Origin of the sequence: Erwinia sp. PPS120 (assembly GCF_047918655.1) — a bacterium.
Taxonomy (GTDB): Bacteria; Pseudomonadota; Gammaproteobacteria; order Enterobacterales; family Enterobacteriaceae; genus Erwinia; species Erwinia tasmaniensis_A.
Genome location: NZ_JBLREF010000009.1, coordinates 57214 through 114383, shown reverse-complemented (window position 1 = coordinate 114383; position 57170 = coordinate 57214). Strand labels below are relative to the sequence as shown.

Sequence of the window (57170 nt, the reverse complement as noted above, 5' to 3'; positions counted from 1 at the left end):
AACCACCCGCTGCAATCGGATCCGCACATTTCAGAACACACAGTGTACACTATCCCGCTGATAATTTCATCCGGATGAATTCATGCCCGTTGTTCAGGTCGCGCTTCCCGTTCCCCTTGCCCGCAACTTTGATTATCTGTTGCCTTCACACCTGCCTGCGGCGGTGGTTGGCGGTCGCGTCAGCGTCCCCTTCGGCAAGCGAAAAGCCGTGGGCGTGGTGGTGGGGCTGAGCGAAACCAGCGATTTTCCTCTGGACCAGCTCAAAGCGGTCAATGAGGTGCTGGACGATGTTTCACTTTACCCGCCTTCTCTGTGGCATATCCTCCTGTGGGCGGCGGATTACTATCATTATCCGCTCGGTGAGGTGCTGTTTCATGCCATGCCCGTTTTGCTCCGCCAGGGGAAAATAGCCGCCGAGGCCCCGCTTTTCCAGTGGGTCATTAGCGAAACCGGTCGCGCAACGCCGCCGGAAGCATTGAAACGCGCACCGAAGCAGCAGCAGGCCCTATCCGCCCTGCGACAGCGCAGCCTTTACCGCCATGAAATCAGTCAGCATGACATTACCGATGCCACGCTACAGGCGCTGCGGGCAAAAGGCCTCTGCGATTTGCAATCGCTAGCCCGCCAGCGGGAAGACTGGCGCAGCAGTTACGCGGTAATAGGTGAGCGATTACGCCTTAATACCGAACAGGCTACGGCGGTGGGCGCTATTCGTGGTGAGGATGACCATTTTGTGGCCTGGCTGCTGGCCGGGATAACCGGCTCGGGCAAAACTGAAGTCTACCTGAGCGTACTGGAAAACATCCTGGCAAAGGGTGCCCAGGCGCTGGTGCTGGTACCCGAAATTGGCCTGACGCCGCAAACCATCGCCCGCTTCCGCGAGCGCTTTAACGCGCCGGTGGACGTTCTCCACTCCGGCCTGAATGACAGCGAGCGGCTGGCGGTATGGCTGCGCGCCCGCAGCGGCGAGACGTCCATCGTGATCGGCACCCGATCTGCCCTGTTCACCCCTTTTGCCCGCCTCGGCGTTATCATCATTGATGAAGAGCACGACAGCTCCTACAAGCAGCAGGAAGGCTGGCGCTACCAGGCGCGCGATATGGCCGTCTTTCGCGCCAGGCAGGAAAATATTCCCGTAGTAATGGGGTCCGCCACGCCGGCACTGGAAACCCTGCATAATGTGCAAATGGGCAAATATCGCCAGCTCAGTCTCAGCAAACGCGCGGGAAATGCCAGACAGGCCACGCAGCAGCTGCTCGACCTGAAAGGGGTCAGACTGGAGGGTGGCCTGTCCCCGATGCTGATTAAGAGAATAGGTCAGCATCTCAGTGCCGATAACCAGGTGCTGCTGTTTCTCAACCGCAGGGGATTTTCACCTGCCATGCTCTGCCATGAATGCGGCTGGATTGCTGAATGTCAGCGCTGCGACCGCTATTACACGCTACATCAGCATCATCACCAGCTCCGCTGCCACCACTGTGACAGTCAGCGCCCCGTGCCTCATCAGTGTCCACAATGCGGTTCAACACAGTTAGTTCCCGTAGGGCTGGGTACAGAGCAGCTTGAGCATAACCTCACCGCGCTTTTCCCCAGCGTGCCGTTGTCCCGTATCGATCGCGATACCACCAGCCGAAAAGGCGCGCTGGAACAACACCTCGCCGATGTTCATCGCGGCGGTGCCCGTATTCTGGTCGGTACACAGATGCTGGCGAAAGGCCACCACTTCCCCGACGTCACGCTGGTTTCGCTGCTGGACGTGGATGGCGCGCTGTTTTCAGCAGATTTTCGCTCTGCGGAGCGTTTCGCGCAGCTTTACACCCAGGTTGCCGGGCGCGCCGGACGCGCGGGCAAGCAGGGAGAGGTCGTTCTGCAAACCCATCATCCCGAGCATCCTTTACTGCAAACGCTGATGCATGAGGGCTACGATGCTTTTGCACTTCGTGCCTTGAATGAGCGCAAAACCGTCTTTCTGCCCCCCTTTACCAGCCATGCGCTTTTTCGGTCAGACGATCATGATAACCAGCAGTCCGCGCTATTTTTACAGCAGTTACGTAATCTTCTGGAAGCCAGTCCGTTAAAGGATGAAGCGTTCTGGGTGATGGGGCCCGTGCCCGCACTACAGCCTAAACGGGGTGGGCGCTATCGCTGGCAGCTTTTGCTGCAACACCCTTCCCGCGTGCTCCTGCAGCGGTTGCTAAAGAGCACGCTCCCCCTGATCGGCACCCTCCCCCAGGCGCGTAAAGTCAAATGGACGCTGGATGTTGATCCAACGGAAGGCTGAAAGAGATGCTGCTTTGCGAGCTGACGCGAAAAAAGCCGTACAAGTCACATTTTTTATGCAAATTAAGTAACGACGTCCGCTAACATCTGTTAAAAATGTGGCGGGAGTCAAAGGGACTCATTAATTTACCTTACAGGTCGGTGCGACCCGCGACAGGCCGGCTCGGGCAAGGAGAATAGCGTTGGAACAGACGAAAGAGGCAGCGGGGGCGACGATGAAGGATGTCGCAGAAAAAGCGGGCGTATCGACGGCGACGGTTTCGCGCGCCCTGATGAATCCTGAAAAAGTCTCTGCCGCAACGCGCCTGAAGGTTGAAGAGGCGGTGGTCGCGACGGGCTACTCCCCTCATGCTATGGCCCGCAGCAGTAAGCGCAGTGAATCCCACACCATTCTGGTTATCGTGCCGGATATCTGTGACCCCTTTTTCAGCGAAATCATTCGCGGCGTGGAAGAGGTGGCCGCTGCCCAGGGCTACCTGGTGCTGATCGGCGACTGCGCGCACCAGCGTCCACAAGAGAAATCCTTTCTCAACCTGATGCTAACCCGTCAAATTGATGGGATGGTGCTGCTGGGTTCTCAGCTTCCCTTTGATACCAGCGTTGAGGAACAGCGTAATCTGCCGCCGATGGTGATGGCCAACGAATTTGCGCCAGCACGCGAACTCCCTACCGTGCACATTGATAATCTGACAGCCGCCTTTGAAGCGGTCAGCCATCTGCTGAAGCTGGGGCACAGCCGCATTGCCTGTATTACCGGGCCTCAGGATATGCCGCTGTGCCAGTATCGGCTGCAGGGCTATATCCAGGCGCTGAAGCGTAACGACATTGCTGTCGATCCCCACTATATTGTTCCAGGTGATTTCACCTTCGATGCAGGCAGCCGGGCAATGAAATATTTGATGGCACTGCCCAGACGCCCTGACGCGATATTTTGCCACAGCGATATTATGGCGCTGGGCGCCATGTCCGAGGCAAAAATCATGGGTCTGCGCGTACCGCAGGATATCTCGCTGATTGGTTTTGATGATATCGAACTGTCCCGCTACAGCGATCCACAGCTTACGACGGTCGCGCAGCCGCGCTTTAACATTGGCCGTGAAGCTATGAATCTGCTTCTTGCCCAGCTAAAGGGTAAGCCCGTTAACAGCGGCTCCAGGCTGCTAGATTTTGAGGTGAAAATACGGGGTAGTACCGCTCCCTCGTTGAGGGATAAAGAATAATCTGGAAAAAGCACATTATTCGTCTTTAATCAGCGATCGGCTGGCTCAAAACAGTATCGACGCTGGTCAAACTTGCGGCCCTTAAGTAACATGACGGGCTGATAGCCGGGCGCACCTGCAACTGCAACGACTTCGCCCGACCACACCTTTTATTGAAAATTAGTGGAACGATAGTGGCACAAAAAGATTATGTAGGCCGCGGGCGTTCGACAGGGACGCGTCGTAAGAAGACCAACAGCCGTAACAGCCGTAGTAGCAAAAAGCGTAGTGGTGGTTCAGGCGTATCAAAGATAATGGTTGGACTTGCCGTCGCGGTACTGGTGACTTTTGCTGGCGGGCTCTGGTTTATCGCCCATCATAAAAAAGATGATACGCCCATTATTCCCGACCATAAAGCCGTGGGTAATGGCCTGCCGCCCAAGCCCGAAGAGCGCTGGCGCTATATCAAGGAGCTTGAAAACCGCCAGATGAGCGTTCCCACGCCTACCGAGCCTACCGCAGGAGGCGAAGTCCACTCTCAGACTCAGCTAACCGATGAGCAGCGTCAGCTACTGGAGCAGATGCAGGCCGATATGCGCCAGCAGCCCACGCAGCTTAACGAAGTGCCCTGGAATGAACAGACGTCTGCACAGCGCCAGCAAACGCTACAGCGACAACAAACGCAGTTGCAGCAGCAGTCGCGAATGCAGCAGGAGCAGCAAATTCAGCAGCAGCAGGCTCGCGCCCAGCAGCAGATAAGAACGCAGCAGTCGCAGATCCAACAGCAGCAATCGATCCGCGCCCAGCAACAGCAAAATCAGCAGCAGCCCCATGCTCAGCAGCAGGTTCAACAGCAGCAGACGCATATGCTGCCGCAGTCTGCCCCACATCATTCCCAGCCCGCCGCGCCAGTAAGCCACGAGCCGACCCACCAGGCCCCGGTTCAGACGGCGCAGCAGCCAAAAGCGGAGGCTAAGCCGAAAGAGGTTGAGAAAGCGAAAACTCAACGCTGGATGGTACAGTGCGGATCGTTTAAAGGCAGCGATCAGGCCGAGTCTATCCGCGCGCAGCTGGCTTTTGAAGGTTTCGAGAGCCGTATTACCACCGGCGGCGGCTGGAATCGCGTAGTTATTGGCCCTTATAACAGTCGTTCAGGCGCTGACACTACGCTAAAAAGCCTGCGCAGTTCAGGCCATACAAATTGTATCCCTCTCGCTTTGGGGGGTTGAAAGCGCTTAAAGCTACCCCATATCTGATTGCATCAATGCCCCGCAGTTGAGCTGCGGGGTTATCTTTTACTGCAACAAGGGGTCTGCCCGTGACAACAATTGTAAGTGTACGACGCAACGGCCAGGTAGTGATTGGCGGTGATGGCCAGGCTACTCTCGGCAACACCGTGATGAAAGGCAACGTCAAAAAAGTGCGCCGTCTTTATAATGACAAAGTCATTGCCGGTTTTGCTGGCGGCACCGCAGACGCCTTTACCCTGTTTGAACTCTTTGAACGCAAACTTGAACTGCATCAGGGTCATCTGGTGAAAGCGGCGGTGGAACTGGCCAAAGACTGGCGTACCGACAGAATGCTGCGCAAGCTGGAAGCGCTTCTGGCCGTGGCTGACGAGAATGCCTCGCTGATTATTACGGGTAATGGCGACGTCATTCAGCCCGAAAACGATTTGATTGCGATTGGTTCCGGCGGTCCTTATGCGCAGGCGGCGGCGCGTGCCCTGCTGGAAAACACCGACATCGGCGCGCGCGATATCGTGGAAAAAGCGCTGGGTATTGCAGGGGATATCTGCATCTATACCAACCACAATCACACCATCGAAGAATTAGCGTCTAAAGCGTAAGGACCCCCAACTATGTCTGAAATGACCCCACGCGAAATCGTCAGCGAACTGAACAGATTTATCATTGGCCAGGACGACGCTAAACGCGCTGTCGCCATCGCCCTGCGTAATCGCTGGCGCCGTATGCAGCTTAATGAAGAGCTGCGTCATGAAGTCACGCCCAAAAATATTCTGATGATTGGCCCGACTGGCGTAGGGAAAACAGAAATTGCCCGTCGTCTTGCCAAGCTGGCTAATGCGCCGTTCATCAAGGTTGAAGCAACCAAATTCACCGAAGTCGGTTATGTAGGTAAAGAGGTTGACTCGATTATCCGCGATCTTACCGATTCAGCGATCAAGATGGTGCGATCTCAGTCGATTGAGAAAAACCGCTATCGCGCGGAAGAGATGGCGGAAGAGCGCATCCTCGACGTGCTAATCCCCCCGGCGAAGAACAACTGGGGTCAATCCGAGTCGGCCGCGGAACCTTCTGCCGCACGTCAGTCTTTCCGTAAGAAACTGCGTGAAGGCGAACTTGACGACAAAGAAATCGAAATCGATCTGGCGGCCTCTTCCGCCGGCGTGGAAATTATGGCCCCTCCGGGAATGGAGGAGATGACCAGCCAGCTACAGTCGATGTTCCAGAATATCGGCGGTCAGAAACAGAAACCGCGTAAGCTGAAAATCAAAGACGCTATGAAGCTGCTGGTGGAAGAAGAAGCCGCCAAACTGGTTAACCCGGAAGAGCTGAAGCAGGAAGCCATTGATGCCGTTGAGCAGCATGGCATCGTGTTTATTGATGAGATCGACAAGGTTTGTAAACGCGGAGAAAGCGCCGGCCCGGATGTCTCACGCGAAGGCGTTCAGCGCGACTTGCTGCCGCTGGTCGAAGGCTGTACCGTCTCGACGAAGCACGGCATGGTGAAAACCGACCATATCCTCTTTATCGCGTCAGGGGCTTTCCAGGTGGCCAGCCCGTCGGATCTGATCCCTGAACTACAGGGTCGCCTGCCCATTCGCGTTGAGCTACAGGCGCTGACCACCCACGATTTTGAGCGGATCCTCACCGAGCCGAGCGCCTCCGTGACGGTGCAGTATAAGGCACTGATGAATACCGAAGGTGTGGATATTCACTTCACCGATGACGGGATCAGCCGCATCGCTGCTGCTGCCTGGCAGGTTAACGAAACGGCCGAGAACATCGGCGCGCGCCGTCTGCATACCGTGCTCGAACGTCTGATGGAGGATATCTCCTTTGAGGCAAGCGACCTGAACGGACAATCCTTTACCATTGATGCCGACTACGTTGGCAAGCACCTGGATGAGCTGGTGGCCGATGAAGATCTCAGCCGCTTTATTCTCTGATAAGGGTAGATAGCAAAACAAAGGAGGCTCCGGCCTCCTTTTTTATGGCTGGTACGGGCTGACAGACCTGGGGAAGCGCAGAAAAAGGGGGAAAGACTGGCGATATCCTTGATAAGGATTAAGTCCCGCGCGACGGGCTGACGGTAAACTGACCACACTCATGACTCGTACCGTTCTGCCCAGCAGAGGTTTCCTTCTATGACGGAAAATATTCATCCGGCTCCAGGCTACAAGCACGCGCATGCATGGCTGGAGAGCCTGCGTTTACGGACGTTACCGCTGGCATGCGCCTCGATCATCACCGGTTCAGCCCTGGCCTGGTGGCAGGGAGAGTTTAATCCATTGATTGCCTGCCTCGCCCTCCTCACCACCGCGCTGCTCCAGATACTCTCTAATCTGGCGAATGACTATGGTGATGCCCTGAAGGGCAGCGACACGCCAGAGCGCATTGGGCCGCTGCGGGGCATGCAAAAAGGTGTAATAACCCCACGGCAGATGCGCAGTGCGCTGGTAATAACGGTGGGTATGACCGTTATTGCAGGAGTCGCGCTGGTCGTGACATCCTGCCAGTCGGTGAGCGATATGCTGGGGTTTATCGCGCTGGGTGCGCTCGCCATCGTTGCGGCTATTGCCTATACGGTGGGTAAAAAACCTTACGGCTATCTGGGGCTTGGCGATGCCTCCGTGCTGATTTTCTTCGGCTGGCTGGGCGTTATCGGCAGCTATTACCTTCAGGCACACAGCTTTCACAGCGTACTGTTTCTGCCCGCGACGGCCTGTGGCCTGCTGGCGGTAGCGGTGCTTAACGTCAATAATATGCGCGATATCGACACCGACCGTCAGCAGGGCAAATTTACCCTTGCGGTGCGGCTGGGTGCCATTAATGCTCGCCGCTACCATGCCGTTCTGCTGGCTGGTGCCCTGCTGTGCTTCGCGCTGTTCAATATTATTACCGTGCCCGGTGCAGCCGGATGGATCTTCCTGCTTGCCGCACCGTTGCTGTTCCGCCAGGCGCGCGCAATTATGACCCAGACGTCAGCCCTCGCCATGAGGCCTCAGCTGGTCAGAACGGTGAAAATGGCCTTACTGATCAACGTGCTTTTCTCGCTGGGCCTGGCCCTGAATTAATTGCGATGTGCCTGACCTGGCGCAATTTTTGTCCACTGATGATTTTGCCAATGGCCCTGAGAAAGCGATATACTTACGCTCCCTGTGGCAAACAGACGAAACCCTTATGAAATATGATACTTCTGAACTCTGCGACATCTATCATGAAGATGTGAACGTCGTTGAACCGCTCTTCTCCAACTTCGGGGGTCGCTCCTCGTTTGGCGGGCAAATCATCACGGTAAAATGTTTCGAAGACAACGGGCTACTCTATGATTTGCTCGAGGAAAATGGCCGGGGTCGCGTACTGCTGGTAGACGGTGGCGGCTCGGTGCGCCGTGCCCTGGTGGACGCCGCGCTGGCGCGCCTGGCCCTACAGAATGAATGGGAAGGGATCGTGGTCTACGGTTCGGTTCGTCAGGTAGATGACCTTGAAGAGCTGGATATCGGCATTCAGGCTATTGCCGCCATCCCGGTGGGCGCAGCCGGCGAAGGCATTGGTGAAAGCGACATTCGGGTTAATTTCGGCGGTGTGACCTTCTTCTCGGGCGATCATCTTTATGCCGACAACACCGGTATTATCCTCTCCGAAGACCCGCTCGATATCGAGTAACCCGTCCGGCGGCTGTCATACTCCGGACAGCAAAAAGGGTGCCTGTGGCACCCTTCTCTTTTTCAGGCCGTAACCTCAGACTTCTTCCATTTTCCCAAGCAGGGCGCGCAGACGCTCCTGCCAGACCAGCTGCTCTTCCTTAAGGTGCTGATTCTCCCGTACCAGCGAGTCGCTGTTGCCAGCTGCCTGCTGAACCTGCTGATTCAGGTTGTTATTCTGATCTTTTAACTCTTCAATTTCCATTTGCAGCAGGGTGATGGTATCAATCGCCTGCTGTACTTTCGCTTCCAGTTTCTCGAACACTTCAAATGACATTGTAAATGACCTCTCCTAATCGCAGGGCGTTGAAGTTGCCAGCCGCAGCTCATATGGTTAAGCCAGAATTCCCGCGGATAACAACGTTGTTCTGATTGTAAGTAGACAGGTCCGTCAAGTCCAGCAGCGAACCCGCGCAGGGCGAAGTATGTAACAATTTTCAGTCTATACCTGGCGTTAACAACATAAGCGACGTTTAAAGTAAGACGCTCGTTAACAAATTGCGAAAAAAAAACAGAATATCGCTATTGCATTAGCGCACCGGGAAAGCAAAAACACGCGAAAACGCTCATTTTTTTGACCTGGAGCACAACTTTTGATTTCGCTATTTCTCGTTTATGCTCGTTAACGATAAATTTACATCAGCCCTACATTAGATTTGGGTGCCTCATGGAATGAGAAAAATAGAGCTGTAGAACATTTAACCTCGCCTTCAGGAAATACCATTATGAGTCATTCAACAAGCACGCTCAAAGGACAGTGCATCGCAGAATTTCTTGGTGTGGCCACCATTATTTTCTTTGGTGCAGGCTGTGTCGCCGCCATGAAGCTTGCCGGTGCCAGTTTCGGTCAGTGGGAAATCAGTATTATCTGGGGTATCGCCGTTGCCATGGCGGTCTACCTGAGCGCCGCGATCTCCGGTGCGCACCTTAATCCGGCGGTCACGATCGCCCTCTGTCTGTTTGCCAACTTTGACCGCCGTAAGGTTGCGCCCTACATTCTGGCACAAATCGCTGGCGCCTTTTGCTCTGCGGCGCTGGTCTATGGCCTTTATTACAACCTGTTCCTGGACTTTGAGCATACGCACCATATGGTACGCGGCACGGTTGCCAGTCTCGACCTCGCCGGTATCTTTTCCACTTATCCAAACCCCCATATCAGCGTGGGCCAGGCCTTCCTTGTTGAAGCGGTGATTACCGCCGTGATGATGGCGCTGATCATGGCGCTGACTGACGATGGCAACGGCCTGCCTCGCGGCCCGATGGCGCCTTTACTGATTGGTCTGCTGATTGCGGTGATTGGCGGTGCGATGGGCCCACTAACCGGTTTCGCCCTGAACCCGGCTCGTGATTTTGGACCTAAGCTCTTTGCCTGGCTGGCCGGCTGGGGTAACGTTGCCTTTACCGGCGGCCGCGATATTCCCTATTTCCTTGTGCCTATTTTCGGCCCGATTGTGGGTGCCATTATCGGGGCATTTGGCTATCGCTCGTTGATCGCCTGTAACCTGCCAGGTAAGACGCTGGAAAAAAAACAAGAGAAGCCGATAGCGCGTGCTGAGCAGCGTAAAGCGTAAGTTGTTAACCCTTTACACATCAGGAATGAATTATGACCACTGATAAAAAATATATTGTCGCCCTCGACCAGGGGACCACCAGCTCCCGCGCCGTTATTCTCGATCACGATGCCAATATTGTGGCGGTATCCCAGCGCGAGTTTCAGCAGATATACCCTAAGCCGGGCTGGGTTGAACACGACCCGATGGATATCTGGGCGTCACAAAGCTCAACGCTGGTCGAAGTGCTGGCCCATGCCGATATTCGCTCCGACGAAATAGCCGCTATCGGCATCACTAACCAGCGTGAAACGGCTATTGTCTGGGATAAAGAGACCGGGAAGCCGATTTACAATGCCATTGTCTGGCAGGATCCCCGTACCGCGGACTATTGTGCGAAGCTGAAAAGAGAGGGACTGGAAGAGTACATCCAGCACACCACCGGACTGGTGATTAACCCCTACTTCTCGGGCACCAAGGTTAAGTGGATCCTCGACAACGTTGAGGGTTCCCGCGAGCGCGCGAAACGCGGCGAGCTGCTGTTTGGTAACGTCGATGCCTGGCTGGTGTGGAAAATGACGCAGGGACGGGTGCATATCACCGACTACACCAATGCTTCACGTACCATGATGTTCGATATTCACAAGCTGGAATGGGACCAGCGCATGCTGGACATCCTGGATATCCCCCGTGAAATGCTGCCTGAGGTAAAATCATCCTCGGAGGTGTACGGCCAGACCAATATCGGTGGTAAAGGTGGGACGCGTATTCCCATCGCCGGCATCGCTGGTGATCAGCAGGCCGCGCTCTACGGTCAGCTTTGCGTACAGCCGGGAATGGCTAAAAACACCTATGGCACCGGCTGCTTTATGCTGATGAATACCGGTACCGAAGCGGTTACCTCCACCCATGGCCTGCTGACGACCATCGCCTGCGGTCCGCGTGGCGAGGTAAACTACGCGCTTGAAGGGGCGGTGTTTATCGGCGGCGCCTCCATTCAGTGGCTGCGCGATGAAATGAAGCTCATTGGCGACGCGACCGACTCGGAATACTTTGCCACCAAGGTAAAAGACAGCAACGGTGTCTATATGGTGCCGGCCTTTACCGGTTTAGGCGCGCCCTACTGGGACCCCTATGCCCGCGGCGCGATTTTCGGCCTGACCCGTGGTGCAAATGCCAACCACATTATTCGCGCCACGCTGGAGTCTATTGCTTACCAGACGCGTGACGTACTGGAAGCGATGCAGCAGGATGCCAACACGCGTCTGCAGTCTCTGCGGGTGGACGGCGGTGCCGTGGCAAACAACTTTCTGATGCAGTTCCAGTCCGATATTCTTGGCGCACGCGTTGAGCGACCTGAAGTACGGGAAGTCACCGCACTGGGATCCGCCTACCTGGCTGGTCTGGCGGTGGGCTTCTGGAAGGATCTGGACGAGGTTCGCGCCAAGTCCGTGATTGAGCGCGAGTTCCGTCCCGGCATCGAAACCTCCGAGCGTAACTATCGCTACGCAGGCTGGAAAAAAGCCGTTGCCCGCGCCCAGACGTGGGAAGACCAGGACGACTCATAATCTCTGCCCTGCCCGCCCGCGATGGCCACAATCGCGGGCATTTTCCGCCTCTCCCCCTGCCTGTGATAAACTTTTCGCCTCTTTTTCTTCCCGGGGCAAATCATGAAACGAGAACTCGCCATAGAATTTTCACGCGTAACCGAAGCAGCGGCGCTGGCAGGCTATAAATGGCTGGGACGCGGCGATAAAAATGCGGCCGATGGTGCAGCAGTTCATGCGATGCGCATCATGCTCAATAAGGTGAATATTGAGGGTGAAATTGTCATTGGAGAAGGGGAGATTGATGAAGCCCCGATGCTTTATATCGGCGAGAAGGTGGGCACCGGTCACGGCGATGCCGTCGATATCGCCGTCGATCCTATCGAAGGCACCCGCATGACGGCAATGGGCCAGGCCAATGCGCTGGCAGTGCTGGCCGTCGGGGATAAAGGCACCTTCCTTAACGCGCCCGATATGTATATGGAAAAGCTGATCGTCGGGCCGGGCGCAAAAGGCGTGATAGACCTCAACGCCCCGCTGGCAGAGAACCTTCATCGTGTGGCGCAGGCGCTGAGTAAACCGCTGAGCGCGCTGACCGTAACAATTCTGGCTAAGCCACGCCACGATGCGGTAATTGCGTCTCTGCAACAGCTTGGCGTTCGCGTTTTCTCCATTCCCGACGGTGACGTTGCTGCCTCCATTCTTACCTGCCTGCCCGACAGCGAAGTCGACGTACTGTACGGCATTGGCGGCGCGCCGGAAGGCGTGGTTTCTGCGGCGGTGATCCGCGCACTGGACGGCGACATGCAGGCGCGGCTGCTGGCCCGCCACACCGTCAAGGGCGACACGCCGGAAAATCGTCGAATAGGTGAGCAGGAACTGGCGCGCTGTCGCGATATGGGCATTGAGGCTGGCAGGGTGCTACAGCTGGCCGATATGGCGCGCAATGATAACGTCATCTTCTCCGCAACCGGTATCACCAGCGGCGACCTGCTGAAAGGCATTACCCGTCAGGGGAATATGGCAACCAGCGAAACGCTGCTGGTGCGCGGCAAGTCCCGCACCATCCGGCGCATCCAGTCGATTCACTATCTGGATCGAAAAGATGAGAGCCTGCATCCGTACATCCTTTAGTCCCGTCGCAGCTTGCCAGGCGCGGGCATCAGCCCGTCCCTGAGACCATCATTGCGTTACGGCCTGGCCTTCTGGTCGCCTGGAGAGCGGAAGCCAGCAAAGCAGGATCAACAGCGCCATGGCGAACATCAGCATCCCCAGGCTGAACTGGCCGTTCTGCGGCAGCAGGGCTGACAGCCAAGCGGTCAGTCCCGATCCCAGATTCTGTAACCCTCCCAGCAGGGCGCCTGCCGTCCCGGCCATATAGGGCCAGGGCTCCATGGCTCCGGTTGTCGCCAGCGGGAAGAGCATACCCGCGCCAAAGAAAAACAGGGCAGCAGGTGCCACCAGCGTCCAGATCGTCATGATGCCGAACCAGGCAGGGATCCACATTATCGCACCGGCAAGCAGACAGCTGTTCACCGCCCACCACATCAGCTGGGTAAAAGGGCGGTTGTCACGGCCTGCAAACCATGCGCCAAAAAATGCCGCAGGCAAAGGCACAATAAACAGCAGGCTGACCATCAGCGTATTCAGCCCCAGCACCCCGCCCATCAATACGCCACAGCTGGCCTCAAACACGGCTATCCCACCCAGCGCGCCCATCAGCATAATCAGATAGCGGAAAAAGGCGCCATCAGCCAGCAAGGGACGATAGCGTGAAAAGAGCCTGCGCGTTTCGACCGGCAGCGGCCGCGTTTCCGGTAGCCAGCGCAGCATAGCGAACCCCACCCCGATACAGAGCAGCAGCAGAAACGCAAAACAGGCATGCCAGCCCAGCCAGTGAGTCAGTACCGCGCCAATAACGGGCGCGACCAGCGGGCTGACCAGAATGCCCATATTGAGCAGGCTGTTAGCATGACGCAGCGCGCTGCCGGCATAGAGATCGCGCGGCATTGTTCTGGCCATCACGCCCGCCACGCCGGTACCCATACCCTGAATGGCGCTGCCAGCTATCAGCATCGACAGGTTTGGCGCCGTTAGCGCCACCAGCGTACCCAGAATAAAGATGCACAGGCCTGCCAGAATCACCGGACGGCGGCCTATTTTGTCAGACAGCGGCCCGTACAGCAGCTGCGATCCGCCGTAAGTCATCAGGTAGCCCGCCATAACGCGCTGCACCGCGCCATCATGCACGTTAAAAGCCTCAGCAATGTTAACCATTGCAGGGACATAAATTGTCTGTGCCATCTGGCCGACGGCGACGAGCGCAATCAGCATCAGCAGCAGCTGTCTGTGTTCAATTTTTTTCATTTTAGTCAGTATGATTATCGGCATAACCCAGTTTCAGAAGGGTGATCGCCAGAATTATTGCGGTGTTGGCGTGGAAAATATCAGGATTTTATAATAAAGCGAGGGGAGTGGCGCAAATGGCTGGGCGCAGGCTGTCAGTGAAAGCGCGCACAAGTGTAAAATAAACTGTACGTTATTGCCCTTTGCGCCGCCTCCCAGTTTGTCGATATGAGCTTTGCCAGCCGTTGCCACTGGAAAAATGGCCGCTCAGTAGCGAAGATATTGGCTAAAGGGCTAATGTGCCCCACACCGACTAAGGAGCTGTTTTATGGCCGAATGGGTAAACGCCAGTATCGAAAAGGTGACTGACTGGACCGATAGCTTATTCAGTATCACCGTGACCGCCCCCATCGACCCCTTTATTGCCGGTCAGTTTGCCAAACTGGCGCTGGAAATTGACGGCGAACGCGTTCAGCGCGCCTATTCTTTTGTAAATGCACCCCGCGATAAAAACCTGGAGTTTTATCTGGTGACGGTGCCAGAGGGCAAACTCAGTCCTCGTCTGCACGCGCTGGAGCCGGGTCAGGAGGTGATGATCACCAAAGAGTCAGCGGGTTTCTTTGTGGTGGATGAGATCCCGCCCTGCGAGACGCTGTGGATGCTGGCGACGGGCACCGCCCTCGGCCCCTACCTTTCAATATTGCAGGAAGGCCAGGGCCTGGAACGATTTAAAAATATCGTCCTGGTCCATGCCGTGCGCTATGCGCAGGACCTGAGCTATCTCCCGCTCATGCAGCAGCTCCAGCAACGCTACAGCGGCCAGCTACAGATACAGACCGTGGTCAGCCGCGAAGCGGTAGCGGGTTCGCTTACTGGCCGCGTACCGGCGCTGATTCATAACGGCGAGCTCGAGGCCGCCGTCGGCATTCAGATGAATGCTGAAAGCAGTCATATTATGCTATGCGGTAACCCGCAAATGGTACGGGACACTCAGCAGCTGCTAAAAGATAGCCGGGATATGCGCAAGCATCTTAAGCGCAAGCCAGGCCATATTACCAGCGAACACTACTGGTAATTCGCCGCACGGCGTCCCCTGTAGTTGACCGGCAGCGCCGCTTTTCCGAAGCGGTTTTCGCCCAGGCTACCGCGAAAGCCCCCCAGTTCCAGCGTCATGGTCACCAGGATTAACGTCGGAATAAACCGGCTCAGCACCCACTGCCCGCTGGCGGGCAGTGATTCCCAGTTTCCGGCCAGCAGCATCCAGGCCACAATCAGCAATAGCCCCCAGTATCCCGGCTTGTTGCGGTCATGCAGACGCTTAACCACCACCGCGCTGGTCGGCCAAAGCAGGCATACCAGGCAAAAAGCGGCGGTTTGCGTACTTAACCAGTTCCGGGCCGACAGGGTAAACAGGAGCACCATCATCGCCAGCCAGAGCGTCAGCCAGACCCAGAAATCCCGCCGTCCCAACCTTCCCCGCCAGGAGAAACACCACGCTTGTAAGGTCATTTTTAATCCCCTTGAACAGCGTCAGGCTTTGACTTTGCCGACCATTGTCCGTTCTAATCTTGTCTGAATGAAAGGGTCAGGATGGACAACATGAATAAAGCGCTCATCACGAGCATTACACTTCTCGTTATGCTGGCGACGCCTCCGCTTTGGGCTGACCCTGCACCGCAGGATCGTACCGGGCATATGCCGACTGCACCCTATCTTATGGCGGGGGCGCCGACATTTGATTTTACTATCGGCCAGTTTCGGGAAAAGTATAATGCGATTAATCCAGCATTAACCATACCGGAGTACCGGGCAATCGACAGTCGCGGGGACAAAAGTAATTTGACCCGTGCCGCCAGCAAGATCAACGAAAATCTCTATAGCTCAACCGCCATAGAACAGGGCACGGGTAAGGTCAAAACCCTGCAAATTACCTGGCTACCGGTGCCAGGCCCTGATGAGAAGGCGGCACGTGATAAAGCCCGCGCCTATATGGCCGCCCTGGCGCGCTTTTTTGAGCCCACGCTGACCGAAGCGCTAAGCCTGAAACGTCTGGATGACCTGCTTAACAGGGGTAAAGGATCGCGCTATTTTGAACAGAGCGAGGGGGCTTTACGCTACGTCATTGCGGATAACGGTGATAAGGGGCTGACCTTTGCTATCGAGCCCATAAAACTGGCTATGACCCCCAACTGACGCGGGCAAAGATGACGAAAAGCAAAGCCTTTCATAGTTTTCATCTCTATACTGTCTGGCAGACAACGCTGCTCCGGCAGGGTAATTTAACGTATTTCGCGACGTGGAGGATATGATGCGACATCCATTAGTTATGGGTAACTGGAAACTGAACGGCAGCAAAACAGTGGTTAAAGAGCTGATTGCAGGCCTGCGAAACGAGCTGAGCAGCGTTGACGGTTGCGGTGTCGCTATCGCCCCGCCGGTAATGTATCTGGATCAGGCAAAACATGCGCTTTCTGGCAGCCAGATCGTGCTCGGCGCGCAGAACGTAGACGTTAACCTTTCCGGTGCTTTCACGGGCGAAGTGTCCGCTGATATGCTGAAAGACGTGGGCGCGCAGTACATCATCATCGGTCACTCCGAACGTCGTACCTACCATAAAGAGAGCGATGAGCTTATCGCGAAGAAGTTTGCCTTACTGAAAGCGGCAGGTCTGATCCCGGTACTGTGCATCGGCGAAACCGAAGCTGAAAATGAAGCAGGCAAAACCGAAGAAGTGTGTGCACGTCAGATTGACGCGGTATTAAAAACCCAGGGCGCGGAAGCGTTCAACGGCGTGGTCATTGCCTACGAACCAGTCTGGGCCATCGGTACGGGCAAATCTGCTACGCCTGCCCAGGCTCAGGCGGTACACAAATTTATCCGCGACCATATCGCAAAAGAAAACCATGCTGTAGCGGCCCAGGTCATCCTCCAGTACGGCGGCTCCGTGAACGATAAAAATGCCGCCGAGCTGTTTGCTCAGCCGGATATTGACGGCGCGCTGGTTGGCGGCGCATCGCTCAAAGCAGATGCCTTTGCAGCCATTGTGAAAGCAGCGGCAGTGGCGAAAAACGCCTGATAGCCGTCCCCTGCTCCGGCTAAGGAGCAGGGTGCTTGATTTTCTGCTCCCCGGTTTTGTCTCCCTGTTCAGGCTTGTTGCATGCGTTAGCCACACATCCCTCTTCTGCTCCCCAGGGTTACCCTGATTTCCCGCTGCGTTATCCCCACGCCCCGGGCTAACCCGCTGCCCTGCGCTATGCATCACGCAGACCTGCCGTAACCCCCTTCCTGGACGCCTGGCGGCGATCTGCACACCCCACGCTCTCAACGCCCATAAATGTTGCTAATTTTGTTTGAATTTTCATTATCACTTTTAATCTTTAAACAATTTTTTAATTCCCTCGTAACAATGGTATATTTCCAGAGCACTAACTGCTTGTTAAATAATCCATTTTATTCATGTGGGTTTTATGAGACGTCCCCCGGATCCCGCGTACTGACCCGTCGGGCAGGGGACAGCTCGATATCACCTGCATAACATGTTGAAAATTCAACATATGGAGATGTCGCATCATGCGGAAATCAGCACAACGCCAGCCCGTTTGTCACGCCGCCTCAGGTAAGTCAAATGCGGCCTCTGATGGGAAAAATAAGGGCGACGTCGATGTATTAATGATCGGCGGCGGCATTATGAGCGCGACGCTGGGCACCTACCTCCAGCAGCTTGAGCCAGACTGGCGCATCGGCATGGTCGAGCGCCTGGATGACGTCGCGGAAGAGAGTTCAAATGGCTGGAATAATGCGGGCACGGGACATGCTGCGCTGGCTGAGATGAACTACACCCCGATGAACAGCGACGGTACGGTGGCTATCGGGAAAGCGGTTGAGATCAATGAGGCATTTCAGATCTCCCGACAGTTCTGGGCTTATCAGGTTCAACAGGGTGTGCTGAGTCATCCCCGTAGCTTTATCACCAGCGTACCTCATATGAGCTTCGTTTGGGGGGAGGAACACGTTAACTTTCTGAAAAAACGCTATGCCGCGCTGCAGAAAAATACGCTGTTTCGCGATATGGAATACTCGGAAAACCCTGAGCAGATCAAGAGATGGATCCCGCTGATTATGGAAGGGCGTGATGCGCATCAGCGCGTTGCCGCGACCCGCAGCGAGATGGGGACCGACGTTAACTTCGGTGAAATCACGCGCCAGCTGATTGCCTCGCTAAAGAAAAGCGCCGGATTCAGCCTGCAAAATCATCATGAGGTGCGTGATATCAAGCGCGACCGGGATGGAATGTGGCGCGTTACCCTGTCCGATCTGAAAAACAGCGGGCGTAAACAAACCCTTCGCGCCAGGTATATCTTTATCGGCGCGGGCGGGGCGGCGCTGACGCTGCTACAGGCCTCCGGCATCCCGGAAGCGAAAGATTATGCGGGCTTTCCGGTGGGCGGTGAATTCCTCGTCACTGACAATCCGGAGGTGGTAAACCGCCACCTGGCTAAAGTCTATGGCAAAGCAGAGGTGGGCGCGCCGCCGATGTCCGTACCGCATCTGGACACCCGGACGCTGGACGGTAAGCAGGTTCTGCTATTTGGCCCCTTCGCCTCATTTTCTACGCGGTATCTGAAGCAGGGTTCGCTGTGGGATATGTTTGGTTCAATGACCCCATCGAACGTTTTACCGATGGCGCAGGTTGGGCTGAATAACTTCAACCTGGTGAAATACCTGGTAGGCCAGGTGATGCTGACCGATGACGATCGCCATCGGGCGCTGCAGGCCTATTTACCGCAGGCGAACAAAGAGGACTGGCGTCGCGTAAAAGCGGGGCAGCGCGTACAAATCATCAAAAAAGAGGCGGGTAAAGGCGGCGTACTCAAACTGGGTACCGAAGTGGTGACCTCGCAGGATGGCACGATTTCTGCCCTGCTGGGTGCATCGCCGGGCGCTTCAACGGCGGCGCATATTATGCTGGAGCTGATGAAAAAGGTCTTCGCAGAAAAGATGGCTACCCCGGCATGGCAGTCGACGCTGAAAACGATGATCCCGTCCCTCGGGCAGAGCCTGAACGGTAACGTCGCTGCAACGGAGAAGGTGCTGGCAGAAACCAGCCGGCTTCTTCAGCTGGCCTATACGCCACCCGTGGCGGCCAACGATGAAGCGCAGCAGGCCGGCTCGACGGCAATGGGTAAGTAATTCCCCGAAACGCCCGGTGGCAACATGTGCCCGCCGGGCAGCATAATCCCCCTCTTATCTGCCACACCCGACCTGTTTATGTCGTTACGCTCCCGTCCCCGCGCCCTTTCTCTGCATGCCCGACTCAGGCGTCTATGCTTTGATCTGATGCGCTAATGAGGAGGACATTAATGGATACGCCTTTACACCCGCCAGTCTCAGACCCTGATTTAAGGCTTTTGGATCGCTACTGGCGCGCCGCTAACTACCTGTCGGTCGGGCAGATCTATCTGCTGGACAACCCGCTGTTGCGGCAGCCCCTGGAGGCAGGTCATATTAAGTCCCGCCTGCTGGGCCACTGGGGAACCACCCCCGGCCTGAATTTCATTTACGCTCACCTGAACCGAATTATTCGCCAGCGGGATACCAACCTGCTCTACATCTGCGGCCCGGGACACGGTGGCCCCGGCATGGTAGCGAACACCTGGCTGGAGGGGAGCTACAGCGAAATTTACCCCGATATCAGCCAGGATGCTGAAGGGATGCGTAAGCTATTCCGGCAGTTTTCGTTCCCCGGCGGCATTCCCAGCCATGCTGCGCCTGAAACGCCGGGATCGATTCATGAAGGGGGCGAACTGGGTTATTCACTGGTTCATGCTTTTGGTGCTGCCTTTGACAATCCCAATCTGATTGTCCCCTGCGTTATCGGCGACGGCGAGGCGGAAACCGGGCCGCTGGCCGCCAGCTGGCACGGCACGAAATTTCTTAATCCCGTACGTGACGGGGCCGTATTACCCATTCTGCATCTCAACGGGTATAAAATCGCCAACCCCACAATTCTGGGCCGCACCGACGACGGCGATTTGGAACAGCTTTTCAACGGTTACGGCTATGAACCTCTGTTCGTGGTCGGCGATGATCCCCAGCTGATGCATCGTCAGATGGCCGACGTGTTGGATAAAGCCTTCGACCGCATTCAGCAGATTCAGCAGGCGGCACGCCGCGGTGAAGCACAGAAGCGCGTCCCCCGCTGGCCGATGATTATTTTGCGCAGCCCAAAAGGCTGGACCGGGCCAAAAACCGTGGACGGCAAAAAAGTAGAGGGGTTCTGGCGTGCGCACCAGGTGCCGGTGGCAGAATGTCGGGAAAATGAGGCGCACCGGGAGATCCTCCAGCAGTGGATGGCAGGCTATCATCCTGATGAGCTGTTCGACGACGCGGGCCGGTTGATGCCGGAGTTGCAGGCGCTGGCACCAACCGGGGATAAACGTATGGGTTCCACCCCTTATGCCAACGGTGGACGACTGCGCAACCTGTTGGAGGTGCCTGATATCCGTCAGTATGCGGTGGAGGTTAACAGGCCGGGCGAGACGCTGGCGCAGTCAACGGCGGTGCTGGCCAGCTACCTGAGCGAGATTTTTACCCGCAACCCGGAAAATTTCCGCCTGTTTGGCCCGGATGAAACGGCCTCTAACCGGCTGGGTAAGGTGTTTGACGTGACGAATCGCAGCTGGATGGAGGCGATCCTCCCCTGGGACGAACAGCTGGCGCAGGATGGACGGGTCATGGAAATCCTCAGTGAACACCAGTGTCAGGGCTGGCTTGAAGGCTATTTGCTGACGGGCAGGCACGGCCTGTTTAACTGCTACGAAGCCTTTATTCACATTATCGACTCAATGTTTAACCAGCATGCGAAATGGCTAAAAGTTTCCCGTAAGCTGCCCTGGCGCAAACCGATCTCCTCGCTCAACTATCTGCTCTCATCCCACGTCTGGCGTCAGGACCACAATGGCTACAGCCATCAGGATCCGGGCTTTATGGACCATGTTGCCAATAAGAAGGCCGATATCGCCCGCATCTATCTGCCGCCGGATGCCAATACGCTGCTGTGGGTGGGGGATCACTGTCTGCGCACCTGGGACAGGATCAATGTGATCGTTGCCGGAAAGCAGCCTGAGCCTCAGTGGCTGACCATGGATGAGGCCATCAGACACTGTGAAAAAGGCATGGGTATCTGGCACTGGGCCGGTAATGAAACGGCGGAGGATCCTTCCGACGTCGTGATGGCCTGCGCAGGTGACGTTCCAACCCTCGAAACGCTTGCCGCCGTAGATTTGCTGCGCCAGTACCTTCCCGACCTGCGCGTCAGAGTGGTGAATGTCGTGGATCTGCTGGCGATGCAGACGAAAGAGCAGCATCCGCACGGGCTGGATGAGCAGGAGTGGGAGACTATCTTCACCGCAGATAAGCCGGTGATTTTCGCCTTCCACGGTTATCCGGCGCTGATCCACCGCCTGACCTGGCAAAGAAATAATCATCGTAATATTCATGTTCACGGCTTTAACGAGGAAGGCACCACCACCACGCCTTTCGATATGACGGTGTTAAACGAGCTGGATCGCTATCATCTGGCGCAAAACGCCATCCTGTGCGTGCCAGGATTGCAGGAAGAAGCGGGGGGCGTACTGGATGCGCTACAGGAAAAACTCGCGGCACACCATGCCTGGGTAAGGGAGTATGGCGAGGATATCCCGGAGGTGCACAACTGGAAGTGGCCTTCGCACGAAGATAAGGGCGGCGCGCCCGATTAATAACAGGGGCGGCGAATGTGCCGCCCCTGCTGATGCTCAGGGATGAATGACTTCGGTCAGCATCCACAGCGTGGTGATCACCAGCGACAGCCCCATAATGGTATTGAATAACCGCAGCTTCCACGCCACCTGTAAGTGTTTCCCCAGACTGTCGCCCAGCGCGGCCCACACCAGAATACAGGGCAGATTCAGCGCCATAAACCCAATCATCACCGCCAGTATGCCGCTGCTGGCGGTATACATCAGGGCGACGTTCGTCGCCATCAGCCAGGCTTTGGGGTTGACCGCCTGAAAAAGCGCGCCGCCCAGTAGCGTCATCGGACGGGCCTTTTCGTGTAGTTCAGGAACACCTGCGCGAAATATCTTCCATGACAGCCAGAACAGGTAGGCACACCCCATCAGCGTCAGTGGCATTCTGACAGTTCCCATCCACTGAAGGAGTCCCTCCAGCAGCAGCCCGGCGATCACCGTCTGGATTGCGCATCCGATCACAATGCCCAGCATCATCGGCAGGGTACGTCGTATGCCAAAATTGACGCCGGAGGTGGCGAGCAGAAGGTTATTAGGGCCTGGGGTAATCGACATCACGGTAACATAGCTGAAAAAGGAGGGATCGAGCATAGTGGCTATCCGACAGATGAATGAGATGACCATAGTAAAAGCGGCACGCTAATGGTAACAGACTCACAATTACACTATTGTAATGAGTACAATCTGCAAATTATCCTATCTGTACCCCTTTAAGGGAGCGTTAACTGTGTCCATTATTGATATGCAGGAAAGTACGCTTTATCAGCAGCTGGCGCAGACGCTGGCGGAAGCGATCCACGTTGGCACCTATCCCCCTGGCAGCCGTCTGCCCGCTATTCGCCGCTGTGCCAGCAATCACCAGCTCAGCGTGAATACCGTATTGGCTGCCTACCGGATTCTGGAGGATCGCGGACTTATCGAAGCGCGTCCTCAGTCAGGCTATTACGTCCGTAGCGTACTACCGTCGGTAAAATCCTCGGGTGACCGCCAGGCACAGGTGCGCTCTCCCAGCAGTGAGAAACTGGATCTGATTGATGCCGTTTTTGCCGCGCAGAACCACCCGGACTACACCAACATCTCGCTCGCCTGCCCGCAAAACAGCGATTTTTTTCCTACGGCAAAAATCAGCCGCATCATGGCCTCGCTGCTACGTCGCGAACCGTCGCTGATTGGGCGCTACGCGCTGCCGCCCGGAAGCGAGCGCCTGAGGCGCGAAGTGGCACGCCGATCGATGGATCTGGGTATCCGCCTTACCCTGGAAGATATCACGCTGACGCATGGCTGCATGGAAGCCCTCCAGCTGGCATTACGAACGGTCACTCAGCCCGGCGACTGCGTGGGCATTGAAACCCCCACCTATTTTTATCTCTTTCCCCTGCTGGCCAGCCTGGGTCTGAGGGTCATCGAGATCCCCACTGACCCCCAGTTCGGCCTGTCGCTGGATGCACTGGAGCTGCTACTCCAGGAGCGGCGCATTCAGGCTATCGTCGCCATGCCGACCGTGCAAAACCCGCTGGGATGCAGCATGAAACTGGAGGAGAAAAGGCGTCTGGCGGAGATGGTCAACCGCTATCAGGTGCCGCTGATTGAGGACGGCCTTTACGGCGAACTGCAATTCTGCTGGCCGCTATCACCCGCGGTAAAAGCCTTCGATCGGGAGGGGTGGGTTCTCTACTGCACCAGCTTCACTAAAACGGTTGCACCCGATTTCCACGTTGGATGGATTGCCGCAGGACGCTTTACTGGAAAGCTGGCCCGGCTGAAATCGGTCTCTTCCCTGACGGAATCGCGCCTGCTTTCAGAAACGCTGGGCCATTTTCTGGAATCAGGTGGCTACGACCACCATCTGCGCACGCTGCGCCGCCGCTATGCCGCACAGCTTGATGAGGCTCGGAGCATCATCGCCCGGCACTTTCCCCAGGGAACGCGGGCAACGCTGCCCAGCGGCGGCTTTGTCTTCTGGGTTGAGCTGCCGGATAACGTCGATAGCGTGCAGCTGTTTCACCGGCTTCTACAGGAGAAAATATGCCTGACCCCCGGCGCGCTCTATACCCTTAGCGATCGCTGCAACAGTGCGCTGCGTCTCTCCTGCTGTTACCCATTTGATGAGCGCTACACCTATGCACTGAAGCGGACCGGCGCGCTGGCCTGTGAAATGAGCGGCATTGCCCCACCGTAGCCGGCCTCACGCTAAGGCGTGCCGTTACGTCCCCATTTGGCATAGCCTTTTCGCTGAGTCAGCTGCTCATAATCCCCCTCCTGAATCGGAGGGATCGGACCACCTCTTTAATCTGTCAGCCCCGTGACAGGTAAAATCTTTTTCTCTTGATTGAAAAATCTGGCTCAGTGACGCTGATTATCGGCATTGCTGAGCACACACCACTTACCTGTCCAACCTGTGGTAACCCTGCCAAAACCGCCCCGGACGCCGGGCTGAGAGGTTAACGTTGCCCGCCTGGTGGCAAAGCGTCTTTACGTCATCCTGAATGCAATGAAAACCGGATATCGAATGGTAATGCGGAGTTCCTGAACAGTAAAATAGGGCTGCTCAGGATAAAGGCGCGCGGATATCGAAACAGAGAACGCTTCGAGGTGGCTGAAATGTTTCATTACGGCAGGCTAAATATGGAATTATGATATATGGATATTTTACTACATTACTGGGAAATAAGGCATGCCACAATTATTTGATTTCACAGTGGGATCTTGATAAGGATTTTTTGTTATACCCAGCTCTCTTAAAAGAGAACGCGCAAATACTAACTCTTTTGCTGATATTCTGGTATTTGCCTTGCTTCTGTTAGCAGGACGGATATCTTTCTGGCTGGAATGAGAAACATCATAATCGCCGATCCTTTGCTGCTTAACGCTAGTATATGTGTCTTTACATTCTCTCGGGTATTGGGGGCTGGAAAGACAAGAAGAAAGTCCAGAACATGCTGGCATAATATTTTACCTTTTCAATCAAATCAGGTTGAGGTTGGGAGTATTGTTTTAAATCAAAATTCGGCTATCAAGGCAACAACTTATAGCATCCTGGCATATTAAGAACTATAAAAAAACGCTTTATCCTAAGCCACCATGATCGAGGAAGACCCTTTTATATTCAGTATAAATCAAAGGAACTATCTGGTCAGTACACCTGATGCCCTGAGTGTAGGCCACCGGATACCACAAAAAGGATGAAAAATGTCAATAATTCCTGCCTATTACAAAGATGGTGTACCTTACGATGCCTCTGGAAAAGTCATCACCACGGGTCCCGAAAATCACCCTGCTGAACCCCTCGTCACCGACCTCGGCGACGGCAAGTTCCAGTTCAAATCACAAACAAAAGCCTGCTATCTGAAGAACCTTAACGCATTCGGTTGGACATGGGTGATGGACAGGGGCGACGAGTATGGCGTGGCAATATGTTTTTGCACAAAGGCCGAGCAGAAAGTGGCCGTGACTTTGCTGACGGGGCAGCTTCCGGCGCCTGCCTACACGCAGGAGCAGGCTGATACCGCTGCGCTGATGCTGAGTGCTCCGGGGGCGATGCTGCTGAGCAGCGGGCAGTGGAGTATGCTTCTTTCGGTGGCCGGAGAGGGCGTGATGACGCTTGCCGGAGAGATTGGCGGCATGCTGACCTCAGCAGTCAGCCGCGCTGTAGCATTGCTGACCGCCAGTAGCCTGGGGCCGATGGCAGCTGCCGCTTCAGTTTTACTGTTCTCATCCCAGGCAGGAAAAGGCAGCGACCGTGTTCCGGGACGGGACACGGAAGCAATGTTTGCGCTAAATGCCAGGCTACTGGCCGGTCAGAGAAAAATCAATCCAGGCTCAGCGAGTATCAATCTGCCGGTACGGGGCGCGCTGATTGAACGCAACGGTGAAATGGTACTGGAGCTGCTGAAAACCGGGGATAATGTACCCGCCGCGGTGCCAGTGCTAAATGCGGTGCGCGATGCGGTGAGCGGGCTGGATATCATCAGACTTCCGGCAATGCCGGGCACACCGCCGCGAACTATCCTGATAAATCCTGTTCCGGGATCCGCAAAACCTTCGGATACGGGCAATCGGGGGCCGGTTCCGAACACACCGGTGCACACTGGCACGGATGTGAAACCGGTGGGTAATATCACCCTGTCACCGCCTGTGGGAAATACGCAGCAGCTGCAGGACTTTATTTATTGGCGGCCAGATGCGTCCGGTACGGGCGTCGTGCCCATTTATGTCGTAATAAGCGGCCCCCGCGACAGGCCGGGTCGGGTCAGTGGGAAAGGAGAAAATGTCGGCACAGATTGGCTGAATAAAGCCGGGCAGGGGCCTGGCGCACCAATCCCAGGCCAGATAGCGGAGAGATTGCTGGGGCGAGAATTCAGCAGCTTTGATGCGTTCCGTAAGGCCTTCTGGCTGGAAGTAGGGAAAGATCCTGAGTTAAGTAAACAGTTCAAGGCAGGTAACTTGGGTAATATCCGGGCTGGCAAAGCACCCGCACCTAAAGAGAGTGAACAAAAGGGGCGGCGTGTTAAATATGAGTTACACCATGTAAAACCGATTAAAGATAATGGTGAGATATATAATATTGACAATATTCGTGTAACGACTCCGAAGTGTCATATTGAGAACCATAAAGGGAGTAAATAAGATGGAAAAGAAAACGTTATCTGACTACACCGAAGCCGAGTTTTTGGCTTTTGTGGAAAAAATAATTAACGTCCAGAATACGACAGAAGGAGAAGATATAAACAATATCCTGGAGTTTAAGCGGTTAAGCGAACACCCTTCGGGATCTGACCTTATCTATTACCCTGATGATAGCAGGGAAGATAGTCCCGAAGGTATCGTAAAAGAGGTGAAGGAATGGCGTGCAGCTAACGGCAAACCGGGATTTAAACCAGGCTGACTCCGCCAGGGTTTCAAAAGTGCAGCCCTCACGTTAAGGCGTGCCGTTACGTCCCCATTTGGCATAGCCTTTTCGCTGAGTCAGCCGCTCATAATAGGCCCTAACGGCGGGCAGTTCTGGGTGGTCTAACGGGGTTTCATACCAGCGGTTAACGGATAGCCCAACCGGTATGTCGGCCAGTGAAAATGCGCTGCCGGCCACCCAGGCCTGGGTACGTTCCAGCTGCTGATTCAGGATCCCCATGGTATGCGACCAGCCCTTACAGGCGGCGGCAAGCAAGCGCGCATCCTGATGTGCCGGAGAGTGACGAACCAGCGACATAAACGCGTATCGCCAGGCGGTATTGAGTTCGGTGGCCTGCCAGTCGATCCACTGGTCGACTGGTGCCCGCGCGCGGGGATCCTGCGGGTAGATCCAGTCACCGCCCCGGCTGTTAGCCAGGTAGCGAATTATGGCGTTGGACTCCCACATAATGAAATCCCCGTCCTGAATCACCGGGATCAGCCCATTAGGATTCATCTTTCTGAATGCCGGGTCCTGAAGCGACTTAAAACCGTCGCCCCACTCCTCGCGATTAAAAGCGATATCCAGCTCTTCGCAAACCCACAGCACCTTTCTGACGTTAATCGATGAGGCGCGCCCCAGTATTTTCAACATAGTGTGATACTCCCAGGTTATGACATCCCAAAGAACTTTTACTATGGCGCATACCGGGGTATTTAACCAAATCGGGCTGTAAGGCGACTTTGCTGTATCAGAGAAACATACCGCCGGAAACTTCAATACGCTGTCCGTTGATCCAGCCACTTTCGTCGCTCAGAATTTGTGCTATTGCATTGCCAATATCATCCGGCAGTCCCACCCTGCCCAGAGCCGTCTGTGCCGCGATAAAGGCGTTAACCTCAGGATTATCACGTACCCTCCCGCCGCCGAAATCCGTTTCAATCGCCCCAGGGGCCAGGATATTCACAGTAATGCCGCGTGCGCCCAGCTCTTTCGCCTGATAGCGGGTCAGGACCTCCATGGCGCCTTTAACTGCCGCGTAGGCGCTGGAACCTGGCTGACTGAAACGGGCCAGGCCGCTGGAGATATTTAAAATACGTCCGCCGTCCGTAATCAGCGGCAGTAGCTTCTGCGTAAGAAAAAATGGGCCTTTGAAATGGACGTTAACCATCTCATCGAACTGCGCTTCGCTGGTTTCAACAAAGGCTACATGCAGGCCCGTTCCGGCGTTGTTGATTAAATAATCAAAGGTTTCGCGCTGCCACACCTCGATGAGTTTTTTTTGTACACTCTCTGCGAAGTCGTCGAAGCGACGGCTGTCGGCCATATCCAGCTGGATTGCCGCTGCACGCCCACCCAGTGCGGTGATTTCATCCACCACCCGCTGCGCGTCCTGTTCACCGCTCTGCCAGGTCAGGAGGATATCAACACCCTTTTTAGCGAGTTTTAAGGCGGCATTTCTGCCTAATCCCCGGCTTCCGCCGGTAATCAGTGCGATTTTAGCGTTCATTGTCTTCTCCGGTTCATATGTCATGGACATTTGCAGGATATTATGTAAATCCTGAACTATAAATAATCGTAAATGCGCTTTACTGTTTCACAGAAAACAACAATCGGCCTATCCTATGGACAAAATTCACACAATGCGGGCTTTTGTCAGAGTAGCAGAGCTTCGCAGCTTTACCCGCGCCGCAGAGAGTCTGGGCGTACCGAAAGGCAGCCTTTCACGACAGTTACAGGCGCTGGAGAATACCCTTGGCACCCGTCTTCTGCATCGCACCACGCGGCGGGTGCAGCTGACTCAGGATGGACTGGTCTACTTCGATCGCTGTCAGGATGTTCTGGCCACGCTGGAAGAGATGGATGGGCTTTTTCAGAACGATCCCGCGACCCTGAGTGGTCGTCTGCGAGTGGATATGCCCGTCAACCTGGCCAGCGACTTTATTCTGCCCAGGCTCCCGGAATTTCTTCAGCAGTATCCCGCCATTGAGCTGGAACTGAGCAGCAATGATCGTCGGGTTGACGTGATTCATGAGGGGTTTGACTGTGTAGTGCGTGTCGGTACGCTGGAAGACTCCGGGCTGATCGCCCGCCCGCTGGGCGCGCTGCCCCTGATCAACTGCGCCAGCCCCGACTACCTGGCGCGATTTGGTACGCCGCAGACGCTGGAAGAACTCTCCCAGCATGCCATGGTGCATTACGGCCAGCAGCTGGGCACGCAGACTCCAGGCTTTGAGTTTTTTGACGGCGACAGCAGCCGTTTTATCAAAACGGGCGGTGCGCTGACGGTCAACAGCACGGTAACCTACCGTGCCGCCTGCCTGAACGGACTGGGCATTATCCAGGCGCCCGAATGCGCCATGCGCCCGGCGCTAAAAGCGAAAAAACTGGTAGAAATTCTGCCGTATTACCGCGCGAAGCCGATGCCGGTTTCGCTGCTGTATCCGCATCGACGTCATCTGGCGCGTCGGGTGCACGTCTTTATGGAGTGGCTGACCCGAACAATGAAAAACTACGTTAACTGATCGACCGTCTATAATTTCATACAGATAACTCACTTTTAAGGGCTACAGAAGAACATTTCATGAAGGAAAATCATTCATCAGAGCGTCAGCGTGACGAAGAAAAACCGCTGATCAATATCAAAACCGGCAACGCAACCGTTGATCACTCCATTACGCGCGTTTCGCGCTTTGTCAGCTGGTTTCAGGCCATTCCAGCCGTGGCACATTTCTTAAGGGCCGGGGAACGCTTTAATGACCGATTGGGCAGTCAGTTTGGCGCGGCAATCACCTACTTTTCGTTCCTTTCTCTGATCCCTATTTTGATGGTCTCTTTTGCCGCTATTGGATTCGTGCTCGCTTCAAACCAGGATCTTCTTACCCAGCTCATCAATAAAATTGTGAGTAATATCAGCGATGCTACCCTGGCATCGACCCTGCAAAACACCGTTAACACGGCGGTCCAGCAGCGTACTACCGTCGGCCTGACGGGATTACTGATCGCCCTCTATTCCGGGATTAGCTGGATGGGGAACCTGCGTGAAGCGATTCTGGCCCAGTCGAGAGACGTCTGGGAGCGTAACAAACAGGATAAAGAGAAAATCTGGTTTAAATATACGCGCGACTTTATCTCCCTGATGGGTCTGGTGGTCGCGCTGATTATCACCCTGTCTCTTACCTCCATCGCCGGTTCGGCACAGGAAGCCATCGTGCATGCGTTAGGACTGGATGGGATCGACTGGCTTCGTCCGGCGATGACGCTGATTGCGCTTTCCATTTCAATTCTGGCTAACTATCTGCTCTTTCTGTGGATATTCTGGATTTTGCCTCGTCATAAGCCACGCAAAAAGGCGCTTTTTCGCGGCACGCTTTTAGCCGCAATAGGTTTTGAAGTGATCAAATTTATTATGACCCTGACGCTGCCTAAGCTGGCGTCCTCCCCGTCAGGTGCCGCCTTTGGTTCCGTTCTGGGGCTGATGGCGTTTTTCTACTTCTTTGCCCGACTGACGCTGTTCTGCGCGGCGTGGATAGCCACGGCGAAGTATAAGGATGATGAGCCGGTCGGGACGAAACCGGTTAAGCCGTAATGAACCTGCGCTGGGGGTGCTTGTAGCCCCAGCGTTGAGCCTGTAGTGACTGACAACCGATTTCAGGATTACGACTTAACAGCGCCCCGGGGATGCAGTATCTGGCAGCTGTGATCCTGTAGCTCCTCGGCAGAAGCCCGATTCAATACCAGCAGATTACGCTTAACCACCAGCAACGCCCGACGCCCATCCGCTAGCGCGGCCACGGCGATGCTGTATTTACCCATTTCTTCATGTGCACCCGGCAGCTCGGCCGCCAGGCGAATAAAGGGGCTGGTTCTCTTGAATTCGTCCCGCGTAACGGTGCGCACCTGATAATCGTGCCCCACCAGCTGTAGCGACTGCCAGCGGGGCGTCAGCGAGGCATCCAGCGCGTTCAGCTTCTGGCGGATATCCGGTCTCAGGCAGGAGATATGAATATGTAGCTGATTTTGCGTTCTGCCCGTGGGGGAGTTAATGCTAAGCGCGATAGCGCTGTCATCGATGCGTTCGCCGTAGCGCTCGTCCATAAAGTGACGGGAGTGCCAGGCTTCAGCGAAAAAATTGGGGGTCGAGGGATTAAGCAGCTCAGGACTTTCGATACCGACGATTTTTTTGGTTGGAAGAAGTAAAAACTGCAGCGGACCATTGCGATCTTTTAGTACCACAAAGCCATTATGTACATCCACCTGTCGGCAGGGCGCGGGATCGTTATTTTTCAGCTGTCCAGGTATGCATTTCTGGCTGACAATTGCCCAGAGTGCTGAGGAATTATGCTTATATTTTAACGCAATAGAGGCGCAACCAGCCGTCGCAACGATCCCTGCTATTACAACGCCTGTCAGGAGTCGCTTTCGCTCCTTCATGATCTGAACCTCTGATTATCGCCTGTTCATAATGTAAACGAACAGGCGACAAAGATCATGTTAAATAATTCACCTGGTTAACTATTTTTCTTTCAACGCTTCATGGCTTGATCGTAAGTGCCGCCGTCAGCGAAGTGAGTCTTCTGCGCAGCCGCCCAGCCGCCGAATTTTGCATCGTCAATAGTAAAGAGTTTCACCGGCGCGAACTTATCTGCATACTTTTTCGCTACGGCGGGATCGCGTGGACGATAGTAATTTTGCGCTGCGATTTCCTGACCTTCAGGAGAATAGAGGTATTTCAGATAATCTTCGGCGACCTTGCGGGTGCCGCGTTCATCCACCACTTTATCAACCACAGATACCGTGGGTTCTGCAAGAATAGACTCGCCAGGCGTTACGATTTCAAACTGGTCTTTGCCCAGTTTATTCACGGCCAGATAAGCTTCGTTTTCCCACGCGATCAGCACGTCGCCAATACCGCGTTCAACGAAAGTATTGGTGGCACCGCGCGCACCGGAATCCTGCACCTCAACGTTTTTAAACAGTGCTCTGATGTAGTCCTGCGCTTTTGCCTTATCACCGTTGTTATGATCTAACGCCCAGCCCCAGGCCGCCAGATAGTTCCAGCGCGCCCCACCGGACGTTTTAGGGTTAGGGGTTATCACCGAGACGCCAGGTTTGGTGAGATCCTGCCAGTCGTGGATTTTCTTAGGATTGCCTTTACGCACCAGGAAAACGATGGTGGAGGTATAAGGGGCAGAGTTATCGGGCAGGCGCTTGACCCAGTTTTTATCAATACGGCCACGATCGGCGATGGCATCCACATCGGAAGCCAGCGCCAGGGTCACGACGTCGGCACGAATGCCGTTAATCACGGAAGTCGCCTGCTTGCCTGAGCCGCCGTGCGACTGACGGATCACCACGTTGTCGCCGGTTTCCTGCTTATAGTGCGCGCTAAAGGCTTTATTATACTGTTCGTATAGTTCGCGCGTTGGATCATAGGAAACGTTCAGCAGCTGGATATCTTTCGCCAGTACGCTGGTTGAGGCCAGCAGCAGGGTAAACCCAATACTCCACTTATTCATTCTATGCTCTCCCAAAGGTTTTATCGCAGAGAGCGTGACACAAAGCACAGGTTGAATTAAAGAATTAAAATGAAGCCTTAATAACTGGATGGAATATGGCTTTGCATAAAAAAGGCGCTGTCGATCAGCGCCTTGATTTGCCTCAGTAAAGCTTCTTCGCCGTTTCCAGCCAGTCGCCCTTGAAGGGCCGCTTCATATTTTCAATCGCATCAATAATATCGTGATGGACCATCTTCTCATTCTGAATACCGACGCAGCGACCGCCGTAGCCCTGTAACAGCAGTTCAATCGAATACGCTCCCATACGCGAAGCGAGGATCCGGTCATAGGCGACCGGCGCGCCCCCACGCTGAATATGGCCCAGCACCGTGGAGCGGGTTTCACGCTTCGTTTCAGACTCGATGTATTTCGCCAGTTCGTCGATATCGCAGATATGCTCGGTAATCGCCACAATGGCATGCTTTTTCCCTTTGGCGATACCGGCTTTAATCTCTTCTACCAGCTCTTCACGCGTATAGGGGATTTCCGGCAGCACGATAAATTCGCAGCCGCCCGCGATGGCCGCCGCCAGCGTCAGGTCGCCACAGTAGCGGCCCATCACTTCTACAATCGAGATACGCTGGTGAGACGATGAGGTATCGCGCAGGCGGTCAATCGCCTCTACCACCGTTTCAAGCGCGGTAAAGTAGCCGATGGTATAGTCCGTTCCCGCCACATCGTTATCAATGGTGCCCGGCAAGCCAATGCAGGGAAACCCCATTTCGGTCAGACGCTTGGCCCCCATATAAGAGCCATCGCCCCCGATCACCACCAGCGCGTCGATTCCGCGTTTTTTCATATTTTCGATGGCGACACTCCGCACCGACTCTTCACGGAACTCAGGAAAGCGCGCTGAGCCAAGAAAAGTGCCGCCACGGTTAATCATGTCGGACACGCTGTAGCGGTCCAGATTGACCATACGATCTTCATACAAGCCCAGGTAGCCATCATAAATCCCTGCTACTTCCAGTCCTTCACTCAGGGCAGCGCGCACAACGCCTCTGATGGCCGCGTTCATACCTGGCGCATCTCCGCCACTTGTCAGTACACCGATTTTTTTGATCATGACAACCTCTGAACTTGTTAATGCAAAATTTCAAACTCTTAACGCCGGAATGACTCGACGTACGCGGGCGTATCGGCCAACTAATAATGGCCATAGTATATCAAAGCCTGTGAGCTGAATTGATTCAGGTCAGCCATCATCTCGCTAATTTTTACGAGCGGCGTCACGTTTTGGCAGTTAAGAGCGCTAAGTAATTTATTTAACACAAGAATCATCGTTCACTGCGGGCCTGGCCGGATGAGGGTACTGCCGAACAGGGATCCTGATGAATAATCACGTCAGATCCGGGGAATTTTTTTAACAGCGCCTGTTCAACTTCGTCGGCAACCCGGTGCGCCTCGTATAACGGCAGATTGTCGTCCATCTCAAGATGGAGCTGTATAAAACGGGTCGGGCCTGACTGTCGGGTACGAATATCATGCGCCCCACTCACACCGGGCCAGCGAGAGGCAATATCAACAATCGCCTGGCGATCCTCATCGGGCAGTGCGCGGTCAAGCAGCGCCTGAACCGCTTCATAGCCCATGCGTAAGGCACTATAAAGGATCCATACCCCTATCCCGAGGGCAAAAAGCGCATCGGCGCGCTTAAAGCCATACCAGCTCAGACCCAGAGCCAGCAGAATGGCACCGTTCATTACCACATCAGACTGATAGTGAAGCATATCAGCCCGAATCGCCAGGCTGCGTGTCCGACGAACAACCCATCGCTGGAAGGTGACCAGCACCAGCGTAGACACCAGGGCAACCAGCGTTACCGCGATCCCTACCAGCGGGGCACGCATCTCGTTTGGCGAAGCCAGATGTTGTAACCCCGTCAGAATAAGAAACAGGGCAGACCCGGAGATAAACATACTCTGCGCCAGCGCGGCCAGTGATTCTGCTTTACCATGTCCGAACGTGTGTTCTGCATCAGCAGGCTGCAGGGAGTAGCGCACAACAAAGAGGTTAGTGAGCGAAGCGGCAATATCCACCAGCGAGTCAACCAGTGCCGCCAGCAGGCTTACCGATCCGGTGTACCACCAGGCAAAAATCTTCACCAGCAGCAGAATCGAAGCCAGCGTGGTTGCCGCCAGCGCAGCTGCATTGACCAGCCGGGCGTAGTGATGTTCCATGCCTTACTCCGTTCAGGTTAATCGGCTAAGTATACTGGATCCTGAGCAAAAAAAAGCCCCGCCGGAGAGAGCGGGGCTGAAATGGGTCGGTTATTCGCGCGTTTCCGGGCATTACGGGATACCGTTAATTCTCCCTGATGCCAGGCTGTCGGCGGAGTTTCCTTTGGCGTCGACGGCGTGCATATCGGCCCCTTTTTCACGCAGCGCCTGGAGCAGTGACTGTCGCTGAAACAGCGAAGCATACATTGCCGCGGTCTGACCGGCATTGTTACGCATATCGGGCTGGCAATGGGCGTCGATCAAACGGCGCGCCACCTTTAGTTCACCCTTAAAGATGGCCCCCATCAGCGCACTGTTGCCGCGCCGATCGCGCTGGCAGGGGTCGGCTCCGCCATCAATCAACATTTTCACCGTATCATCATGGCCGTGATAGGCCGCAAGGATAATGGCGGTGTACCCTTTTTCATCGGCCGCATTGAGATTGTATTTCGCCTCAACGAGCGTTTTAATCAGGGTGTTATCTCCACGTCGTGCCGCATCCCAAAGATAATTATTCAGCTCTGCTCTTACCTGACGATCGGCGGTTTGCGTCGTTGCCGCTTTTGCCGTCACGGACAGCAGCAGAAACGCTATCAGCCATAGCTGGACGCTTAATGCTTTCATTTCGCGATCTCCTTCAGGGCTTCTCCTGCCCGGGCAGGTTTAACCGGGCAGGGGAAAAGACGCTGTCAGTCAGATAATTTATCCGCCAGCTTCTGCACCGTGGCTAAATCACCTTTAGCGACCGTTGTCAGGCGGGTACCGTACTCTTTGTCTGCCTTGTAGAAATAGGAAAGCATGATGTTTTTGCTCTCCGTATCGGTGATCGCCAGCGCGTTGCCCAGGCTGGCGATCAGGTCATCCCGATCTTTTTTGCTGTAAGAGCGGTAGAGATCGCCGGTCTGCTTAAAGTTCTGCTCGCGCTGGATCTTAGTCTGCTGCGTGGTGCCTTCCACCGGCAGCTGACTGTAGCGCGCAGAAGAGAGTTCCTCACGCGGGTAAAGTCGGCTGGGCTGGTAATTAATGCCCTTATCCTGAGTGTGGCCGGCGTTAAGACTGCCATCCTGACTGCCGTTATTTACCGGCGTCCGGGCCTGGTTGATGGGCAGGCTAAAACCGTTCGCGCCGATGCGGTACATCTGCGTGTCGGCGTAAGCAAAGAGCCTGCCCTGTAACAGTTTATCTTCTGACGCTTCGATACCCGGTACCAGGTTAGACGGGGCCATCGCTACCTGCTCCGTTTGCTGGAAGACGTTATCGGGGTTTTTATTCAACACCAGCTGACCAATTTTACGTTCGGGCACGTCAGGCCAGATCTTGGTGGCGTCGAGAGGATCGAAGTCAAACTTCTTCAGATCCTCAGGCTTCAGCACCTGGATATAGAGATCCCACCTGGGGAAATCACCGCGATTAATGGCCGAGACCAGATCGTGGGTCAGGTGGCTGTAGTCTTTACCCTGTACCGTCTCAACCTGTTTCGGGTCGAGATTTTTGATGCCCTGCAGCGTTTTCCAGTGGAATTTAACGTAGTGGATTTCACCTTTCGCATTCACGAATTTGTAGGCATGAACGCTGTTCCCGTCCATGTTGCGGAAAGAGGCTGGCGTTCCTTCATTGGAATAGAGCTCCGTTAGCGTACGGGTTGCTTCAGGAACGTGGGAGAAGAAATCAAAACGACGTGAATCATCATCAAGGTTGGTGCGTGGATCGGGCTTGAACGCATGGACCATATCGGGGAATTTAATCGCATCGCGTATAAAGAACGTCGGGAAGTTGTTGCCAACCAGGTCCCAGTTCCCCTCTTTGGTATAAAATTTGGTGGCGAAGCCATGCGGGTCACGCAGCGTTTCGGGCGAATGGTTGCCGTGAACCACACTGGAAAAACGAACAAACACCGGCGTCTGTTCGCCTTTAGTAAATACCGCAGCCGTGGTCAGGTCAGAAATATCTGCCGTTGCGCTAAATTCACCAAAGGCCCCGGTCCCCCGGGCATGGACGACACGTTCAGGAATACGCTCGCGGTCGAAACGCTGTAATTTTTGCAGCAGCTGAACGTCCTGTAATAACACCGGCCCGGATGCTCCCGCGGTTTGTGAATTTTGGTTATCACCTACTGGCGCACCGTTATCCCGCGTCAGAGTCTCTGCCATCGCGGCTGAGCTTACCAGCAGCGAAGAAATCACCACGCTGAGTGCCTTACGCTGGCTACAAAAAACTGAATTACTCTTTCGTCTCATCATCTCTTCCTCATCATATTGTCGCTAACCCGTAAAGTTACCGTGGGAAATGACTCTAACCTTCATAGCGTTAAATGATGAGGGTCGCGCCGCTATTGAATTAATAGGCTGGGGCTTTTAACTCAAATTAGTACCAATCAAAAAGACAGTCAGGTCGCGCTTTAACACAGTTGGAAGTCTGTTACACGATGTGAAAATTCATTACCAATATGCGATCCCGATCACACTTACGTGGTTTTCAGCATTATGGAAGAGAAAATGGGGATGACAGACGGGTTTATCGCCAGAGTACAACGGTTGGTAATGACGGGTGATGTTCTATCCGCAGGGCGGTGGATTATCACTATGAAAAAGCTATATACGCTCCTGATATTCAGCGCGTATTACAGCTGTGCGCATTGACCGCATCAAAAAAAACCCCCTCATCATGAGGGGGAAGACAGGGATGGTGTCTATGGCAAGGAAAACAGGGGTACTATAATACTGGTTACTACGTTTGATACTGGTTACTGCGTTACTGATTACTCTTACTACGGGTACTGATACTGACGATAAAGCTTACTACGGGTACAACTCACTCTGGGTAAGGTACAACGCATGCACCCAGGGTGTTACTCACTTCATTTACTGCTTACAGCATGCAACGATGAAGATGGGTGCATATCCGTTAGCTGGCGCATTTGGTTCATACGCTGCTGATGTTTCTGATTTAAAACGCCCTGCTGGCCTGGGGTTAACAGGTGATACATCTGGTTGCGCACTCTCGCCATATCAACCTGCCACGCGACTTCCGCCTGTGCAATACTGTCCAGCTTTGCCTTATAGGCCGTTTCATCAAATTTTTCTGCAATAATCAATTCGTGCAGCTGCTCTAAATCGTTAATACTTATGGGAGAACGCTCGTGACGCGCCTGCTGCATTAAATCCCGCATCTGCTGGCGCTGCTGCTCTGTAAGATTGATGCCATCAAACATGTGAGTCTGCGGAACTTGCGTCATACTACGTGGCGCCGCGTCTTCCTGATGCATCTCGTCAGTCGTCGTCACATCTGCAGCCCACGCGGCGGAGAAGCTGAGTATCAGCGCCGGAACCGCAACGACGGCGGTAACATTGCGCATCGTTAACTCCCAGATTGGTTTGCCTGTCTCGATTCGATAAAATTCAGTCTACGGGGCCAGCTGCAAACATGCGTCAGAGGTTGTAAAACTAAGTAAAGTCATGGAATGACTGCATTCGTTCACGGTATTTTGCCTGCGGAGGGCAATAAAAATGAATAAGATCCTGTTAGTTGACGATGACCGCGAATTGACTTCGCTGCTGAAAGAATTACTTGAGATGGAAGGGTTCGAGGTGGTGGTCGCCGGTGATGGCGAGCAGGCACTGGCCCTGCTGGATAATTCTATCGATCTGCTTTTGCTTGATGTGATGATGCCAAGGAAAAACGGCATTGATACCCTTAAGGAGCTGCGCCAGCAGCATCAGACGCCGGTCATTATGCTAACCGCACGCGGTAGCGAGCTGGATCGCGTTTTGGGGCTGGAACTGGGCGCGGATGACTATCTTCCTAAGCCCTTTAACGATCGGGAACTGGTGGCCCGTATACGTGCAATCCTGCGCCGGTCCGTCTGGAGCGAACAGCAACAGCAGCACGACAGCAGCTCCCCGACGCTGGAAGTTGACCGCCTGCGTCTTAATCCGGGTCGCCAGGAGGCCCGCTTCGACAGCGAGGCGCTCGACCTTACCGGAACAGAGTTTACCCTGCTCTATTTACTGGCGCAGCATCTGGGGCAGGTGGTTTCCCGTGAGCACCTGAGTCAGGAGGTTCTGGGTAAACGCCTCACCCCGTTTGACCGTGCGATTGATATGCATATCTCTAACCTGCGCAGGAAGCTGCCGGACCGCAAAGATGGTCACCCCTGGTTTAAAACCCTGCGTGGCCGCGGCTATCTGATGGTTTCCGCGACATGATCTCCAGCCTGACGACCCGTATCTTCGCCATTTTCTGGCTGACGCTGGCGCTGGTGTTGATGCTGGTACTGATGGTGCCCAAGCTTGATACTCGCCAGATGACCCCGCTGCTCGACAGTGAGCAGCGGCAGGGAACCATGATTGAGCAGCACGTCGAGGCGGAGCTGATGCAGGATCCCCCTAACGACCTGATGTGGTGGAGAAGGTTGTTTCGCGCAACGGACAAGTGGGCGCCGCCCGGACAGCGGCTGCTGCTGGTTACCAGCGAAGGACGGGTGATCGGCGCGCAGCATAACGAAATGCAGGTTATCCGTAATTTTATCGGTCAGTCCGATAATGCAAACCGTCCGCAGAAGAAAAAATATGGCCGGGTGGAGATGGTCGGTCCCTTTACCGTCCGCGACGGTGAGGACAGTTACCAGCTCTATCTGATCCGTCCCGCTGGCAGCTCGCAGCTGGACTTTATCAACCTGCTGTTTGACCGTCCCCTGCTGCTGCTGATGGTGACGATGTTAATCAGCACACCGCTGCTGCTCTGGCTGGCCTGGAGCCTGGCGAAACCCGCACGTAAGCTGAAACATGCGGCCGATGATGTCGCCGCCGGTAATCTGCGTCAACGCCCTGAACTGGAGGCGGGCCCGCAGGAGTTCCTGGCGGCCGGCGCCAGTTTTAACCAGATGGTCAGCGCGCTGGAAAGGATGATGACCGGTCAGCAGCGTCTGTTGTCGGATATTTCGCATGAGCTGAGGACGCCGCTTACCCGTTTACAATTGGGTACGGCGCTGATGCGCCGACGTCAGGGCGAGAGCAAAGAGCTACAGCGTATTGAGATGGAAGCCCAGCGGCTGGACGGTATGATCAACGATCTGCTGGTGTTATCCCGTACTCAGCATAAAAATGCGCTGGTCAGCGAGGCGATGAAAGCCAATCATCTGTGGGCCGGCGTGCTGGATGATGCCAAATTTGAAGCCGAACAGATGGGGAAAACGCTTGAGGTGCCTTATCCACCGGGTCCCTGGCCTTTGTACGGCAACCCAAACGCACTGGAAAGCGCGCTGGAGAATATCGTACGTAACGCGCTACGCTACTCTCACTCCAAAATCTGTGTCGGTTTTTCCGTGGATAAACAGGGCATTACCGTTAACGTGGACGATGATGGCCCGGGTGTCAGCGAGGGCGATCGTGAGCAGATTTTCCGGCCCTTCTACCGTACCGACGAAGCGCGCGACAGGGAGTCGGGCGGAACAGGGCTGGGGCTGGCGATTGTAGACACGGCTATCCAGCAGCATCGTGGTTGGGTTAAGGCCGATGACAGCCCGTTAGGCGGCCTGCGCCTTACCCTCTGGCTGCCGCTTTATAGCAGCAAAACCTGATCGTCCCGGAATAATTTGCTATGCTTCGGCCCTCGTTTAATGGGGCCGAAGCCGATGCTGAATATTGTTTTATTTGAACCTGAGATCCCGCCCAATACGGGCAATATTATCCGGCTTTGTGCTAACACCGGCTTCCGCCTGCATCTGATTGAACCGCTCGGCTTCGCCTGGGATGACAAGCGTTTACGTCGCGCGGGTCTGGACTACCATGAATACACCGCAGTAAAACGCCACGGCAGCTATGCGGCTTTTCTGGCTGCTGAAACCCCTGGGCGCCTGTTTGCGCTGACCACCAAAGGCACACCAGCGCATAGCGCGGTCAGCTATCAGGCGGGCGACTATCTGCTTTTCGGCCCCGAAACGCGCGGTCTCCCCGCTGAGATCCTTAATGCGCTACCGGCCCAACAAAAGATCCGCATCCCTATGCAGCCGGACAGCCGCAGCATGAACCTGTCAAATGCTGTATCAGTAGTGGTCTATGAGGCCTGGCGGCAGCTGGACTACTGCGGTGCCGTGATGAAAGCATAAGGGATGGGGGTAGGCGCATGAACTATCCAGCGCCCTGATGCAGGGAATGCCGTCAGCAACTTCAAAATCGGGCACCTGCTGCGTCAGATGCCATAACCCACTTTCAGGACCTGCTACCTGCTGCGTCAGATGCCGTCACCGAATTCAAAGCCCGGCACCATACCATTGAAGTGCTGATCCATCTCCATCGACGGCTTGTCACTGCTGGGTTTACCCACGATACGCGCAGGTACGCCAGCGGCTGTGGTGTGGGGGGGCACAGGCTGCAGGACGACCGAACCGGCACCGATTTTGGCTCCGCGCCCCACTTCGATATTACCAAGAATTTTTGCACCCGCCCCTATCATCACCCCTTCACGGATTTTGGGATGACGATCGCCGCTGGTTTTACCCGTACCGCCTAGCGTCACGGACTGCAGGATGGAGACATCATCTTCGATGACCGCCGTTTCCCCGACCACAATGCCCGTTGCGTGGTCCAGCATAATGCCCCGGCCAATTTTCGCCGCAGGATGGATATCCACGGCGAAAGAAACGGAGACCTCATTTTGCAGGTAAATGGCCAGTGCCCGACGCCCCTGATTCCATAACCAGTGTCCGATACGGTAGGCCTGGAGAGCATGGAAGCCTTTGAGGTAAAGCAGCGGCGTGGAGTATTTATCAATCGCCGGATCGCGCTGGCGCACCGCCCGTATATCGCAGGCAGCGGACTGAATCATCGAGGGATCCTGCTTGTAGCCTTCCTGCACGATTTCACGGATGGCCATTGCGGGCATAATTGGATTCGCCAGCTTGTTAGCCAGCATATAGCTCAGCGCACTGCCGAGATCGTCGTGCTTTAGCAGCGTAGCGTGATAAAAACTCGCCAGCATAGGCTCGCATTCGGCCAGCGCCCGCGCTTCTGCTCTGATAAAGTCCCACACCTGTTCAGGTTCTGCGCTCGGCATTGCTCTCTCCCCATCGAATATAACGTCCGGCAGGACGCTAACGCGCTGAGCTTCCGTTTTCAGCTGGACTGTTCTCATCCTTCCTTGTTCGCCCTAACAGACTTAATGCTGCCTCGCGCGCACTCTTTTCACAATACAGTACCTGATAAATTTGCTCAGTTATTGGCATTTCCACGCCGCAGCGCGCGGCCAGCGCCTTGACTTCTTTTGTATTTCGGAATCCTTCCACCACCTGGCCGATGGTATTTTGCGCTGTCTCCACATCGCCCCCCTGCCCGAGCATCATGCCAAAGCGACGGTTCCGCGACTGATTATCGGTGCAGGTCAGAACTAAATCGCCCAGCCCGGCCATACCCATAAAGGTGGTGGGATCGGCGCCCAGCGCCGTTCCCAGGCGGGTCATTTCGGCCAGTCCACGCGTAATCAGCGCCGTACGCGCATTGGCACCAAAGCCAATGCCGTCTGAAATCCCCGCCCCGATGGCAATCACGTTTTTCACCGCGCCGCCAAGCTGAACCCCGATAAAATCCGGGTTGTTATAGACGCGAAAGCTTTTACCACAGTGCAGCAGGCGTTGCAGATCGTCTGCAAACCCGGCCTCCGTTGCGGCAAGCGCAATGGCCGTCGGCAGGCCGGCTGCCAGCTCTTTAGCGAAGGTTGGCCCGGAAATAACCGCCAGAGGTACCTCGTCACCCACTATTTCCCGTGCGACATCCTGTAGCAGCCTGCCGGTCTCTTTTTCGAGACCTTTGGTCGCCCAGACAATGCGGGAATCTGTGCGAAGGTGGGGTTTGATTTGCTTAAGGACATCGCCAAATACGTGGCTTGGGACCACCACCAGCAGATCGCGGCTGGCCGCAATCGCTGCGGCTAAATCACTTTCAAGGCTGAGGGTGTCGGGAAAAGGGACGTCAGGCAGGAAGGCCGCATTGCAGCGATCGGCCTGAAGCTGTGCCTGATGCGCGGCGTTATGGCCCCACATCACTACCGAATGGCCATTACGGGCCAGGGTAATGGCTAAAGCGGTGCCGTACGAACCGGCACCGATAACGCTCATAGAAGCATTTGCTTGAGGCATTATGCGTCCTGCTGAGGAGCGGCACCTTCATTTGACTGCTGCAGGTAGTTCATAAACAGCGCATCAAAGTTGACCGGTGCAAGGTTAAGCTGCGGGAACGTACCGCGGGAAACCAGGCTGGTGATGCATTCGCGCGCATACGGGAACAGAATGTTAGGGCAGTAGGCGCCAAGGCAGTGAGCCATCTGGTTACCATCAATACCGGAGATAGAGAAAATACCCGCCTGCTGCACTTCACACAGAAACGCCGACTCTTCACCCACAGTTGCCGTCACGGTAACGCGCAGCACGACTTCGTAAACGTCGTCAGCCAGCTGGCTGGACGCGGTATCCAGGTCCAGCTTTACGTCTGGCTCCCACTCTTTCTGGAAAACCTGTGGGGCGTTTGGCGCTTCAAAAGAAATATCCTTGGTATAAATACGCTGGATCTGGAATGACATTTCTGTGTTGTTTTGTTCTGACATGGTACGTGATCCTATGGGTTAATAATCCGTTATTGCGCCACTCGCCCGTCTTACTTTATCAGCGGGTCGAGGCCGTGGCGGCCATCGAGCGCAAACAGGTCGTCGCAGCCGCCGATGTGCTGCGCATCAATGAAAATCTGTGGAACGGTGGTACGACCGCTACGTTTGATCATCTCTTCGCGCTTATCGGCATCCCCATCAATGGCAATTTCCTGATAATTCACGCCCTTCTGGCTTAACAGCGCTTTTGCGCGATGGCAGAAAGGACAGGTTGCTTTGGTGTAGATCTCTACGTTCGCCATACCACTCTCCAAATATTATTTACCGCGAACCAGCGGCAGGTTTTCACCACTCCAGCCGGAAACGCCATCTTTCAGTATGAAAACTCGTTCAAAACCCGCTGCGTTGAGCTGAGAAGCCGGCTCGGCCGCAGTGGTGCCATTGGCACAGACGACAATAATCGGTTGCGCTTTATGTTTTTCCAGTTCGCCAAAGCTGCCTTTTTTGATATCGGCCGCCAGAATGTTAATTGCGTTAGAAATATGGCCTTTACGGTAGTCATCGCGTGCACGGACATCAATGACGACGGCTTCTTCTTTATTGATTAATCGGGTTGCTTCACCACGGCTAACTGTTTTTACCTTGGAGAACATGCCCTTAACGGTGGTCACGATCACCAAAACCAGCAGGACAACCCACGCCAGACTCAAAATGGTATGGCTGCCTGCGAACTGCATAATATCTTGCATGAGGGGTAACAACTCCCGAAAGGGTTAATAAGCGAAAACAAGGCTTCTGAGTATACCTGCCAGTGCTGCCATGTACAGACGTGAAGCCCTCAGAGTTACGTTTTCTGGACCAGATCCTCAAAATAATTTACCCAGGCTGCAAATCCCTGACGCGGCTTTTGCCCGATGCAATCTCAGGCGGTTAAAAGTCAGCCAGCTCCCCCCGCCCTCCCCCGGGTAAACGCGCCTTATCGCGCGCTATCCTTCACTCCGCTGTTACCGTCAGAAACGCAAATCCCCCTACAGATAGCTGGTAAGCTGCTGTTCATCGTGGAATAATCTTCCTCCTATGAGGGAAAAAGCGACAGTTTCAGTTCAACGAACCCAGGGTAACGGATCGGCCACAGGCGTTCTGCTACGATCTCGCGTGTTCACCCTGTCAGCCTGCGTGCTCTGCGCTGGCTTTTTGCTGCTGCCTGCTCCCGGCAGGGCGGCCGATGATAACAAATCGCAGCTTTCCAGCCTGCAGCAGGATATTGCCAGGAAAGAGAAAAGCGTTCAGCAGCAAAAGCAGCAGCGCAGCAAACTGCTCGATCAGCTGCAAAGTCAGGAAAAAATCATTGCTCAGGCCAGCCGACAGCTGCGCGAAACGCAGATAATCCTCACCGGCTTAAATAAAGAGATCGCCGATCTGTCGGCGTCCATTGATAAGCTCCAGGCACAGCAGGATGCGCAGGAGAAACTGCTGGCGGAGCAGCTTGATGCGGCGTTTCGTCAGGGCCAGCACGGTGGCGTACAGCTGATACTCAGCGGTGAAGAGAGCCAGCGTAGCGAACGCATTCTGGCCTATTTCAGCTACCTGAATGATGCGCGCCAGAAGTCCATCGACGATCTGAAAAAAACCCGCAGCCAGCTCTCTGCGCAGAAAGCCTCGCGGGTTGATAAACTCGCCCGGCAGAAATCCCTGCTGGCTGAGCAGCAGTCTCAGCATCAGAAGCTGGAAGGCGCCCGCGTGGCACGTAAGAAAACGCTGACCACGCTGGAATCCTCGCTGGAAAAAGACCAGGCCCAGCTGGTTGAAATGCGTCAGAATGAGAGCCGCCTGCGCGATAAAATCGCGAAAGCTGAACAGGAAGCGCGGGCACGGGCAGAACGCGAAGCGAAAGAGGCGCAGCGCGTTCGCCAGCGTGAGGCGCAGGCTAAGAGCAAAGGCCGAACCTATAAACCTACCGAAAGCGAACGCGCACTGGTCTCCCGTACCGGAGGCCTCGGGCGGCCTGCGGGTCAGGCGCTATGGCCGGTACGGGGTTCCATTGAGCATCGCTTCGGTGAACAGCTGCAGGGTGAACTGCGCTGGAAGGGGCTGGTCATCAATGCACCGGAAGGCACTGAGGTCAAAGCGATCGCCGATGGCCGCGTGCTGATGGCCGACTGGCTCCAGGGTTATGGGCTGGTCGTGGTGGTTGAACACGGCAAAGGCGACATGAGCCTGTATGGTTATAACCAGAGCGCGCTGGTCAGCGTAGGCGCCCAGGTTAAAGCCGGGCAGCCTATTGCGCTGGTAGGTACCAGCGGTGGGCGCGGCACCCCTTCACTCTATTTTGAAATCCGCCGCCAGGGACAGGCTGTTAATCCACTCCCGTGGTTAGGAAGATAACTTTTGGTACGTCTGCACAAACTTAGCGGCATGCTGGCAGGCCTGTTGATGGCCTGCCAGGTTCACGCCGGCAAACTCTCGATTGTCATTGATGATTTCGGCTACCGCCCCACGCAGGAAAACCAGGTGCTGCAAATGCCGCCTGCCATTTCCGTTGCCGTCCTGCCTGACGCGCCGGGTGCGCGCGTCATGGCCACGAAGGCGCACCAGCGCGGCCACGAGGTGCTGATCCACCTGCCGATGGCGCCGCTGAGCAAACAGCCGCTGGAAAAAGACACCCTGCGTCCGGATATGTCCAGCGCCGAAATCGAGCGCATTATTCGTGCGGCAGTCGCCAGCGTACCCTATGCGGTCGGTCTTAATAATCATATGGGCAGCGCGATGACCTCCAGCCTGCCTGGGATGCAAAAAGTCATGCAGGTTCTGAACAACTACAATTTTTACTTTCTCGATAGCATGACCATTGGCAACAGCCAGTCTGTACCCGCCGCGGCGGGCACGCATGTGAAAGTGATTAAGCGTCGTGTTTTCCTCGACGACACGCAGAACGAGGCGGATATTCGCAAACAGTTCCTCCGCGCCGTGCATCTGGCACAGCGCGACGGTTCAGCCATTGCGATTGGCCATCCGCATCCCACCACGGTGAAGGTGCTGTTGCAAATGCTGCCCACGTTGCCTGCGGACATTACCCTGGTGCGGCCAAGTCAGCTGCTGAATGAACCCCAGTCGGTCGGCCACCGGCCGCTGCCCGCGAAGCCAGTGCCGCCGCGTAATCCGTTCCGTGGCGTGAAAATCTGTCCGGTGGCCCCACAGCCCGTTCCGGCAATTCTCGCCCTGAACGTGGTGGCAGACAGCATCGCTGACAGTCAGGCTATGCGCTACATCAAAACGAACTTTTCCGGGTTGAGCCTTCAGCCCGGAAAGACCCCTTAATATCTCGGCGGCCTGGCGGTCTGACTTTCCGCTAGCCTGCCTGACCGATACGGAAGCCGTACGATGGTAGAACAGCGTAAAAAAATTCTGCTGCTGGATACCGGCAACGAATGGGGGGGCGGCACCAACAGCATGCTGGAGCTGCTAAAACGTATTGATCGCAGCCAGTTCGATCTTCATTGCTGCTTCTACCACAACTACTCCCGTGGGAAAGGCGATTCGATTGAGCAGGTGCTGACTGCGCTCAGCATCCCCATCCTGTTTATTCCCCAACGAAAACAGCCCCGCTGGGCCAAGATCGGCAAGGAGCTGCTGCGTTCGCTGGTCTTTTTCAATCGACAACTGCGCCTGCGGGCCACGCAGCGCGTCGACGCCGTCTGGCGTATCCAGCCCAATGCCCGACAAATCCGCCAGCGGCTGGCCGACGGTCATTTCGACCTGCTCTATATGAACAATCAGCCGGGATCGAACCTGGAGGGTTATCTGGCGGCAGAAGGGCTGCCGGTGACGGTGGTGCAGCACTGCCGCATCGAGCCGGTGTTAAACCGCGAACTGGTCGAGCGGGTTAATCACCGCGTGGACGCGATCATCGCCGTTTCCAACGGCGTGCGCCAGGTACTGCTGGATAACGGCGTGAGGCCGGAGAAGTGCTTTACGGTATTCAACGCGATAGATATCTGGCAGCCGCTGCCCGCCCGCGCGGCGATGCGCAGCCAGCTCCTGCAAATCAGTGATGACACCTTTGTCTTTGGCAGCATCGGCTCACTGATCCCACGCAAATCGAATCACCATATTTTAAGCGCGCTGGAGAAATTTTCCGCCGCCTTTCCCGCCGCCCGCTGGCGGATGATTATGCTGGGCGAAGGCCCGGAGCTGTCAAAACTTCAGCAGCAGGCGGAGCAGGCCGGCATTGCCGATCGGGTCGTATTTACCGGCTTTCGCAGCAATGCGCTGGAGTATCTCGCCGCACTGGACGTCTTTATTCTGGCCTCAAAAAGCGAAGGTCTGCCGCGCGTGGTACTGGAAGCCATGCTGCTGAACACGGCGGTGATCGGCTCCCGCGTCACCGGCACCGCAGAGCTGATTGAGCACGACAACACCGGCCTGCTTTTTGAGTATGGTGATGTCCAGACCCTGTTTGAAGAGATGAAAACGCTCTATCTGGACGCGGAAAAGCGCAGCTTTTTACTGCATCAGGCCAATGCAAGCGTAAAGCAACACTATGCTATTGAGCACTACGTCTCCGGCGTGGAAACTATTTTAAAAAATGCGGCCCATGGAAACTCTTCGCATGTTTGAATTCTTAAAACCCCATTTCCGACAGATTCGCGCACGTCACAATATTCCCTATCAGCAATCAGAGGTGCAGGGTGCCATACCGGTCACCTCGGTGGTGATCCCCTGCACGGGCGTGGACTTCATTGAAGAAGCTAAACTGAGCGCGCTGTTTGCCGCCCGTTTTGCGCCGGACGCACAGGAGATTGTGATTGTCAGCGACAGACTGGCTGAAGAGTTTGGCGAGCTGCCGGCAAAGACGCGCGTCGTCACGCTGGATGTGCCTTTTCGCGAAGAGACCTACCGCTACAAGCAGATTTACCGCAGTCGTCTGATCAAACTTCAGGCGCCTCTACAGGCCAGAACGGAGGGGGTTTTGATGATCGATTCAGATCTCAACCTGCTGAAAATGCCTGAAATTAATATGCTTGATGGCCATATTTACTCCAGCTTTCGTCAGGGGAAGATGATCGCCAAGCTGATGAACACGCCGGAGGCGCGTCGTCCGGCCTATTATCGTCACAGCGTCCGCCCGTTTATTGTCGATCACGTTAACGGGGCTTTCCTGGCGGCGACGCGGCAGACATGGAAACGGATCTGTCCGCTCTGGCTGACGCTGTTTCAGGATACCTGGGAGCTGATGGACGATTCCCAGCCGCCAACCGATCAGCTGCCGCTGGCCGCCCTGCTGGATTTACTGGATCTGAAAACGGTGAATCTGGGCGACTGGATGAACTGGCCGGTATCAAAGAAAATTGGTGGGACGACGGCTACCATTCCCAAAGAAGTGATTGGCGCCCACGGCGGTTTTCCCCTTTCCGAATGGCAAAAGTATCTGGATTCAGCGGATGCCCTGGTGAGTTTCAAAGGGCAGGATTACACCCGCAAGGTTCGCTATCTGACCGATGCGGAAAAACAGCAGTAGCGCCTGCTTAAAGCAAACGCATACCGTTACGGAGTCATCTGGCTGTCTGCCGGGTGATGAGATGTTATGATATTCGGCATTAGCGTGTGAAACCTCCTGTTTCACCCCATTTTTTAAGGTTATAGCTTATGATTATCGTCACCGGCGGTGCGGGCTTTATCGGTAGCAACATCATCAAAGCGCTGAATGACAAAGGCCACACTGACATTCTCGTGGTAGACAATCTGAAGGATGGCACTAAGTTTGCCAACCTGGTGGATCTGAATATTGCTGACTACATGGACAAGGAAGATTTCCTGATTAGCATTCTGGCTGATGAGGACTTTGGCGATGTGGAAGCCATTTTCCATGAAGGCGCATGTTCCTCGACTACCGAGTGGGACGGCAAGTACATGATGGAAAACAACTATCAGTACTCCAAGGAGCTTTTACACTACTGCCTTGAGCATCAGATCCCCTTCCTTTACGCCTCATCGGCTGCCACCTACGGCGGACGCAATGATAACTTCATTGAAGCGCGCGAATTTGAAGAGCCGCTTAACGTCTACGGCTACTCGAAAATGCTCTTCGATCACTACGTGCGCCAGATCCTTCCGGAAGCGGGCTCGCAGGTATGCGGTTTCCGCTACTTCAACGTCTACGGACCGCGCGAAGGCCACAAGGGCAGCATGGCCAGCGTGGCATTCCATCTTAATACCCAGCTGAATAACGGCGAAAATCCCAAACTGTTCGAGGGTAGCGACGGCTTTAAGCGCGACTTTATCTACGTTGAAGACGTGGCCTCGGTCAATCTGTGGTTCTGGGAAAACGGCGTATCCGGTATTTATAACTGTGGAACGGGTCGCGCTGAGTCCTTCCAGGAAGTGGCCGACGCGGCACTCAATTTCCACCAGCAGGGTGAAATCGAGTACATCCCTTTCCCGGATAAGCTCAAAGGTCGCTATCAGGCCTATACGCTGGCCGATCTGACCAGGCTTCGTGCGGCTGGCTATGATAAGCCGTTTAAAACCGTCGCCGAAGGCGTGAACGACTATATGGCATGGCTGAACCGCAACGCGTAACAGGGCAATCCGGCGATGAAAATTCTGGTAATCGGCCCTTCATGGGTCGGCGATATGATGATGTCGCAAAGTCTCTATCGTACGCTGAAGGCCGCTCATCCCGATGCCGTGATTGACGTCATGGCACCGGCGTGGTGCCGACCTTTACTGTCGCGTATGCCAGAGGTCAACGACGCGCTGGCGATGCCACTCGGTCACGGCGCCCTGGCGCTGGGCGAGCGCCGCCGCCTGGGCAGAACCCTGCGTGATAAAGGATACGATCGCGCCTACGTGCTGCCCAATTCGTTTAAATCCGCACTGGTGCCCTTTTTTGCCGCGATTAAAAATCGTATCGGCTGGCGCGGCGAGATGCGCTATGGATTGCTGAACGACCTGCGGGTGCTTGATAAAGCCGCATTCCCGCTGATGGTTGAACGCTACGTCGCGCTGGCATATGACACATCACGGATAAGCCGCGCTGCCGATCTCCCCCAGCCGCTCCTGTGGCCCGCTCTGCAGGTCAGCGAAGCGGAAAAACGGGCGACGGCAGCTGAGTTTGGCCTGCGTCCTGAACGTCCGGTGATTGGCTTCTGTCCCGGTGCAGAATTTGGCCCGGCCAAGCGCTGGCCTCATTATCACTATGCCGCGCTGGCGCAAAAGCTGATTGATCGTGGCTTTCAAATCGCGCTGTTTGGCTCAGCCAAAGACAGAGAAACCGGGGAAGATATCCTCCAGACGCTGCAACCGCACTCTCGCGAGAATTGCAGCAATCTGGCCGGCAGCACGCAGCTTGAGCAGGCGGTGATCCTGCTGGCTCACTGCCGCGCCGTGGTCAGTAATGATTCCGGTCTGATGCATATCGCCGCCGCGCTGGACCGTCCGCTGGTGGCACTATATGGCCCCAGCAGCCCGGATTTTACGCCGCCGCTGTCACATAAGGTGCGCGTCATTCGCCTGATTACCGGTTACCACAAAGTGCGTAAGGGCGATGCTGAGCAGGGCTACCATCAGAGCCTGATCGACATCACGCCTGAGCGGGTTATTTCCGAACTTGATACCCTGCTGGCGGAAAACCAGGAGAGCGAATGCGGGTCCTGATTGTTAAAACGTCATCCATGGGCGACGTACTGCATACCCTGCCTGCACTGACCGACGCGATGAACGCCATTCCGGGGATCCGCTTTGACTGGGTGGTGGAAGAGGGCTTTGCTCAAATCCCGGCGTGGCATCCCGCCGTCGACCGGGTGATCCCGGTGGCGATCCGCCGCTGGCGCAAACACTGGTTTGGCAGCGAGGTCCGTGAAGAACGCTTTCTCTTCAAGCGCGAAGTACAGTCACGCCAGTATGACCGCGTAATCGATGCCCAGGGGTTGATCAAAAGTGCCGCGCTGGTAACCCGCATCGCAAAAGGCGAAAAGCACGGCCATGACAGTCGCAGCGCCAGAGAGCCTTTTGCCAGCTGGTGGTTTGATAAACGCCATGAAGTCGACAAGCAGCAGCACGCCGTGCAGCGTACGCGTGAGCTGTTCGCAAAAAGCCTGGACTATCCGCTACCGGAGGGGCCGGGGGATTACGCCATAGCCGATCATTTCCTCAGCAGCCCACCGCCTGATGCCGGGCAATACCTGGTCTTTCTGCATGCCACTACGCGCGATGCAAAACACTGGCCTGAGACCCACTGGCGCACGCTGGCTGGCCTGCTGAAAGCGAGCGGATTACGCATCAAACTGCCCTGGGGCGCTGAGCATGAACACCAGCGGGCGCAGCGGATAGCGGCTGACTTTGACTATGTTGAGGTGCTGCCAAAGCTGACGCTTGAACAGGTTGCGCGTACGCTGGCTGGCGCCAGGGCGGTTGTTTCCGTAGATACCGGACTCAGCCATCTTACCGCCGCGCTGGCCTGCCCTAATCTCACGCTGTATGGCCCCACCGATCCCGGCTTGATTGGCGGCTACGGCCAAAACCAGTTTGTGCTGCGACCCGCGAGCGGAAACAATATGGCGGATATTTCCCCTCAGCAGGTGGAAGAACAGCTGCTGCCGCTTATCCATTCCGGAGCGCCTCACCGCGAACACAGATGAACACACCCTGTCAGCTTAGCATTCTGATCGCGGCGCACAATTGCGAGCCCTATCTGGCAAATACGCTGGACACGATTTTTGCCTCCCTGGGCACGGCCCAGCAGCGCGCCGAGATTATCATCATCAATGACGCCTCCACCGATGCCACCCAGAGCATTATTGATGACTATGCCGCTCGTTACTCGCAGATCCGTACCGACCGGACAGCGTTCCGTAACGTTGGCAAAGTGCGAAATCACGCGGTAAGCCTGGCGCGCGGCGAATACATTCTGATGGTGGACAGCGATGATACGCTGCTTGCGGGCGCACTACAGGAGCGACTTAGCCTGCTGCAACAGCGCGCGCCAGATATTTTGCTGAGTAAAATCATTGAAGTGCGGGGCGACGATTCGCGCCCGTCATGGCAGCCTGACGAGCCCATCGAGCTTAAGCGGGACCAGTCCATTGAACGCTTCCTTGTTCATCGTGATTACCAGGCACATTTTATCGGGCAGTTTTTTTCCCGTCGCCTGTTACAGCAGCACGCCTTTCCGGACTTCATCTGCTACGAAGACACCTGGCTCTTTCCCTTAATGCTGACCCTCAGCACCAGAACGCTCTACAGCCGGGCGGGATTTTACCTCTACCGCAAACATGCGCACAGCCTCTCTTCGGACGTTAACGCCGAGAAAATTCGCTGCCTGATTGCTGCCACGCAAAATATGGATCGGGTACTGCCTCACGCCTTTCAGCACCTGATTACCTGCCACTGGCTGGATATCGCCAACCGCTATCACACCCAGCTTCAGAACACGCCGCAGGGAGAGATTGTCAGGACGCGGATTCGCCAGGTAAGTCTGTTGTGGTTTTTGCTGAATGGAAAAATCAGGCTGAGTTACAAAAGGAAGATGCTGGCCGTGCGCAGGCGGGGCTGGTAAGCCCCGCCTGGCGAGTTAAGCGCTATGCGTTACCCGTGGCCGGGTCAGCGCATTCCACATCTCACACACGACCAGCATCAGCGTGACGCATACCGTCAGTTCACGACTGATAAACACCACATCAGTCAGACCGCTGACAATCACGCCGAGCATCACCGCCAGCAGCAGTGAGTTTTGCGAGCGCAGGGCATAAACCACCAGCGACAGATAAAACATCAGCAGCACCACCGCGCCCTGAATCCCCTGCAGGCTGGCAGTATCCAGCACCTCGTTATGCAGATGCACCTTCTCGTACAGCATCGACACGCTGTCCTTGTGATAAGTGTCGACATATCGCTGAAAGCAGGCGGTGCGATCTTCAGACTTCATTCCCAACGGATGGGCGCTCAGGCACCACCAGCCAACCTGCCACATCGCCAGTCGGGTAGTGAGAGAGCCGTTTTCGTTGCCGTTTGACTGATTATAAAGGGTATATTCCTGGAAGGTGGTATCCAGCTTCGGCTTAATGATCGGCTTATAGCTGAGCGCGACCAGGACGCCAACGGCAACCAGTATCGCCAGCAGCGATTTCAACCCAAAATGACGAAACTGCAGCACGCCCACCACCAGGATGATTAACGGATAAGCCGCCATCATATTGCGCGTACCGGTTTGCATCAGTACAAACCAGGAGAGCAGGAAAATGGCCAGGCAGCAGAGCATGCTGCCCGGCGAATGCTTTTCGGAAGCCAGCAGAAACAGCACCACCATAGAGAGCATCGCATAGCCATATGCAGAGATAGTGGCGCGATCGAGCGCAAATTCTACCCGGTGCATGTCGCTGAAATACTGCCAGAAGCCATACGCGGTCGCGGCGGCGAATGCCGTTAGCAGGCCATACTTAATGCAGAGGATGCTTTTCGCCCGGAAATGCTGCATCTGTGAAAAGAGCCAGTAGCCCGTCACGCAGACCAGCAGCAGGCGTTTCCCGGCGTTCATATAGTCGTTATAGGTGGTGTAATCCGGGCCGCCATAATACTCCCAGTAAAACCAAATCAGCTTGCTGGCACCGAGTATCGCCAGCATCGCCAGAAACCACAGTCGCGAGCGGTCAACGTCTTTCCGGTTAAACAGGATACCGGCGAGAGAGAAATAGAAAGACCAATAAAACAGGACTTTGGCTGCCTTGATATCAATAAAGGTCAGCATGATAGATAACATTGCGCTGACCAGCGTCAGAAAATAAAAAACTGTGCGAAGCTGTTCCGTATTACGTCTGATTAGCATAGTGATTCTCAGGTCGGGACTGGATGCCATGCGGCTCATTATTGTGGTTTTGTTTGCGCAAATTCTGCGAGGGTCATTCCCTGGGTCCGATGGTGCAACCAGCTGAACAGCGTCTCCAGATCGTCATACAATCGATCAATATCACCCTCGTTCTTAAAGGTTGGGCTTCCGTCTGGCATAAATTCCGACGAATGCAGCATAAATTCAACGTAGTCCGCACCTTCCGCAAGGGTCTTTTCCGCCACCGCGATCATCTGCTGCGCATTGCCCCCGGTCGGACGCAGCCAGTAGACAGACGGGCTGCGTTGCTTACCGCGCAGTTTGTCATAACCCTGCCTGAGGCTGTTCATTAACCCTGAATGTTTATAGTACGTGGTCATGGGAACTTCCAGCAGCGGCGAGTTACCGGGCCGCGAAATATCATCGATATCAAGATAATAAGCTTCACGCGGGAAGTGGGTATAATCGGTCCCCCCCTGACCCTGCGGGGCACCCGGCGAGAAGGACCAGTTCACGCGTGGAGTCACCGAGCAGTCAACGCGATACCCCAGTTCGATCAGCATCCGGGCATAGGCTTCATTAAACGCCCAGCGGCCTGCACGGTGGCTAAGCATTTTTGTCTGAAACGTCTCTTCCAGCAGGTCGGTCATATAGACGATTTTGCTGCGCATTTCCTCAGCGGGGTATTCGATCAGATAAGGCTGAAACCGCCAGTCATCATCGGTCAATGGCGTCACGGGCGGGCTGTTCCACGCATGCAAATGCATACCCACCTCCCCCTGGCCCCGGGCAATCACATCGCGGGCGAAATCGATAAAGATGGGGTCGATGGCCATTTCATAATTGGTCAGCCAGGTCGGCTTGAAGGCATATTTCTCGCTAATTTGCTGGAATCGGGCAAGATATTGCGCGTTTTTGGTCGTAACGTTCCCGGAACGATTACGCCACAGATTATCGCCTTCTGTATCAATAGTAATAATAAATGCTGGTTTCTTCATGCAGATTGCAGGCTCCCTGGTGACCTTGCGGCTATGTTACGCAGCAGCAATGATAACCGCAAAGAGATTTGCTGAGCTGGCTCACAGGCGGAAAGGATTCCAGGTGGCGCTATCTTTATTATTTTCTTAAGATAGCCTCTACATCTAAAGCTTACTCTTTATAAGCAAGGACGCGCTGACAGCGCTAAAACAGGGTTCCGGCCAGTATTAATACGGTGGGTATGGCACCGCATCGCACCTATCTTCTCTTTTAAGGGTAAAAATTTGTCCAAGCGCATTTTGATGATCATTGATGGCCTGCCGGGCGGGGGAGCCGAGAAGGTGGTTCTGACGCTTTCCAGAGGGCTGATTGAGCGCGGACATCGGGTTTCGCTGTTTTCACTGCGTACAGTGTGCGACTACAGTATTCCGCAGGGGCTTGATTATCAGGTGATAAAAGATCGCTGCAAAAAGCCCTGGCGCAAGCTGACTGAGCTTAACCGCCGTGCCGCAGGACTCGATCGCGCTATCAGCGAGGCGGAGCAAACGGGTGGCGCTTTCGATCTGGTTGTTTCGCATTTGCATAAAACCGATCGTATCGTCAGCCGATCCAGGGTGCTGGATGCTGATAAAACCTGGTTCTGCCTGCACGGGGTCTTCTCTGCCTCTTACCTTGGCCACCGCAAAGGTTTCTCGCGATGGTTTAAAAAGTACAAAACCCGCTGCGTCTATCAAAACCGCAACCTGATTGGCGTATCACAGTATGTGATGGACGACCTAAAAAGTGCTTTTTTGGTAAGCCCGAAACGTGAGCGTGTGATATCTAATCCCTTTGACTTTGACGTCATTGAGCAGCTGTCGCTACAGCCCTGTAGCATGGAAGGAAAAGAGTACCTCATCCACGTTGGACGTTTTCACCAGACTAAACGCCATGACCGTCTGCTGCGAGCCTATGCCCAAAGTGGCCTCTCTGCCCCACTGCTGCTGATTGGTCAGGGGAACCCTGAAATTACGGCAAAAATCAAAGGTCTGGTTGCCGACCTGGGGATTGAAGACAGGGTTATTTTCAAAGGCTTTATGGCTAATCCTTATCCCTATATACGCCAGGCAAAAATTTTAATCGTCAGTTCAGACAGCGAAGGTTTTGGCAACGTCCTGGTTGAAGCGCTGATTTGTCACAGTCCGGTGGTCAGTACCCGCTGTCCTGGGGGGCCGACAAGCATCCTGACTGGCGATCTTGCTCGCGGTCTTGCTGATATGAGTGCAGCATCGCTGGCCGCAACGCTCAGGGAAGTCTGGTCCAATCCTCCCGCCGTGAATGCGCTGGACCTGCAGGCTTACAGTATTGATACAGTTTGCCAACAGTACCTTGATTTAATTAATTCGGACTAACAACACGCTGGCAGAAACTTCTCAAAAACTCATTTAAAATGATGATACTGCCACCCGAAAGCGACGCCTGTTTATCCGGGATGAAGAGAACAATTTGTTTATTCAATACGTAAGGTTTTGGCCCATGATGACGCTCACACGCAGGAACGGCTATCTGAGCTCTTATTACAAGATTTCAGCGATGGGGCAACCTGTTGGCAGCGTCTGTATCCCTCAGAACGCAGGGGCAGGCAGTAATATATTCAGGGAGCTGGAAGCGTGAATTATGTCCTGCTCTTTATTCTGCTCCTTCCTTTGAAGCTGGCATTAAAGCTGGTGCAAAAGAAGACGGCACGTAATCTGGTTATCCAGACGGCGAAGATTGGCGATTTCGTCAATATTACGCCGCTGCTGAGCCATCTGAAGCACAGTGATGCCCTGCTGAGCCGTTCTGTCGCGCCGCTGGCGCGGCATGATGCCACGCTGGATGAGATTTTTTATATCGAAGAACATAAAAGCAGCACGCTGAGTAAGCTTAAGCTCGCTTTCACGCTGATGAATCGCTATGAAAATATCTATCTGTTACAGCCTAACAACGCCAATCTGTTTTTTGCCGCCTGCTGTAACGCGGATAATAAGCAGTTTTTATCGATGTACCGTCGAAAGTGGTATCAGCAGCTCTTTTATCTGACCGCCAGCGGCACGGTTGAGCATACGAAAACCACCCTAACGCTGGAAAACTACCTTAAGCTCGCCGATCGCTCCCTGACGCGTGCGAGTTACCCTAAGCATGCCACGCTGCCGCTGCTTAAGCCGCAGGATACGCCCGGAGAGATTTTCCGCACGGATCGGATAAAGATTGGCATCAGCATTTCGGCCGGGAATCAGGCGAAAACGATCCCCCCGGCCATCTGGAAGCGTCTTTTCGAGCGACTGAGTGACCTGCCCTGCCTGTTTTATGTTTTCGGCTCGCCTGAGGAACTGCCCCGGCTGAATGCGCTCTATGAGGCGGTCGGTAACGCCGATAACATGGTGAATCTGATTGGTAAAGTTTCACTGGAAGGCCTTCCATGGGCA

The 57170-nt window shown here is 55.0% G+C and carries 53 protein-coding genes and 1 pseudogene (1 of these 54 running past the window's edge); 34 read left to right on the top strand and 20 right to left on the bottom strand.

Annotation, left to right across the window (positions count from 1 at the left end):
• The first annotated feature begins 82 nt into the window (after window positions 1-82).
• From priA to rraA, 7 genes are all read left to right on the top strand, one after another.
• Window positions 83-2281: a primosomal protein N' gene (priA, locus tag ACLRGG_RS06185; protein ID WP_416248891.1), complete on the top strand. Its 2199-nt coding sequence runs from the start codon at window positions 83-85 to the stop codon at window positions 2279-2281.
• A 181-nt stretch (window positions 2282-2462) separates the two neighbouring features.
• Entirely contained in the window at window positions 2463-3500 is a 1038-nt protein-coding gene (cytR, locus tag ACLRGG_RS06180) for a DNA-binding transcriptional regulator CytR (RefSeq protein WP_416248890.1), read from the top strand.
• 173 nt (window positions 3501-3673) lie between these two features.
• Window positions 3674-4708 (top strand): cell division protein FtsN, encoded by a 1035-nt coding sequence (ftsN, locus tag ACLRGG_RS06175; protein ID WP_416248889.1) that lies wholly within the window; start codon window positions 3674-3676, stop codon window positions 4706-4708.
• A gap of 89 nt (window positions 4709-4797) precedes the next feature.
• On the top strand, window positions 4798-5328 hold the full coding sequence (hslV, locus tag ACLRGG_RS06170; protein ID WP_067709404.1) for an ATP-dependent protease subunit HslV: 531 nt from the start codon (window positions 4798-4800) through the stop codon (window positions 5326-5328).
• 12 nt (window positions 5329-5340) lie between these two features.
• Window positions 5341-6672 carry an ATP-dependent protease ATPase subunit HslU gene (gene hslU / locus ACLRGG_RS06165; RefSeq protein WP_416248888.1) on the top strand — a complete coding sequence of 444 codons (1332 nt, stop codon included), beginning with the start codon at window positions 5341-5343 and terminating at the stop codon, window positions 6670-6672.
• 198 nt (window positions 6673-6870) lie between these two features.
• A complete protein-coding gene (locus ACLRGG_RS06160; RefSeq protein ID WP_416248887.1) occupies window positions 6871-7800 on the top strand; it encodes a 1,4-dihydroxy-2-naphthoate polyprenyltransferase in 930 nt (309 codons plus the stop codon).
• Between the two features lie 106 nt (window positions 7801-7906).
• Window positions 7907-8392: a ribonuclease E activity regulator RraA gene (gene rraA, locus ACLRGG_RS06155; RefSeq protein ID WP_067709461.1), complete on the top strand. Its 486-nt coding sequence runs from the start codon at window positions 7907-7909 to the stop codon at window positions 8390-8392.
• Between the two features lie 75 nt (window positions 8393-8467).
• Here the strand turns inward: rraA and zapB are convergent, their stop codons facing one another.
• Entirely contained in the window at window positions 8468-8707 is a 240-nt protein-coding gene (gene zapB / locus ACLRGG_RS06150; protein ID WP_067709398.1) for a cell division protein ZapB, read from the bottom strand.
• A 448-nt stretch (window positions 8708-9155) separates the two neighbouring features.
• Here zapB and ACLRGG_RS06145 point away from each other — a divergent pair, with 448 nt between their 5' ends.
• The 3 genes from ACLRGG_RS06145 (at window position 9156) to glpX (ending at window position 12661) form a co-directional block, all read left to right on the top strand.
• The gene (locus tag ACLRGG_RS06145) at window positions 9156-10001 is read left to right on the top strand and encodes an MIP/aquaporin family protein (protein WP_416248886.1); all 846 of its coding nucleotides are present in this window, start codon (window positions 9156-9158) and stop codon (window positions 9999-10001) included.
• A gap of 32 nt (window positions 10002-10033) precedes the next feature.
• The gene (gene glpK / locus ACLRGG_RS06140) at window positions 10034-11548 is read left to right on the top strand and encodes a glycerol kinase GlpK (protein WP_416248885.1); all 1515 of its coding nucleotides are present in this window, start codon (window positions 10034-10036) and stop codon (window positions 11546-11548) included.
• 102 nt (window positions 11549-11650) lie between these two features.
• Window positions 11651-12661 carry a class II fructose-bisphosphatase gene (gene glpX / locus ACLRGG_RS06135; RefSeq protein WP_416248884.1) on the top strand — a complete coding sequence of 337 codons (1011 nt, stop codon included), beginning with the start codon at window positions 11651-11653 and terminating at the stop codon, window positions 12659-12661.
• A gap of 48 nt (window positions 12662-12709) precedes the next feature.
• Here the strand turns inward: glpX and emrD are convergent, their stop codons facing one another.
• Window positions 12710-13894: a multidrug efflux MFS transporter EmrD gene (gene emrD, locus ACLRGG_RS06130; protein WP_416248918.1), complete on the bottom strand. Its 1185-nt coding sequence runs from the start codon at window positions 13892-13894 to the stop codon at window positions 12710-12712.
• Window positions 13895-14201: 307 nt separating this feature from the next.
• On the opposite strand from emrD, the gene fpr reads away from it, so the two are divergent.
• Window positions 14202-14948: a ferredoxin--NADP(+) reductase gene (gene fpr, locus ACLRGG_RS06125; RefSeq protein ID WP_416248883.1), complete on the top strand. Its 747-nt coding sequence runs from the start codon at window positions 14202-14204 to the stop codon at window positions 14946-14948.
• On the opposite strand, the gene ACLRGG_RS06120 is transcribed toward fpr, so the two are convergent.
• Window positions 14939-15382, bottom strand: coding sequence for a DUF805 domain-containing protein (locus tag ACLRGG_RS06120; protein ID WP_416248882.1), 444 nt, complete (start codon window positions 15380-15382; stop codon window positions 14939-14941). The two genes, fpr and ACLRGG_RS06120, sit on opposite strands and share 10 nt — an antisense overlap.
• A gap of 81 nt (window positions 15383-15463) precedes the next feature.
• On the opposite strand from ACLRGG_RS06120, the gene ACLRGG_RS06115 reads away from it, so the two are divergent.
• The 4 genes from ACLRGG_RS06115 (at window position 15464) to ACLRGG_RS06100 (ending at window position 21633) form a co-directional block, all read left to right on the top strand.
• Window positions 15464-16066, top strand: coding sequence for a DUF1454 family protein (locus ACLRGG_RS06115; protein WP_503369229.1), 603 nt, complete (start codon window positions 15464-15466; stop codon window positions 16064-16066).
• A 115-nt stretch (window positions 16067-16181) separates the two neighbouring features.
• Window positions 16182-16949: a triose-phosphate isomerase gene (gene tpiA, locus ACLRGG_RS06110; RefSeq protein ID WP_416248880.1), complete on the top strand. Its 768-nt coding sequence runs from the start codon at window positions 16182-16184 to the stop codon at window positions 16947-16949.
• Window positions 16950-17443: 494 nt separating this feature from the next.
• The gene (gene mqo, locus ACLRGG_RS06105; RefSeq protein WP_416248879.1) at window positions 17444-19063 is read left to right on the top strand and encodes a malate dehydrogenase (quinone); all 1620 of its coding nucleotides are present in this window, start codon (window positions 17444-17446) and stop codon (window positions 19061-19063) included.
• 170 nt (window positions 19064-19233) lie between these two features.
• Window positions 19234-21633, top strand: coding sequence for a phosphoketolase family protein (locus tag ACLRGG_RS06100; protein WP_416248878.1), 2400 nt, complete (start codon window positions 19234-19236; stop codon window positions 21631-21633).
• A 36-nt stretch (window positions 21634-21669) separates the two neighbouring features.
• On the opposite strand, the gene ACLRGG_RS06095 is transcribed toward ACLRGG_RS06100, so the two are convergent.
• A complete protein-coding gene (locus ACLRGG_RS06095) occupies window positions 21670-22254 on the bottom strand; it encodes a LysE family translocator (protein ID WP_416248917.1) in 585 nt (194 codons plus the stop codon).
• A 151-nt stretch (window positions 22255-22405) separates the two neighbouring features.
• Between ACLRGG_RS06095 and ACLRGG_RS06090 the strand changes: the two genes are divergently transcribed.
• The 4 genes and pseudogenes from ACLRGG_RS06090 (at window position 22406) to ACLRGG_RS06075 (ending at window position 26548) form a co-directional block, all read left to right on the top strand.
• Window positions 22406-23842 (top strand): aminotransferase-like domain-containing protein, encoded by a 1437-nt coding sequence (locus ACLRGG_RS06090; protein ID WP_416248916.1) that lies wholly within the window; start codon window positions 22406-22408, stop codon window positions 23840-23842.
• Between the two features lie 279 nt (window positions 23843-24121).
• Window positions 24122-24300 (top strand): annotated as a pseudogene (locus tag ACLRGG_RS06085) (transposase); the annotation flags it as partial.
• A gap of 552 nt (window positions 24301-24852) precedes the next feature.
• Window positions 24853-26289, top strand: a complete 1437-nt coding sequence (locus tag ACLRGG_RS06080) for a pyocin-S2/colicin E7-DNase domain-containing protein (RefSeq protein ID WP_416248877.1) — start codon at window positions 24853-24855, stop codon at window positions 26287-26289.
• 1 nt (window position 26290) lies between these two features.
• Window positions 26291-26548 (top strand): bacteriocin immunity protein, encoded by a 258-nt coding sequence (locus ACLRGG_RS06075; RefSeq protein ID WP_345829695.1) that lies wholly within the window; start codon window positions 26291-26293, stop codon window positions 26546-26548.
• A gap of 33 nt (window positions 26549-26581) precedes the next feature.
• Here the strand turns inward: ACLRGG_RS06075 and ACLRGG_RS06070 are convergent, their stop codons facing one another.
• Together ACLRGG_RS06070 and ACLRGG_RS06065 are read right to left on the bottom strand one after the other, a co-directional pair.
• Window positions 26582-27205, bottom strand: a complete 624-nt coding sequence (locus ACLRGG_RS06070; protein WP_416248876.1) for a glutathione S-transferase family protein — start codon at window positions 27203-27205, stop codon at window positions 26582-26584.
• A 97-nt stretch (window positions 27206-27302) separates the two neighbouring features.
• Window positions 27303-28061, bottom strand: a complete 759-nt coding sequence (locus tag ACLRGG_RS06065; RefSeq protein WP_416248875.1) for an SDR family NAD(P)-dependent oxidoreductase — start codon at window positions 28059-28061, stop codon at window positions 27303-27305.
• Between the two features lie 115 nt (window positions 28062-28176).
• Between ACLRGG_RS06065 and ACLRGG_RS06060 the strand changes: the two genes are divergently transcribed.
• The gene (locus tag ACLRGG_RS06060; RefSeq protein WP_416248874.1) at window positions 28177-29076 is read left to right on the top strand and encodes a LysR family transcriptional regulator; all 900 of its coding nucleotides are present in this window, start codon (window positions 28177-28179) and stop codon (window positions 29074-29076) included.
• A 59-nt stretch (window positions 29077-29135) separates the two neighbouring features.
• Entirely contained in the window at window positions 29136-30140 is a 1005-nt protein-coding gene (gene yhjD / locus ACLRGG_RS06055; RefSeq protein ID WP_416248873.1) for an inner membrane protein YhjD, read from the top strand.
• Window positions 30141-30208: 68 nt separating this feature from the next.
• On the opposite strand, the gene ACLRGG_RS06050 is transcribed toward yhjD, so the two are convergent.
• The 7 genes from ACLRGG_RS06050 to cpxP all read right to left on the bottom strand — a co-directional run bounded on the left by ACLRGG_RS06050 (window position 30209) and on the right by cpxP (window position 37683).
• Window positions 30209-30985: a CDP-diacylglycerol diphosphatase gene (locus ACLRGG_RS06050; RefSeq protein ID WP_416248872.1), complete on the bottom strand. Its 777-nt coding sequence runs from the start codon at window positions 30983-30985 to the stop codon at window positions 30209-30211.
• A gap of 92 nt (window positions 30986-31077) precedes the next feature.
• On the bottom strand, window positions 31078-32070 hold the full coding sequence (locus tag ACLRGG_RS06045) for a sulfate ABC transporter substrate-binding protein (protein ID WP_416248871.1): 993 nt from the start codon (window positions 32068-32070) through the stop codon (window positions 31078-31080).
• A gap of 142 nt (window positions 32071-32212) precedes the next feature.
• The gene (gene pfkA / locus ACLRGG_RS06040; RefSeq protein WP_416248870.1) at window positions 32213-33175 is read right to left on the bottom strand and encodes a 6-phosphofructokinase; all 963 of its coding nucleotides are present in this window, start codon (window positions 33173-33175) and stop codon (window positions 32213-32215) included.
• Window positions 33176-33386: 211 nt separating this feature from the next.
• The gene (fieF, locus tag ACLRGG_RS06035) at window positions 33387-34289 is read right to left on the bottom strand and encodes a CDF family cation-efflux transporter FieF (protein ID WP_416248869.1); all 903 of its coding nucleotides are present in this window, start codon (window positions 34287-34289) and stop codon (window positions 33387-33389) included.
• Window positions 34290-34400: 111 nt separating this feature from the next.
• Window positions 34401-34952, bottom strand: a complete 552-nt coding sequence (locus ACLRGG_RS06030) for an ankyrin repeat domain-containing protein (RefSeq protein WP_416248868.1) — start codon at window positions 34950-34952, stop codon at window positions 34401-34403.
• Window positions 34953-35017: 65 nt separating this feature from the next.
• Window positions 35018-36478: a catalase KatB gene (gene katB / locus ACLRGG_RS06025; protein WP_416248915.1), complete on the bottom strand. Its 1461-nt coding sequence runs from the start codon at window positions 36476-36478 to the stop codon at window positions 35018-35020.
• A 707-nt stretch (window positions 36479-37185) separates the two neighbouring features.
• The gene (gene cpxP, locus ACLRGG_RS06020; protein ID WP_416248867.1) at window positions 37186-37683 is read right to left on the bottom strand and encodes a cell-envelope stress modulator CpxP; all 498 of its coding nucleotides are present in this window, start codon (window positions 37681-37683) and stop codon (window positions 37186-37188) included.
• Window positions 37684-37834: 151 nt separating this feature from the next.
• Here cpxP and cpxR point away from each other — a divergent pair, with 151 nt between their 5' ends.
• The 3 genes from cpxR to trmL are packed head-to-tail and all read left to right on the top strand — an operon-like array spanning window position 37835 to window position 40434.
• Window positions 37835-38533 carry an envelope stress response regulator transcription factor CpxR gene (gene cpxR / locus ACLRGG_RS06015; RefSeq protein WP_416248866.1) on the top strand — a complete coding sequence of 233 codons (699 nt, stop codon included), beginning with the start codon at window positions 37835-37837 and terminating at the stop codon, window positions 38531-38533.
• Window positions 38530-39906, top strand: a complete 1377-nt coding sequence (gene cpxA, locus ACLRGG_RS06010; RefSeq protein ID WP_067709337.1) for an envelope stress sensor histidine kinase CpxA — start codon at window positions 38530-38532, stop codon at window positions 39904-39906. Before cpxR ends, cpxA begins: the two co-directional genes overlap by 4 nt.
• A 54-nt stretch (window positions 39907-39960) precedes the next feature.
• A complete protein-coding gene (trmL, locus tag ACLRGG_RS06005; protein WP_416248865.1) occupies window positions 39961-40434 on the top strand; it encodes a tRNA (uridine(34)/cytosine(34)/5-carboxymethylaminomethyluridine(34)-2'-O)-methyltransferase TrmL in 474 nt (157 codons plus the stop codon).
• Window positions 40435-40559: 125 nt separating this feature from the next.
• Here trmL and cysE read toward each other — a convergent pair whose 3' ends face one another.
• The 5 genes from cysE to ACLRGG_RS05980 are packed head-to-tail and all read right to left on the bottom strand — an operon-like array spanning window position 40560 to window position 43672.
• Window positions 40560-41381, bottom strand: a complete 822-nt coding sequence (gene cysE / locus ACLRGG_RS06000; protein ID WP_345829670.1) for a serine O-acetyltransferase — start codon at window positions 41379-41381, stop codon at window positions 40560-40562.
• 37 nt (window positions 41382-41418) lie between these two features.
• Window positions 41419-42459 (bottom strand): NAD(P)H-dependent glycerol-3-phosphate dehydrogenase, encoded by a 1041-nt coding sequence (gene gpsA, locus ACLRGG_RS05995; protein WP_416248864.1) that lies wholly within the window; start codon window positions 42457-42459, stop codon window positions 41419-41421.
• Window positions 42459-42923 carry a protein-export chaperone SecB gene (secB, locus tag ACLRGG_RS05990; RefSeq protein ID WP_067709333.1) on the bottom strand — a complete coding sequence of 155 codons (465 nt, stop codon included), beginning with the start codon at window positions 42921-42923 and terminating at the stop codon, window positions 42459-42461. The genes gpsA and secB overlap by 1 nt, the downstream gene beginning before the upstream one ends.
• Window positions 42924-42973: 50 nt before the next feature.
• Window positions 42974-43225 carry a glutaredoxin 3 gene (gene grxC, locus ACLRGG_RS05985; protein WP_067709331.1) on the bottom strand — a complete coding sequence of 84 codons (252 nt, stop codon included), beginning with the start codon at window positions 43223-43225 and terminating at the stop codon, window positions 42974-42976.
• 15 nt (window positions 43226-43240) lie between these two features.
• On the bottom strand, window positions 43241-43672 hold the full coding sequence (locus tag ACLRGG_RS05980) for a rhodanese-like domain-containing protein (protein ID WP_416248863.1): 432 nt from the start codon (window positions 43670-43672) through the stop codon (window positions 43241-43243).
• Between the two features lie 328 nt (window positions 43673-44000).
• On the opposite strand from ACLRGG_RS05980, the gene envC reads away from it, so the two are divergent.
• The 8 genes from envC to ACLRGG_RS05940 all read left to right on the top strand — a co-directional run bounded on the left by envC (window position 44001) and on the right by ACLRGG_RS05940 (window position 52479).
• Window positions 44001-45308 carry a murein hydrolase activator EnvC gene (gene envC, locus ACLRGG_RS05975; RefSeq protein ID WP_416248862.1) on the top strand — a complete coding sequence of 436 codons (1308 nt, stop codon included), beginning with the start codon at window positions 44001-44003 and terminating at the stop codon, window positions 45306-45308.
• Between the two features lie 30 nt (window positions 45309-45338).
• Window positions 45339-46241 carry a divergent polysaccharide deacetylase family protein gene (locus ACLRGG_RS05970; protein WP_416248914.1) on the top strand — a complete coding sequence of 301 codons (903 nt, stop codon included), beginning with the start codon at window positions 45339-45341 and terminating at the stop codon, window positions 46239-46241.
• A 63-nt stretch (window positions 46242-46304) separates the two neighbouring features.
• A complete protein-coding gene (locus ACLRGG_RS05965) occupies window positions 46305-47540 on the top strand; it encodes a glycosyltransferase (RefSeq protein ID WP_416248861.1) in 1236 nt (411 codons plus the stop codon).
• A complete protein-coding gene (locus tag ACLRGG_RS05960; protein ID WP_416248860.1) occupies window positions 47533-48441 on the top strand; it encodes a hypothetical protein in 909 nt (302 codons plus the stop codon). The genes ACLRGG_RS05965 and ACLRGG_RS05960 overlap by 8 nt, the downstream gene beginning before the upstream one ends.
• A 128-nt stretch (window positions 48442-48569) precedes the next feature.
• Entirely contained in the window at window positions 48570-49502 is a 933-nt protein-coding gene (gene rfaD / locus ACLRGG_RS05955; protein WP_416248859.1) for an ADP-glyceromanno-heptose 6-epimerase, read from the top strand.
• Window positions 49503-49517: 15 nt separating this feature from the next.
• Window positions 49518-50579, top strand: a complete 1062-nt coding sequence (gene rfaF, locus ACLRGG_RS05950) for an ADP-heptose--LPS heptosyltransferase RfaF (protein ID WP_416248858.1) — start codon at window positions 49518-49520, stop codon at window positions 50577-50579.
• Window positions 50567-51562 (top strand): lipopolysaccharide heptosyltransferase RfaC, encoded by a 996-nt coding sequence (gene rfaC, locus ACLRGG_RS05945; protein WP_416248857.1) that lies wholly within the window; start codon window positions 50567-50569, stop codon window positions 51560-51562. The genes rfaF and rfaC overlap by 13 nt, the downstream gene beginning before the upstream one ends.
• Window positions 51559-52479 (top strand): glycosyltransferase family 2 protein, encoded by a 921-nt coding sequence (locus ACLRGG_RS05940; protein WP_416248856.1) that lies wholly within the window; start codon window positions 51559-51561, stop codon window positions 52477-52479. The genes rfaC and ACLRGG_RS05940 overlap by 4 nt, the downstream gene beginning before the upstream one ends.
• 15 nt (window positions 52480-52494) lie before the next feature.
• Here ACLRGG_RS05940 and ACLRGG_RS05935 read toward each other — a convergent pair whose 3' ends face one another.
• On the bottom strand, window positions 52495-53745 hold the full coding sequence (locus ACLRGG_RS05935) for an O-antigen ligase family protein (RefSeq protein WP_416248855.1): 1251 nt from the start codon (window positions 53743-53745) through the stop codon (window positions 52495-52497).
• A 38-nt stretch (window positions 53746-53783) separates the two neighbouring features.
• Window positions 53784-54743 carry a polysaccharide deacetylase family protein gene (locus tag ACLRGG_RS05930; RefSeq protein ID WP_416248854.1) on the bottom strand — a complete coding sequence of 320 codons (960 nt, stop codon included), beginning with the start codon at window positions 54741-54743 and terminating at the stop codon, window positions 53784-53786.
• 264 nt (window positions 54744-55007) lie between these two features.
• Here ACLRGG_RS05930 and ACLRGG_RS05925 point away from each other — a divergent pair, with 264 nt between their 5' ends.
• Both ACLRGG_RS05925 and ACLRGG_RS05920 read left to right on the top strand, forming a co-directional pair.
• A complete protein-coding gene (locus ACLRGG_RS05925; RefSeq protein ID WP_416248853.1) occupies window positions 55008-56114 on the top strand; it encodes a glycosyltransferase in 1107 nt (368 codons plus the stop codon).
• Window positions 56115-56372: 258 nt separating this feature from the next.
• On the top strand, window positions 56373-57170 hold the 5' portion of the coding sequence (locus tag ACLRGG_RS05920; RefSeq protein WP_416248852.1) for a glycosyltransferase family 9 protein. 306 nt of this gene lie beyond the right edge of the window; the window shows 798 of its 1104 coding nt (coding positions 1-798); the start codon lies at window positions 56373-56375; its stop codon lies off the right edge, out of view.

Bases quoted from the DNA above. Each gene is read 5' to 3' on its own strand.
- zapB (WP_067709398.1), bottom strand. From the start codon at position 8,707: ATGTCATTTGAAGTGTTCGAGAAACTGGAAGCGAAAGTACAGCAGGCG.
- ACLRGG_RS06100 (WP_416248878.1), top strand. From the start codon at position 19,234: ATGGATACGCCTTTACACCCGCCAGTCTCAGACCCTGATTTAAGGCTT.
- cpxR (WP_416248866.1), top strand. From the start codon at position 37,835: ATGAATAAGATCCTGTTAGTTGACGATGACCGCGAATTGACTTCGCTG.
- ACLRGG_RS06080 (WP_416248877.1), top strand. From the start codon at position 24,853: ATGTCAATAATTCCTGCCTATTACAAAGATGGTGTACCTTACGATGCC.
- ACLRGG_RS06045 (WP_416248871.1), bottom strand. From the start codon at position 32,070: ATGAATAAGTGGAGTATTGGGTTTACCCTGCTGCTGGCCTCAACCAGC.
- pfkA (WP_416248870.1), bottom strand. From the start codon at position 33,175: ATGATCAAAAAAATCGGTGTACTGACAAGTGGCGGAGATGCGCCAGGT.
- ACLRGG_RS05980 (WP_416248863.1), bottom strand. From the start codon at position 43,672: ATGCAAGATATTATGCAGTTCGCAGGCAGCCATACCATTTTGAGTCTG.
- fieF (WP_416248869.1), bottom strand. From the start codon at position 34,289: ATGGAACATCACTACGCCCGGCTGGTCAATGCAGCTGCGCTGGCGGCA.
- ACLRGG_RS06145 (WP_416248886.1), top strand. From the start codon at position 9,156: ATGAGTCATTCAACAAGCACGCTCAAAGGACAGTGCATCGCAGAATTT.
- gpsA (WP_416248864.1), bottom strand. From the start codon at position 42,459: ATGCCTCAAGCAAATGCTTCTATGAGCGTTATCGGTGCCGGTTCGTAC.
- ACLRGG_RS05965 (WP_416248861.1), top strand. From the start codon at position 46,305: ATGGTAGAACAGCGTAAAAAAATTCTGCTGCTGGATACCGGCAACGAA.
- secB (WP_067709333.1), bottom strand. From the start codon at position 42,923: ATGTCAGAACAAAACAACACAGAAATGTCATTCCAGATCCAGCGTATT.
- grxC (WP_067709331.1), bottom strand. From the start codon at position 43,225: ATGGCGAACGTAGAGATCTACACCAAAGCAACCTGTCCTTTCTGCCAT.
- ACLRGG_RS05940 (WP_416248856.1), top strand. From the start codon at position 51,559: ATGAACACACCCTGTCAGCTTAGCATTCTGATCGCGGCGCACAATTGC.
- cpxA (WP_067709337.1), top strand. From the start codon at position 38,530: ATGATCTCCAGCCTGACGACCCGTATCTTCGCCATTTTCTGGCTGACG.
- cysE (WP_345829670.1), bottom strand. From the start codon at position 41,381: ATGCCGAGCGCAGAACCTGAACAGGTGTGGGACTTTATCAGAGCAGAA.
- ACLRGG_RS06030 (WP_416248868.1), bottom strand. From the start codon at position 34,952: ATGAAAGCATTAAGCGTCCAGCTATGGCTGATAGCGTTTCTGCTGCTG.
- rfaD (WP_416248859.1), top strand. From the start codon at position 48,570: ATGATTATCGTCACCGGCGGTGCGGGCTTTATCGGTAGCAACATCATC.
- ACLRGG_RS06095 (WP_416248917.1), bottom strand. From the start codon at position 22,254: ATGCTCGATCCCTCCTTTTTCAGCTATGTTACCGTGATGTCGATTACC.
- rraA (WP_067709461.1), top strand. From the start codon at position 7,907: ATGAAATATGATACTTCTGAACTCTGCGACATCTATCATGAAGATGTG.
- katB (WP_416248915.1), bottom strand. From the start codon at position 36,478: ATGGCAGAGACTCTGACGCGGGATAACGGTGCGCCAGTAGGTGATAAC.
- ACLRGG_RS06070 (WP_416248876.1), bottom strand. From the start codon at position 27,205: ATGTTGAAAATACTGGGGCGCGCCTCATCGATTAACGTCAGAAAGGTG.
- ACLRGG_RS06060 (WP_416248874.1), top strand. From the start codon at position 28,177: ATGGACAAAATTCACACAATGCGGGCTTTTGTCAGAGTAGCAGAGCTT.
- ACLRGG_RS06065 (WP_416248875.1), bottom strand. From the start codon at position 28,061: ATGAACGCTAAAATCGCACTGATTACCGGCGGAAGCCGGGGATTAGGC.
- rfaC (WP_416248857.1), top strand. From the start codon at position 50,567: ATGCGGGTCCTGATTGTTAAAACGTCATCCATGGGCGACGTACTGCAT.
- yhjD (WP_416248873.1), top strand. From the start codon at position 29,136: ATGAAGGAAAATCATTCATCAGAGCGTCAGCGTGACGAAGAAAAACCG.
- rfaF (WP_416248858.1), top strand. From the start codon at position 49,518: ATGAAAATTCTGGTAATCGGCCCTTCATGGGTCGGCGATATGATGATG.
- ACLRGG_RS06120 (WP_416248882.1), bottom strand. From the start codon at position 15,382: ATGACCTTACAAGCGTGGTGTTTCTCCTGGCGGGGAAGGTTGGGACGG.
- envC (WP_416248862.1), top strand. From the start codon at position 44,001: ATGAGGGAAAAAGCGACAGTTTCAGTTCAACGAACCCAGGGTAACGGA.
- glpK (WP_416248885.1), top strand. From the start codon at position 10,034: ATGACCACTGATAAAAAATATATTGTCGCCCTCGACCAGGGGACCACC.
- emrD (WP_416248918.1), bottom strand. From the start codon at position 13,894: ATGAAAAAAATTGAACACAGACAGCTGCTGCTGATGCTGATTGCGCTC.
- ACLRGG_RS05970 (WP_416248914.1), top strand. From the start codon at position 45,339: ATGCTGGCAGGCCTGTTGATGGCCTGCCAGGTTCACGCCGGCAAACTC.
- cpxP (WP_416248867.1), bottom strand. From the start codon at position 37,683: ATGCGCAATGTTACCGCCGTCGTTGCGGTTCCGGCGCTGATACTCAGC.
- ACLRGG_RS05930 (WP_416248854.1), bottom strand. From the start codon at position 54,743: ATGAAGAAACCAGCATTTATTATTACTATTGATACAGAAGGCGATAAT.
- hslU (WP_416248888.1), top strand. From the start codon at position 5,341: ATGTCTGAAATGACCCCACGCGAAATCGTCAGCGAACTGAACAGATTT.
- ACLRGG_RS06160 (WP_416248887.1), top strand. From the start codon at position 6,871: ATGACGGAAAATATTCATCCGGCTCCAGGCTACAAGCACGCGCATGCA.
- glpX (WP_416248884.1), top strand. From the start codon at position 11,651: ATGAAACGAGAACTCGCCATAGAATTTTCACGCGTAACCGAAGCAGCG.
- mqo (WP_416248879.1), top strand. From the start codon at position 17,444: ATGCGGAAATCAGCACAACGCCAGCCCGTTTGTCACGCCGCCTCAGGT.
- tpiA (WP_416248880.1), top strand. From the start codon at position 16,182: ATGCGACATCCATTAGTTATGGGTAACTGGAAACTGAACGGCAGCAAA.
- ACLRGG_RS05960 (WP_416248860.1), top strand. From the start codon at position 47,533: ATGTTTGAATTCTTAAAACCCCATTTCCGACAGATTCGCGCACGTCAC.
- ACLRGG_RS06090 (WP_416248916.1), top strand. From the start codon at position 22,406: ATGCAGGAAAGTACGCTTTATCAGCAGCTGGCGCAGACGCTGGCGGAA.
- priA (WP_416248891.1), top strand. From the start codon at position 83: ATGCCCGTTGTTCAGGTCGCGCTTCCCGTTCCCCTTGCCCGCAACTTT.
- ACLRGG_RS06050 (WP_416248872.1), bottom strand. From the start codon at position 30,985: ATGAAGGAGCGAAAGCGACTCCTGACAGGCGTTGTAATAGCAGGGATC.
- trmL (WP_416248865.1), top strand. From the start codon at position 39,961: ATGCTGAATATTGTTTTATTTGAACCTGAGATCCCGCCCAATACGGGC.
- ACLRGG_RS06075 (WP_345829695.1), top strand. From the start codon at position 26,291: ATGGAAAAGAAAACGTTATCTGACTACACCGAAGCCGAGTTTTTGGCT.
- fpr (WP_416248883.1), top strand. From the start codon at position 14,202: ATGGCCGAATGGGTAAACGCCAGTATCGAAAAGGTGACTGACTGGACC.
- ACLRGG_RS05935 (WP_416248855.1), bottom strand. From the start codon at position 53,745: ATGCTAATCAGACGTAATACGGAACAGCTTCGCACAGTTTTTTATTTT.
- ACLRGG_RS06115 (WP_503369229.1), top strand. From the start codon at position 15,464: ATGGACAACATGAATAAAGCGCTCATCACGAGCATTACACTTCTCGTT.